Source organism: Polyangiaceae bacterium (genome assembly GCA_020633205.1).
Taxonomy (GTDB): Bacteria; Myxococcota_A; Polyangia; order Polyangiales; family Polyangiaceae; genus JAHBVY01.
The window spans coordinates 57672-115342 of the sequence record JACKEB010000022.1 but is presented as its reverse complement, the minus strand read 5'-3'; the positions used below and the strand labels follow the sequence as shown (position 1 = coordinate 115342).

Below are 57671 nucleotides of genomic sequence, written 5' to 3'. Positions count from 1 at the left end.
GAGACGCGCAGCGCACGTGCGACGGCCGGATGCTGCCCAGACACTCCACTTCGGTTGCCGATGGACACCGGCGGCAGCGCGTCGAGCTGAGCAGGCGCCGAAGCGAGAGCCGGACGGCTTCCGCTTTGACTGCTGGGCCGCGGACCAGACATCGGCTCGGGCTTGGAAGAAACGGGCGCCGACTCGCTCACGGCAGGCCAGTTCGCGCCGCTCGACCCGCTACGCACCGCGGGTCGCTGTCCGGACAGGCTGCTCGGAGGTCGGTCCGCGTTGACTGCGGGCCAGTTTGCACCGCTCGGGCTACGAACCGCAGGCCGCTCGCCCTCCGGCAGGTCCAAGTCCAGGCTCAAGGGGCGTCTGGGCTTCACGACCTGCTGACGAGGTGCGGAGGCTGCAGCTGGTACTGGCAGCGCCAGGTCGGGGATCTCCGCTGCGGGGTGCGTCGCCAACTCAACCGGAGTTCCTGGCCCAAGCCCCATCTGGGAGGGCGGCGGCGTGCTCGACGGTCGCTCGAGCTCCAGGCGCTCGCTCTCGGGGAAGCGATAGCCTTCCGCCCGTGAATCGCGACGCAGGCCGGTGCTCACCATCTCGTGAAGCCCAACGGCGCCCAAGAGGTCGTTCCAGAACAGACCCGCGTCCGCATAGCGATGCCGAGGATCCACCGCGAGGGCGCGCTGGAACACGGCTTCGACTTCGTCGCTGACCACGCAGCCCTCGTTTCTGGGCGTTGGTCGGCGCTGTTCGTCGAGCGCGCAGCCCATCATCGCGGCGTGGTCGCCGTCGATCACGGGGCGCGCAGTGAGGGACTCAACCAGGGTGAGCGCGAGACCCCAGACGTCAGTCCAAGGTCCTGTCTGGCCATAACGCTTGGGCAACCATTGTTCTGGCGCTCCATAGGCTGGGGTGAACGACGCGACGCCCGCGTTGTTCTGGCTCGCGCGTCCCGCCACCTGGGACGCGACGCTCTTGGCCTTTCCGATCCCGAAATCCAGGATCTTCACCACATCTTCACCGGCGACCCGCGCGAGGAAGATGTTCTCAGGCTTCAGATCCCGATGCACGATGGAAATCGGGCCTTCCGGCGAGGAAAAATTGTGGGCCCGTTCCAGCGCGCGCGCTACCGGAGTGAGCAGACGAGCGAGTTTCTTCACGGAAAGAGGTGCGCGGCCTTCTGCCTTGCGCCGCCTGACCAGCGCCTCCAGGGTCTCGCCCTCGAGCCACTCAAGGGCCATGAAGGGCACGAAAGCGCCCCCGGGAGCGATCAACGCGTCGACGTGGAGCGGACGCACGACCGTAGGGATGCTGGCAGAAAGCCGAAACAACAGCTCCGCTTCTGCCCGAAACTGTTCGAGAAACAGCTCTTGCCCCGCGGCACCGAGCCCCTGGGGGATCTTCAGACACTTCAACGCAACCGGCGCGCGAAAGCCGGCGTGATACGCGCGGTAGACAACACCGAAGCCGCCTTCGGCGACGGTCTCCTCCACGTGATAGGCGCCGGCAACCGTAGTGCCGAGTATGCCAAACACGTCTTCAGTCATCGTTGCGGTCTCGCCGTGGCGAACAAGGGGTCTGCCTCCACGTCCCTGCCCAAAGTTAGACCAAGCGCCGCCCTGATTTGCAGATAATCGCGCGCGAACTCGATTCGTTCGCCGTCATCGCCCTCGTGGGGTCGAGAAGACCGCAATTGGTGATACCAAGCGCCCGCACGCTCCACCGACGCAGCACCACCAGATGGCTGGGCGATGCGCGGGCTGGGTTGACGGCTTGCGGGCTCGGTGGGGTGCGTCGAACCGATGTCCGGATCCCGTGAGTTTTTCACCCGTTGCTCGCGAAAAACCACGCTCGAGCTAGGCGGCGCAACGCAACTTCGATAACTAGGGGGAACTCAGATGCGAACGCTAGCCATCCTTGCATGGGTCACGACGGGATTGATCTGCAGCTCAGCCTGCAGCAGTGACAACCCCGCGAAGAGCGGCGCAGATGCTGGCGCGGACGTATCGAGCGCTGGCAACGCCGGCAGCGCTGGGGAGGGAGGGATTGGAGGCTCTGGAGGTAGCGGCGGCGCAACCCCAGACGCCTCCGATGACGGCCAAGCGGGTTCTGACGCGATGGACGCAGCGACCGATCCCTTCGCAGATGCCCCACCTCGACCCGACCTGAATGGGCCGATGCAAATCGTCCTGTTTGGTGAGCTCGATGGGATCGATGTCACGGGCACCTACGACCAGGACCCCGGAAGCACGGTGTGTGGCGAAGGCTTCACGGCGACCCGCGAGGACGGCGTGGGGGGTAGCGTGGTGATTTCGTGGCAAGATGACATGACCACGCTGGTCCCCACCGTGGGCGACTACGACGCTCGGTACGGCTTCGACATCACGGTGACGAAGTTCGTGCGCATCGATGACACACCCAAGCAGGTTTCATTCCGCGCCGGACAAACCTACCCAGGAAGCACGCTGTCTGGGAACGTGAGCCACTCCGACCTGATCGCCTCGGGGACTCTTGAAGCGTTCTTCGAGATCACGTCTGCAGAACGCGTCGTCGACTCCAATGAAGGCCTCAAATCTGGACAGCTCTACCTCTGGGTCGCTGGCAGTTGTCAGTGAGGTTCCCCTCGCCCGTCTCGCCAGCAGTAAGCCGATTGGCTTCTGGCGAGGTTTCTCGGCGGTTTTTCGCGGCTTTGGCTTCCTAGTCGTCCACCCTCGCGCGTGGCCGTATGCCCTCGTGCCAGGGCTGTTGTTGTTATTCTTGGTCAGCCTGGGTGGGTGGTTCGCACTGGGTGTCGTGCAGCCCTGGGCCGCGAACTGGGCTGGTCCCGACTCGGGTTGGCTGGCGGAGGCGGGTGCGGGAGTTGCGAGCTGGCTCTTGGCGACCCTTGCGCTGGCGTTGTGCGTGCTGTTGGCGCTGGTACTCGCCCCTCCGCTGAGTAGCCCGGCGCTAGAACAGCTGGTCGCTCTGCAAGAGCAGGAACTAGGTGCTCCACGGCGAGCCCCGATTGGATTCCTTACGGAAATATGGTTTGGCCTCAAGGCTCAGGCTGTTGTCGCCTGCTTCATCGCACCGATCGTGATCCTGCTTTGGCTGGTTTCGTTCTTCTTCGCGCCAGCATCCGTCGTCACAACACCCCTGAGCTTCTTCGTCACCGGCCTTGGGCTCGCGTGGAACCTGTTCGACTATCCATTGACGCTTCGGGGAGTCGGGATGCGCGCGCGACTCAAGTTCGTGTGGCGCCACAAGCTCCCTACGATAGGCTTTGGCCTGGCATTTTCCCTACTTTTCTGGGTTCCCTGCTTCAATGTGCTGCTGCTACCGATTGGTGTAGTCGCCGCGACCGAGGTCGTCTGGAGGCTGCTCGCAGACGACCCCTTGGGCGGACCGTGGTTCCCCGCGGTAATGAAGAACGAGACTGACTCAGCCCACGCAGATCCCCAAGCGACCTCTCAGCTGTAGGTAGTCATTGCTCACTGAGTACGCGATCAGATCGCGACCCAGTTCGCCGTGCTTGCCTTCCTCTGCTTCTAGGCACCCGAGCGCCGTCCCAAGATCGGCGCACACGACGAATCCCGCCCTGGCTGCGGTCTTGTCCGCCCCAGAACTCCAGCGTTGAAGATTCGTGCGCCCCCCCTCTTCGACGAAGCGCAAGAACAGCCCCCGGAGCCGGTCGACCTGCTCGGCCTGCAGAACGGGCGCGATGGCCTTGGCGATAGGTGCCACCCGCTGCTTCATTTCCTCCGCGATGGGCAACGTTGGCGAGCCGATGGTCAACGCCGCGAGAAACAAGTCCTCGAGGTCGGGCACCGAGCTGAACAGCGTGCGAATGAAACGCTCTGGGCGGTACCAAGACAGGTGGCGCCCCGCATCGAAGGCTAACTCGAGCTGCGCCCGCCCCGACAGCACGCCCTTGCCAAGCAGTGAGAGCGGCGGGATGCCCGGGATGTGCAGGTAGCCGGCGTCGCGGTCCTTATCGAGGTAGATGGGAGGAGCAGGCAAGCCAAGGATGGCGGATGCCCAGGTCAATGCGCGAACCGCACTCAACGTGGACTTCTCCGGCTCCTGTTTGCTTGCAGGATCTGGAACGTGAAGCTTCTTGTCGCGCCGCAGCCCAGTCACCTTGCCGAGCAGCACCGCGGGCACGATGACCCCAAAGATCTGACCCGTCAGCAGCTCTTCGTCCGCGTGGGACACGTGGTCACTGAAGCTCAAGTTGTCGATGGAATGCTTGGGCGTCATCAGCCCCTGCTGTCGACCCGACTCGAAGACGCCACGTACTTCGTCTGTCGCCTGACCGAGGCACGCAAGCGCCTGGGCGGCGCACCAGGTCGCGTCGGCGTTCCCCTGCGCTTGGTAGACGCGGAAGAGCGACATCAGGTGATCGGGCCGCGTGGGATCACGACGAACTCTGCGCCAGACGGCATCGGGGTCCTCACTTGCATCCGCGACGCTGCCTTCGAGATCGCTCAGATCGACCTCAACGTTGATCTGGGATTGTGCGTGACGTAGCTCCGCTTCGAGCTCCTTGACCCTGGCTTCGAGTTGTTCGATCCGCTTCAGCAGCAGCGCCCGGCCACTATCGCCGTCCGCCTGTACGCGGATTGGTGCGAGCGACGCGGGCGCCTCCTCGTAGTGCTCGATGATACGGACCGCGTGCCGGGACTCGTACGCCGCCATCATCGCCTGCTCCAGCTCGAGCAGCCGCTTCGGATTCAGGCCGAGGTTGTCGGCAGCCTTCTCGAGGCGGGCGCGCTCTTCGCTAGTGATCACACCGTCCGCAAGCGCCTCGGCGAACAACTCCTCGTACTGTTGCTCGAGGGGGCCTAGCCCCAATCCTGCGCTGATCTCGCCCTGGGTAAAGCCAGCACCAAGCTGGAACTCGTCACTCATCGTCGCCCTCCTCTGCGGCTCCAGACGCTGACTCGAAATACAGCCGCCGCGCGACGGTAGCTTCGCCGCCCCAATTCGTCGATCAACAATCGCGCCCCAATCCCACCAACAATCGCCCCCGTCCCGCGGGACAACGCGCACGGAAAAGACTCGCGCCGGAGCGTGCACGTCCGCCTCATCGCCGAAACGCATGTAGGCCGCTGTCCCACGCTGGGTCGCAACGCTACGGCAGGCTTGAGAAATTCACCTCCCTACGGACACGGCGAGTGGTACATTTGAGACCCCCCACTTCTGCAAGGAGTTCGCCCGTGCGAATCGATTCGTTCTCCAGACTTACCTTTCTCTTCGCAACCTGCGCCGCGGCCGTAGCCGTTTCCGGAGGGTGCTCCGGCGATGACGGCAGCGCGTCAGGCAACACTGGCATCTCAGGCGGAAGCGGTGGGAGCGGCAACAACGGCGGGAGCAGCAACGGCGGCACCGACACCGGAGGCAACGGTGGCAGCGGCAACAACGGAGGCAGCAGCTTCGGGGGAGGCTTCATCGACAGCGGGACGACCGGCGGCAATGGTGGCAACATCAACCCGGACTCGGGTTGCGCGACCAACACGCAAACCGGCGATCGCGTGCCTGCGAACATGCTGTTCGTCATCGACCGTAGCGGCAGCATGAACTGCAACCCGCCCCCGACGCAGACCAGCGCTCAGTGCGAGAGCGCACCGCAAAAACAGAACCAGTCGCTCAACTCCAAGTGGGAGGACACGCGCATCGCGCTCGAAGCCGCGCTCGATCAGCTTCAGACGCAGCCCAACATCGGAGTCGGCGTGAACATGTTCCCTCGCGACGATTCATGTTCGGTCACAGGCACACCCAACATCCAGGTTGGCAGCCTCGACACCACACAGCTATCCGGCATCAAGGCTTTCTTCGGCACGGTGGATCCCGCAGGGCGCACCCCGCTCGCCGGTGCGACAATCCTCTCGTACAACCACCTGCTGCAGCAGCTTCAGGCCGGGAACTTGGAAGGCAACAAGTTCGTGGTGTTGATCACCGACGGCTTCGAGACTTGCGCTCCAACCGAGCTCGCGAAGTTGGTGGGCACCGATGTTCCCAACGCGTACAACTTGCTCAATATCCGCACGTTCGTGATCGGCGCACCGGGCAGTGAGGGCGCGCGCTCGTTGCTCTCTCAAATCGCGAAAGCGGGTGGCACAGCAAACAGCGCGACCTGTGTAGCGGATCCGAACGGAAGCGCAGACGTGGGAGATTGCCACTTCGACCTGACCAACGTGACCAGCCCCCAGGACTTCGCGAACCAGCTGTCTCAGGCCCTCGCGGACATCAGCGGAACGGTGCTGACCTGCGAGTTCGATGTGCCTCAAGCTCCGAGCGGCGGCGAGGTCGATCGCGACAAGGTGAACGTGACCGTCACGCCCCAGGGCGGCTCTGCCGTCAACCTCCAGCAGGACAATGCGGACTGCGATAACGGGGCGGATGGCTGGCAGTACAACGCAGACAAGAGCAAGATCATCCTCTGCGGTAATGCGTGCGACACGGCGAAGGCAGAGGGCTCCTCGGTCCAGATCGTGCTCGGCTGCCCCAGCGACATCAAGTAATCGAGTCAACCTCGAGGCCCTGGGGCCCTGCGTCTGACGACATCCGTCGCACGTGGGGCCCTCGGCATTTTGTCGGTCCTCCTGGAGTCTGCTAGAGCAGCGGGCGATGCGGAGCAGCGGAAGCGTCGTGCTGATTGGTCTGAGTGGGGTGCTCACGGCTTGCGCTGCGAACAGCGCTGGTCCGCCCCGCGAACCCGCCGGAGCAACGCCGATGGTTGCCGCATCCACGTTCCGCACGGCAACGCCACCGGCTCAGTCGGCCAGCTCCCCGCCGCTGGTGCAACCAGCCCCGACACACAGCTCAGCCCCGACCGAAACAGCGGACGTCCCCGTCCCCGACGCTCCGGTGCCGGACGTCCCCGTGAAGCTTGAAGCACCGTACACGCCAGTCGCAGTACCGCGTCAGAAGGGCCGCGTCGCCGCAGCCGGCGAGGATGAAGAGCTCGCGCGCTGGAACATTGGGGGCAATGCTGACCCGAACTATCCTTCGAATCGCTCCGGCTTCCACCCTGGCGCACGCGTCGTGGTCGATGTGGACATCAAGTCGCGCGGGCTGCCCAAGCGCCCTCCCGTAGATCGCCGGACTGGGCGTTCCCGCCGCAACGCTCCAAGCGAACACGGCGTTCTCGCCCACGCGCGAAAGTGGGGCTACTGGGACTTTCGGATTTGCTTCGAGTCAGCCCTGCGCAAAAACCCCCTCGACCACGGCCAAACCAAGCTTCGAATGCGCATAGCGCCGGGAGGCAAGGTCAGCCGCGTGAAGCTCTTGAGCAGTGACCTGGAGGATAAGGATGCAGCACGTTGCCTCGAGGAACAGGTCGCCAACTACCGCGACTTTAGCCCGGCACCCGGGCGAACCGTCAACCTGGAGCTAAGCATCAAGTTGTGGCCGGGGGACGCCCCACTGCCCGCCGTTTCGATCACTGATGAAGCCGCCGTAAAAAAATTCCACGAGGCAAATCCAGGAAAGATCCCTGACGCCGATTTCGTGGGCACGGTTGGCAACGCGCTGGACGACATCCGGCGCTGTTACGCCTCAGGACTGGAGCGCGACCCCTCGCTCTGGGGCCGAATCTTGCTGGAAGTCCAGATCCCCCCTGAGGGAGGTGTGGCGAAGGTCCGTCAGAACGGAAGTCAATTTCCAGACCGAAAAGTCGTGCGGTGCGTGAGACGCGCGCTGCGCGGCCAGGAGTTCCCTAGCCCCGAAGGCGGACGCACCACGCGAATGATCGGCCTCAGGCTGGGTCAGCCACCCTCTGACGCGGGGAAACCCGACGAGTGACGGGACGTGAGGTTTGCTCGATTCGAAGCGTCTTAGGACGCTCGTCTGGTTCGCTGTCAGCGGCTGGCCGAGACTTAAGATCCGCGAGGATTGCGGCTCGATTGAATCGAGTCGAGACGCACTTCGTCGCCCCCTCCCCCCCAAAACACTCTGATTGGTTTCCAACACTTACGGGGCGTGAAGAACGCCTGGCCGAGCCCAAACCGAACGTTCGTGTTCTGTGCTGAGTGGAAACAGCGTTTCCGCGAGCCGAAATCCGACCATCGAACGTCGCCCCACTCACGCCAGAATCGGGCTTGGCCGATGCGATGCGTTGTGGGAAGGTCCGGCGCGCGGTCAACGTAGGCCGCCAGAACGAGGGCTTGATCTTGACCCGTTTGAAGGAGGGTTTTGAAGCGATGCGTTTTTCGCGACGACTGAACTGGACCGTTATGCTGCTGTGTGCCCTCGGTGGCACCTTTGCCACGGGCTGCACCGCAGAGGCGACGATCGGAGGCATGGTTGAGACTCCCCCGCCGCCGCCCCCGCCGGACGGTGACGGAGACGGCATCCTCGACCCCGACGACAAGTGTCCCGATGCGAAGGAAGACGGTCAGCCCCCGGATCCGAACGACGGCTGCCCGAACAACGACGCAGACGGCGATGGCATTCCGGTCCCCGCGGACAAGTGCCCCACGGAACCGGAGACCGTCAACGGCTTCGAGGACGAGGACGGCTGCCCGGACACCAAGCCTCTCGTGACCGTCACGGCCACCGAGGTGAAGATCGCGCAGAAGATCCTCTTCGCCCACAACTCGGCGGAGATCGATCCCAGCTCGACCAAGATCCTCGACGCGGTGGCTGACGTCATGAAGAAGCACCCCGACATCCAGCTCATCGAGGTGGGTGGTCATGCTTCGGTCGAGGGCGACGCGACCTACAACAAGACCCTGACCCAGAAGCGCGTGGACTCCGTCGTCAAGGCGTTGGCCGAGCGCGGCGTGGAGAAGGATCGCATGATGTCGCAGGGTTACGGTTTCTACTGCGTGCTCGACGCGGGCACGACCGAGGAAGCCCACGAGAAGAACCGCCGGGTGGAGTTCAAGATCCTGCAGCGCGCAGGCAAGAACACCGACATCGCCCGCGGCTGCGAGAACGCCAGCAAGCATGGTGTGGTGCTGAAGAAGATCCCAGCGCCCAAGCCCATGCCCACGGCAACTCCCGACACCTCGGCAAAGACCGACACCAAGGCCGCCGGTAAGGGTTTCGGCGCCAAGAAGTGAGCTGAAGAGCTCAGATCGCCTCGAGGGCGTGTCGCGAAAGCGGCGCGCCCTTTGGCTTTTGTCTGTGCGTCAACCGCTCCCTTTTTCTATTTGGGGGGGAGAGGTGCGCCGAGCAGGCTCCGTGACCCGACGTCAGTCGCTGGATCGCCCGGGCAATTGCTCTGGCTGCTCGTCACGTCCGACCCCCTCGGTCTCGACGACGCCAGAATCACTTCCGGGAGGATACGCGCCCCACTCACCCGCTCCGAAATCCGCTCCGTCGAAGCCACTCGCGTCGAAATTGACGACCCTCAGCTGCCCCGCTTCGAGGCGTCGGTCGATGGCCGCCCTAACGCGGCGCGCGACGATGCGCCGGGTGAACGGAATCAGCAGGATGAACCCCGTCATGTCCGTCAGCACGCCGGGGGTGATCAGCAGCGCGCCACCCAACAGCACGAGCAGTCCGTCCACCACGCCCTCCTCAGGAGGACGCAGTTCGGCCATCGCCTGACGCCACGAGTGCCAAACCTTCAGCCCCTCTCGCTTGGCCAGAGAGCCGCCAAGGAAGCCGGTGACGATGGTCAACGCGATGGTCGGCCAAAACCCCACGACGCGGTCGATCTGGAGCAGTAGGAACAGCTCCAGGAGCGGAACCACGATCACCAGGACAACGAACCAACGCACCGTGGGAACCTAGCAGTCTGTTCGGGCGGTGGCGGCTAAACCGACGAAGCGTGAGAAAAGCTTCGCAAGGAGATGGAAAGCGAAGAGCCCACCCGACCGAAGTCGAGTGGGCTCCTGCGTTACTGTCTGGCTCTAGCTCAGTTCGAGGTGCCAGCCGCGCCGCCGGTTGTGCCACCGGTACCCGCCGTACCGCCGGTGCCCGCCGTACCGCCGGTGCCCGCCGTACCGCCGGTGCCGCCCGTACCACCAGCGCCGCCGGTGCCCGAGCAAGCGCTCAGGATGGCCACGCCCGCAGGGAAGTCGTAGCACACGCCGTCACGCTGGTAGAGCGTCTGGCCCGCGCCCGTCTGGCCGAAGAGCTCGTCCAGCGAATAGCAGTTACCGCTGCGGCACTCGCCCTCGCAGTCACACAGCTGGGCGCAAGCGCCGAGTGCGTCACCCACGGCGGTGTCGGGAGCGCCGTCCGCGTTGAACACCAGGCCCGAGAGACAAGCGCCGTCCTGCTGGCCGCTGGTCGCTGAACCACACGCGCCGGGAGTCTGGACGTCGCCGTTCACGCAGAGCTCGGTGCAGGTGCCGTCCGCGCCGCTCGCCCCGCCGAGGCAGAAGGACTTGCAGGGGTCATCCGAGCAGTCGGCAGTGGTGCAGCTGCAGGGCGCGCCGTAGTCGAGACCGGTGGGCGCAGTCGCCTCACAGATGCCGCTGGACGGGTTGCAGAACGCGGGACCACAATCCTCATCGTTACGGCAAAGCGGCACACAGTTGCTGCGGGTGAAGTCCAGGTCGCCATTCGCGTCGGTGTCCGGGAAGCAGCCGAGGTCGTTACGGCCATGGCACTTGTTGGGGTCGAGGGCGTTCGCGCCCGCCGGCTCACCAAAGGTGCACGCTTCGTAGCAGAGGCCTTGCGTGGTGCCGTCGTTGCTGGAGCAGTGACCCGAAGCGCCACACTCGGAGTCCGAGGTGCAGTTCTTGGTGCACATCCCGCGCGCGATGCCGCCGCCCTCGGCGTCGGGGGTGATGCAGGAGAACTCACCGCCGCCACAGTCGGTGTCGCTCGCGCAGGTCGCGCCGAGCTCGGTCTGAACGAAGGAGCCACCGCTGCCGCCAGCACCGGTGCCGCCGGTGGTGGAACCAGCGCTGCCGCCGTTGCCACCACTGGTGGTGTTACCAGTGTTGCCGCTTCCGCCCTGTCCACCGGTGCCGCCGGTCACATTGACGGTTCCGCCCGAACCACCGCTGCCGGAGTCCTTGCTATCACTCGAGCAGCCCATCATGCCGACGGACATCGCAACCAACGAACCAACACTCAACAACAGTAGCTTCTTCATTTTTTCCCAAGCCTCCTCAAGCGGCCACGCACTTGTCACGCTGCCTTCGTAGGTTCCCCGCTGAGTTAATTTGCGAGACTTTGTCCAACACCTACGAGAAGCGGGTCACCTAGCACGCAAACCTTGTCTTCTCCAAGTCAGAACTGACCTACCTTGGCCCCTCCGCTCCCACTGGGGTTTGGAGTTACCGAGGTGCCCAAGCAATCACTGCCAGGTCCAAAGCTGACCGAAGCAGGCGATGCGCGCCAGTGCAATAACCGCCGAGCGCTGGGGAGGTACTTCAAGCCTCAACTAGATTCCAGAGCTTGCTGCCATCGTGAGTGTGAAGCGCTCAAGCTGAGTGGAACTTCTCCGCTCCCACTGCACGTTGAAGTTGAAACGCTGTCTCAAGTCGACTCACTGTGTTGCCCAGTGGTTTCGAGGCGTTCAACGTTGACAAGCCTCCGAAAGCAAGTACACAGGCGAGTTCCAAAACGCAGCGCCACCTCACGGAAAGGCGCGCGACAGATACGGGGCTGATAGCTCAGTCGGTAGAGCAGTGGATTTTTAATCCAACGGTCCAGGGTTCGAGTCCCTGTCGGCCCACCCAATGAACAGCCTTGCTCGGTGGCCCTTTCGGGCCACGCTCGCCGGCTGGATTGGGTGGTTTCTTTTGGTTCGCGGGCCCCCGCTGGCCCGCGAACGGCTTCGGCTCGCGGCTACGCCGCTCGCGTCGCGTTCGTTCGGCGGGTTGTGCGGGTTCGCTGGCCTCCGGCTGACACTCGGTGTGCTTGCGACCTTCGGTCGCTGCGCCTCGCATTGGGTGGTTTCTTTTGCTTCGCGGGGCCCCATCCCCGCGATCGGCTTTGGCGCTCGTGGTGCGTGTTAGCGGCGAGCGGATGCGAACTGCCCGACTCGTTCGATGTGTTGAAGGACACGGGGTATAACGCTCCGATGCGGTCGGGGTTCGTGCGCTTGTCTGGTGGGGCGCTCGGCGTCGGTTTGTTGGTTGGAACACTTAGCTGTGGCCGTGAGGCGGTCCAAGCGCCCAGCGCGGCTCAGATCCGCGGGGCAACGACGTGTGACGCGGGAGCTGCCCGAACGGACTTGTTGTTGGTTGATCAGCAACCCGAGGTGCGAGCCGATCTCGAGGCGGCGACGCGGCGGGGACTCGCGGTGGTCCACTTCGACTGCAGTACCTTCGTGGTGCTGTCCCACTGCAGCGTGGACGCGGCATATGAGTTCGCGCCTCATACACCGAAACAGCAGCTGCTTCGCTTCCAGGACGGCGCCTCCGTCAGCGCGAGCCTGCCGCTGACGTACGCAGCTCACGCGGCGGAGCTTGCTGCCGGCTTCGATCAGGGGCGCTCCCTCGATTTGGCGTTGGTGATGAGTGGGCGCCTCACTACCCAGAGTTGGGGCGTGAGCTCCGAGGACTTGCGCGGCGACTGCCAGGGAGCAACCCACGTGGTGAGCTCCGCGGAGGTCGGTGCCTTCGCGCTGCACAGCGGCGTGCGCAGTCAGACGGTGACTGCAGCGGGATTGTTCGGCGCAGGAGTCGACACCAGGAACGCACAGGGCTTCGAGCTCCACGCGGCTGAAGGTAGCCCCGCTGCGTGCGCCAAACAGGGTGCACCGTACCCCGGCTGCGACGCGATGCTGCGGGTAGAGCTTGTAACTCTCCGCGCCCCTTCCCCGCTGCTCACCGCGCTCACCGAAGAGCAGATGCAGCCACTCCGCGGAAAGCTATGCGAAGACGTCGAGCTTTGCCGCGCGGAATGTAAAAAGGACGACGCCGATGCCTGCATGCAGTACGCGACACTGCACCTGCTTGGAGATCGCGTTGCGCGAGATCTGGGCCGTGCTGGCAAGTTCATGCTGCGAGCCTGCGAGCTCGATCAACCGCTTGCGTGCACGCTGCTGGGCATCGAGATGCTGAACGAAGCGAGCCCGCATCCGGATCTCGCGAGGGGGCGCGACTACTTACGCAGGCCTTGCGAGCGCGGCTACGCGGAGGCGTGTCATGCCTTGGGCCTGTCGTACGCAAACGCCGGAGACAGGCGGGAGGCCGGGCGCTACTTGCAGCGCGCCTGCACCTTGGGCGCGAGCGACGCGTGTCAGTAGCCCAGTCGCCAAAGCCACTGGGAACCTACCCTCACCCCCAAACCCGCTCACGCCGCGACCGCTAGCTCTTCAGCTGGCCTACCCAGCCGCTCACTTCGCGCTCGAGCTGGGCGTCTGCTTCGTTTCCAAGGGCGTTGCTCGCCGCAAACAGGGCGAAGCTCACGTACTCGTGCAGGCTCTGCTTGAGGAAGCGCTCAGGATCCGTGCCGCCCGCGACGAGCACGCTGTTTTCCGCCACTTTTTCTGGTTCGAGCGCGCCGGTCTCCGCGGGACCCGCGCCGCGAAACAGGATGTCGTACACCCCGCCCCCCACGGCGAAGCTGTCCAGAGACTGGCGTAGGACGGTGCCTTTCCCTGCGGCATCAGCTGCTTGGTGGACGCGTTCGAGCACCAGGTTCGCTACGCCGACCACCGCCTCTGCGCCGCCGCTCATGCGCGGAGGCTCCAGGCGCACATGCTTGGACTGCAGCATGGCGTAGACGTCTTTGGTCGTGGTGAACTCGCCGCGGCCAGTCATGCGCCCGATTTCTTCGATGCTCATCAGGCCGTCGATGACCTCCCAGGTTTTCTTGAACTCTTCCTGGGGCTCCCCGTCGGCATCGCGCTTGACCGGCACGTGCTCAGACGATGGAATTTTCACACGGAAAAAACGCATCTCATCGAGACGCGTCACGCCGTCCATCAGCAGGGCGTTGGCGCTGACGGTGTGGTGGGAGACCAAACGCCCTTCGTCGAAGCCGTCGAGAAAGAAGAAGGTGCCGTCACTGATCGCGAAGGTGGCGAACACGATCTCATCGATCTGCTTACCAATCAGCTTATACAAGCGCTCCTCGGTGATCACTCCGAGCTCGATGGCGCCCTGTCCAAAGCGCGAGCCGGAGCGCACTTTCTCCATCACTGCTTCGTGCTGCGCTTCGTCGATGGCGCCGAAGCGGTACATCACCATGCCGAGGCGCTCGTCATCGACTGTCGTCTGGGCGCCCACGACGTTGCCACCATCGAAAAAGATCGCGCGCGTGGCTTCTCCGTCGAGCACGATCAGCTCGCCACGCCAACCGGTCTGTCCAAGCAGAGCCAGCACGTCGCACATCGTGCCAGGAGAGGTGATTTCCCCAGCCAAGCGTACGATGGCGCCGTCCTCCGCGTCGCGCCGACCGTCTTCGCCGGTGTAGCGCATCATGACAACGTGAGCCGGCGCTGGGAGCATGCGGTACGCCCCCTCCCGCGCTCGCAGTCGCTGACTCGCGACCGTACCGATGGGATGCACGACGCCCTGCGCGTCGATTCGTACCAGCTCCGCTCGCGCCTCTCTCATGCCACCACAAAGGTAGTACAGGCGGAGCCCGCATTCTGAAAAACTTGCAGTCCGCCGAAGCGCGCCGGGACGATCAGCGGAGTTCGACGACGGTGTCCCGGAACACCTTCTCGAGCCCAGAGAGCATCGCATCCGTCGGCTCTACGCTGAGCTGATCCAGCGCCATCACAGCTTCTGCGCCGTCTGGCAGGCCGATCACTAGCTCAACACCGCAGCTCCCAGGAGACTCCCGGAGCAGCCGCGAGAGCTCGCTCAGCTGGGCCTCGCTGGTCCGCTCGTGCTTGAGGCGGACAGTGACCTGACGGGTCGAGCCAAGCACTGCGCTCGAGAGCGGCGCGACCTGGTTGACCAGGATCGTCGGCTCCAGCTCATCGCTTGGCTCGTCGGTGATGGGAAAGCTGACCTTGCCCGACACCAGGACGGCTTCGCCGCTCGTCAACACGTGGGCAAAGGACTCGATCAGGTCCCCCTTGAGCTTCGCCTTCACCTTGCCCGTGAGGTCTTCGATGTCGAAGAACGCTGCTTTTTGCCCACTCTGGCGGAAGATGCGCTCGGCGTAGCCTTCGACCATTCCGGCGACGGTGACCGCGCTCCACTGTTCAGCCTTCTTCAGATCGGCCACTGGCTGCGCGAGGCGCGCGAGCTTCTGCACGCCGTAGCGATCGAGGGGGTGCCCGGACACGAACCAGCCCAGGGCCGCTTTCTCCCGGCGCAGCGTTTCGACGCGGTCCCACTCCTCTGCAGGTGGATACTCGCCCAGCGTCTGATCGGTGCTGGCCTCGGGTTTCGCCGCGTCGAACAGACCAAACAGCGTCTCCTGGCCCGCCTCACGATCGCGGCTAGCGGCGCGGGAGCGCTCGAGGGCGCGATCGATCGCGGCGAAAGCTCGCGCCCGGCTGATCCCGATGGGATCCAGCGTGGAGTCGAAGGCCCCGCACTGCACCAGCGCTTCGAGCACGCCCTTGTTCAACCGCTTGGCGTCGACGCGCTGGGCGAAATCGAACAAATCGCGGAACGGACCTCCGGCTTCGCGCGCCTCGAACACACTCTCCAGGGCCGCCTCACCGACGCCGCGGATCGCCCCCAAACCGAAGCGAATTTGCGGGCCGTAGGGGTCCCGGAGCTTGCCCGGGCCTCGCTTGGGGCCGCGGCCTTGGGGATGCGCGTAGACGACGGTGAAGTCTAGGGCGGACGCATTCACGTCCGGCGGAAGCACGCTGACACCCCAGCCGCGCGCCTCGTCCACGGTGCGCACGACCTTGTCGATCTTGTCCTTGTCGGCAGTGAGCAAGGCCGCGAAAAATTCCGCAGGGTAATGCGCCTTGAGATACGCGGTCTGATAGGTGATCAGCGCATACGCCGCGGAGTGGCTCTTGTTGAAGCCGTAGGAAGCAAAGCCCTCGATTTCCTCGAAGATGCTCTTCGCCTGCTCCGGATCCACGCCGTTTTTCTCTGCGCCTTCGATGAAGATCGCCTTCTGGCGCTCCATCTCCGACGCCTTCTTCTTACCCATTGCGCGGCGGAGCAAGTCGGCGCCGCCCAGGGTGTAGCCGGAGAGCTGCTGAGCGATCTGCATGACCTGCTCTTGGTAGACGGGCACGCCATAGGTCGGCGCCAGCACGTCATCGATCAGCGGATGCAACTTACGGATCGCCTTTCGGCCGTGCTTGCCGCCGATGAAGTCATCGAGCATGCCGGTGCCGAGGGGACCTGGACGGTAGAGCGCGACGGCAGCGACCACATCCTCGAAGCAGTCCGGCTTGAGCGGCCGGAGCACCTTCTGCTGCATGCCGTCGGACTCGAGCTGGAATACGCCCTTCGTCTCACCGCTGCTCATCAGGGTGTAGGCGTCCTGGTCGGTGAGCGGGATCGAGTCGAGGTGTAGCGGCTCTCCGGTGCGGTCGGGGCGCGCGTTCACCAGCCGCTCCGCGATATCGATCACCGTGAGGGTCTTGAGCCCCAAGAAGTCGAACTTTACGAGGCCGGCCGTCTCGACGTCGTCCTTGTCGTACTGCGTGACGAAGTTGCCGTCGTTGTCGAAGGTCGGGACGTGATCCGAGAGCGGGCCCTCGCTGATCACGACGCCAGCCGCGTGCATGCCAGCGTGGCGCGTCAGCCCTTCGAGCTTGGTCGCCTGCTTGATCAGCTCGGCGACTTGCTCGTTCTCCTCCATCTGAACCTTGAGCTTTGGCTCGACGTCCAGCGCCTCGGTGATGGTGTAGGTCTGACCCGGTCCCTTTTCCGGGATCAGGCTCGCGATGCGTTGCGCTTCCGGCGCAGGAAAGCCCATGGAACGCGCGACATCTTTGATCACGCTGCGCGCCTTGAGGTTCTGGAACGTCGCGATCTGCCCGACGCTCTCCACGCCGTACTTCTGAGCGACGTAGCGAATCACTCGATCGCGCTTGGCCATGCAGAAGTCGACGTCGAAGTCGGGCATGCTCACGCGCTCCGGATTGAGGAAGCGCTCGAAGAGCAGCGCGTAGGGGATCGGGTCGAGGGAGGTGATGCGCATCGCGTACGCCACCAAGGAGCCAGCGCCGGAGCCACGACCGGGTCCCACCGGGATCCCGCGTTCCTTTGCCTCACGGATAAAGTCCCAGACGATGAGGAAGTAGCCTGGGTAGTCCATCTTGAGGATGATGTTCAGCTCGAACTCGAGGCGCTTCCAGTATTCCGCCTCGTCGAACTTCACCCCCAGCGCGCACAGCTCCTCGAAGCGTACACGCAGGCCATCTTCCGCTACCTTACGGAAATAACTGGCGGTATCGAAGCCCTCCGGCAGTGGGAAGTTCGGCAGCATCGGCTTGCCGAGCTGGAGTTCGAGTCCCGCGCACTTTTCGGCCACTTCCAGCGTATTTCGCAGAGCTTCTGGGTGGCCCCGAAACGCCTCAGCCATCTGCTCCGGCGTCTTCAGATACATCTCGAAGCTGTTGTGGTGGTGAGGCGCGACCTCGGCGTACTGTTTCCCTTGGCGAATACAGTCGAGGTACAGGTGGGCCTCCCCGTCGGACTCATCGAGGAAGTGGACGTCGTTCGACGCCACCACACTGAGCCCCATGCGCTTCGCGGCGCTGCTCAGGATGTCATTGACGACGGGGTTCTCCGGCAAGCCGTGGTTCTGGAGCTCGACATAGAAGGCACCCGGGTCGAAGATATCGCGCAAGGTGCCGAGCACTGGCTCTGCTGCCTCGGGGCCGCTCTCCATCACGCGCTGTGCGGCAACTCCGCCAAGGCACGCACTCAGACCGATCAGCCCCTTGGAGTGCTGGGCGAGCGTTTCCAGGGTGATACTCGGAGAGCTGGTGGCGGCGCTCTTGGTGTAGGAGAGGCTCGAGAGCTCGACGAGGTTCTTGTAGCCATCCAGGCTCGACGCCAGACACACCAGGTGATCCACGCGCTCGGTGCCGTCTCGCGCCACGTTCAGCTCACAGCCGATGATCGGTGTCATCTCCAGGGCGCGGCAGGCCTTGTAGTGCCGAATGGCACCGAACAAGTTCGCGTGGTCCGTCATCGCCACCGCGTTCATCCCGCGCGCCTTGGCGGCTGGCGCGAGCTCCCCTAGCTTCACCGTGCTCACCAAGAAGGAGAATTGGGTGTGGACGTGGAGGTGCACGAACTCCGGCTGCATCTCACCCCCATAGCGCAATCCGCTGACCCCTCGCAGCGCTTGACCCGCTGAGCTGAAAACCAGCGTTTGTTTGCGACCGGCCGGAGTCGAGTGTTTCGGAGCCACGCGTCAAAACGAGCGCTCGCCCGGCTCGCTTGCGCAGACGGCACCGTGCGTGAGTTTGCGCCAACGGCGAATTCACCGAACGGGCGTTTGCTCCAGTGCTCTCTTGGGCTACACTCCGGATTGGCGCGGGAGGTCAAAAAGCCTGGATTCTTCAGGGTCTGTCATGCATTCGATTGGCCGGCCAGGGCCTGCAAAGTCCTTGCATTGAGTGCCGTTCCCGTTACCATCCCGGCGTCCGATCCCAGCACAAGAAAGCGAGCAAGCAGGCGAGCGTTCACGTGCTGTGGGTTTGGGGGTGAGGGGTCGAGTCGCCTCACGGCGACAAACCAAACAACCGCTTGGACTTGGAACGGAATCGCAGCGGCCGAATTGAAGCCGCACAGATACAACCAGCCGGAAACACGACTTCCACGGGGCAACCCGGGACCGGCGAGGAATGGAAAAGCTCTTTCGCTCCGCCATGGGGCGAACATTAAGGAGGAGGCATCCGCATGCTTGGCAAGAAGTTGGGACTCTTGGGAGTGTTGATCATGGGCAGCTCGCTCGCTTTTACGGCGTGCGGAGGCAGCGACGGCGACAGCGGTAGCGGTGGCAGCGGCTCGGGCGCGAGCGGCGGCACCGCTGGCACTGGCGGCACCGGAGCCGGCGGCAGCGGTGGCGCGACGGACGATGCCACGTGCGCTGACGCAAGCTGCACCCTCCCCCCCGAGGCCCCCTCCAGCCCCACCGCGCCAAGCGGAGGTGCAGTGACCTTCGCGGTCTCCAAGATTTACCTCGGGGATACGACGCGCGACGGCACTTCGGACAGCAAGGCGTGGCAGAACTTCGGGTACAACCTCGACGGCATCGTCTCGACCAAGAATGGCAGCAACCATTGCACCGTGCAGCCCGGTGCAAACCCCTCACAAGTGAAGAGCGACGGAGCGGGTGGCGTGGACAACGCATTCGGCGCGAGCTTGCTAACAACCATTCTGAGTCTCGCGCCCACCGCAGGTGAGGACGTCAACCAGTCCATCCTGGATGGCGATTTCACCATCATGATCCACAACGAAGCGCTCGGCTCCGAGGCGAACCAGGGCCCGATCAAGGCTTCGCTGTACGGCGGCTCGAAGCTCGAAGGTGGCCCGAAGTTCGACGGCACTGACATGTGGCCGGTCACACCCGAGCTGCTGAACAACGGCGACATCAACGATCCGAAGGTCAAGTTTGAAAACGCCTTCGTGACCGACGGCACGTGGGTGTCTGGGTCAAACGCCACCGTGACCCTGAGTATTTCCATCCAGGGTTTCACGCTGAACCTCGTGATCACCAACGCGGTCATCACCGCCAACATCAGCGACCAGAGCAACGTGACCGGCGGTATCATCGCTGGCGTGCTGGACACCGATGGCCTGATTGATGAGCTGCGCAAGGTCGCGGGGGCCGTCGATCCCAGCCTATGTTCGGGTTCGACCTTCGACAGCATCGCGACGCAAATCCGCGCGGCGAGCGACATCATGAAGGACGGCACCAACGGTCCGGGTGCAACCTGCAACGGCATCAGCATCGGTCTTGGCTTCGACGCCAAGCCCGTCCAGCTCGGCCCGGTCGCTGACCCGTCGATGCCTGGCGAAGATCCCTGCGCCCAGTGATCGATCGCTGAACCAGCGCATGTAGGCTGGCCGAACGCCCCAACCTCCCCCGGAGGTCGGGGCGTTCGAGTTTTGTACGTCCGCTGGGCGCTTACGCCCGTGCCCAGGCACCTGAAACGTCTCGGAAAGCAGACTATTTCTGCCAACAGCCCGCGACCTTGAAGTTAGAATCGCTCGCCTTCGTCCATTGCATGATCGGGCCTTGTTCGTCCGGTCAGCTTCCAATGCTTGTCTAGCCAGGGTTGGTGGGCGCGCTCGGCGCCTGAGAAGGCGCCAAACGGGTACAGTTCACGCCATTCAATGCACCGGGGAGGAGCTTGAGTGCGCGGTCGTAGGAGGATCCTAAGATGAAGAAGTCCATGCTTGTTGTTGCTGTAGCAGCCGCGCTCGCCGCGCCTGCTCTGACCGGGTGTACGATCAAGGCCGGTGGTGCCGCGAACGCAGGTTCGCCGCCCCCACCCCCGCCTCCGGCAACCACGGAGCCTGCCCCAGCACCAACCCCCACGGAGGAGCCAGCTCCCGCGCCGGCGCCTGCGACGCCTCCGAAGGTCAATGCCTCGACGGGCCAGGTCGAAATCCCGGGCAACGTCGTGTTCGACACCGGCGCCGCAACGCTCAAGGAAGGCGGTGGCTCCGAGGTGGTGCTCGAGCAGGTCGTCCAGTTCATGAAGGACAACCCCAAGGTCACCAAGCTGCGCGTCGAGGGCCACACGGACAACGTGGGTCAGGCGGCGGACAACGAGAAGCTGTCGGGTGAGCGCGCGCTCACCGTCAAGCGCTGGCTGATCGAGAAGGGCGTGGACACGGCGCGACTGATCTCGGTCGGCTGCGGCCAGAGTCGTCCCATCGCCAGCAACGCGACGGAAGAGGGCAAGGCTCAGAACCGCCGCGTGCAGTACCAGATCGCCGAGAACCGTGGCCGTCCTTTCCTGGGGCGCCCGCTCGACGGCGGCTGCAAGGTCTTCGAGTGAGCGGAGACAGCTCTCGCTGAGCCTGCATGGGCCGCTCCAAAGAGCGGCCCTTCGCTTTTTCTACGGGTCGAAACTCGGTGCAAAGCTGGGCACGTTTGCAGCGCTCCGGGCGCGAATGCGGTTGCCCATGCGTTGCGGGTCGTGGCAGACCGGCGAGGTGCTTAGGCGAATCCTAGTGAGCCTCACCCTGGCGACCGCGCTGGCAGGCTGCAACCGTGCGCCAGACGACCTTCGCGAGTGGACTCCCGCCGACCACCACCACACCGCGGAGCCGAACCGCGGACAAGTCACCGGTGAGCCCGATCCGGACACGGCGAAGCCGCCGCCAGGCCTCGAAGACGTGACCATCGTCGCCTGGCGACGCAACTGCATGCGCTGTCACGGCGTCGTAGGGCGCGGCGACGGCGCCCAGGGCGCCATGCTCGGGGCCACCGACTTGTCGAACCCGGCGTGGCAAGCCAAGGCTAGCGATGAGCAGATCGCCAGCGTGATTCAGCACGGAAAAGGCGCGATGCCGCCGTTCGACCTCCCAGAGGCCACGGTGCAAAAGCTGGTGAAGCTCGTGCGCCTGTTCAACGCTGCACGCAAAGACGACAGCGCGGCAGCTCCTCCCGGAAGCAACGCACCCGACGCAGAACCCGCTCCAAGTGCGGGCGCGCCGAACGGCAGCGGGAAGCCCGGCGCGAGCGCAAAGCCTGCGACCACCGCCCCCCCCGCGAATGGCACCAAACCGCCTGCGCCAGCCCCCACGCAACAGCCGGGTGGCGCTAGCGCGCCGTGAGCGAAGCCACACCAAGCAAAGTCAGTGTTCGCCGCTGGGCCCGCTGGCTCGTGGTGCCCCTCGGGCTGTGGCTTGGCAGCCTGTTCTGGCCGGCGTTCCCTCGAGACCAGACCCTGACGCTGGACCTCGGGCCGGATAGCGCGCAGGTCGAGGCACTCGACCTGACCTGGACGTTCGACGGCGAACCCGAGCCGCGCGGCGGAGTTCGTCGCAAGTTTCCCGGTGGAGCGCCTCGTAGAGTTCAGCAACGGATCTACGGCCCGAGCGGCGAATGGCAGATCCACGTCCAGCGCGTTCACGCCCCTCGGGACGGCGAACGCAGCGCGCAAAAGACATCGAGCCAACATCGCGTTAACCTGGCGGGCGAAGAGTCGATCCTCTTCATCAAGGACGCTGCCGGTGAGCCAACCCCAAACTGAACTTTCCACTCGCGCCCACGGCGAAGACGCCCGCGTCACAGAAGAGCTGATGCTCGTCGTCCTGAACGGCAAAGCGCGCGGGACCAAGGTCAAGCTCAAGCCCCAGTTCAAGATCGGTAAGAGCAAGGACAATGACCTGGTCTTGCCGGACGACACGGTGAGTCGGCACCACTGCGAGCTGACCCGAGTCCCTAGCGGCGTGCTGGTCAAGGACCTAGGCTCCACCAACCACACCCGCGTCGGCCAAACCGTGATCACCGAAGCCACGTTGGTTCCGGGAGGCACACTGACGGTCGGCGACGTGGACCTGATGCTGCGCCTCGAGATCGCTCGCGCGCAGATCCTACCGAGCGAGTCGGAGACCTTTGGAGAGGCACTCGGCAAGAGCCTCTCGATGCGCAACATCTTTGGCGTGCTCGAACGGATCGCGCCGACGGACGCGGGGGTGCTTCTCGAGGGCGAGACAGGTACCGGCAAGGACGTCCTCGCACGGTCGGTTCACGCGATGAGCCCCCGCAAGGACGAGCCGTTCATCGTGGTCGACTGCGGCGCCGTCTCATACAGCCTGATCGAGAGCGAGCTCTTCGGCCACGAACGCGGTGCATTCACCGGGGCGGTCGCGCTGCGCACCGGGGCGTTCGAGACCGCCGGGCGCGGCACTCTGTTCCTGGACGAAGTGGGCGAACTACCCCTCGATGTGCAGCCGAAGCTCCTGCGGGTGCTCGAGGCCGGTGAATACCGCCGCGTGGGCGGTAACCGCAGCCTGAACAATGAAGCTCGGATCATCGCCGCGACGAAGCGCGACCTAAAGCAGGAAGTCGAACGCGGTAAGTTCCGCGAGGATCTATACTTCCGCCTCGCCGTGGTGCCCCTCACGGTGCCGCCGCTACGCAGTCGGCGTGAGGACATCCCGCTCCTGATCGAGCACTTCCTGGAGCTCGCAAAGAAGCGGGACCCCCAGGCTTCTGAAGTGCACCTGGACAACCAGACCATCGCCGCGCTCGCTGCCCATGACTGGCCCGGAAACGTGCGGGAGCTGCGAAACGTCCTCGATAGGGCGCTCTACCTCGCAACCGCGAGCGGGGAGAGCGAGCTCCGTCTCGTCGATCTTCCGGTGAACCCCACAGCGAGCCACGGCGAGTTCAGTTTCATCGCCGGCCGCAGCTATCGCGACACCCGCACCTCTTTCGAGGCGGAGTTCGAGCGCCGCTACGTGACCTGGCTGCTAGAGCGCCATGGCGGCAACATCAGCGCGGCCGCGCGTGAAGCTTCGATGGACCGCAAGCACCTCTACGACCTGGCGAAAAAGCATGGGCTACGTGGCAAGGGCAGCAAAGACTGAAGCGGCCACGAGCGCGGTTCGGGCTGACGAACGCAGCCGAAACACCGACCGGGGCCGCCAGCGGCAGCTCTAAAACGAGGCGCCTAACCCCACGGAAGCAACCGTCGCGAAGGTATCGCTGACGTTGCCACCCGCCCAGGTGAACTCGTCGAGGTTCGTCTTGATCACGTCGAGCCCAAAGCTTGCGTCGAGGTTCAAGAACATGCCGATGATGCGGTCCCCAGGGACGCCGTGAAAGTTCATCAAGACTCGCCCACCAAGCAGGTAAGACGAGAGCGGTGAGAGCTCGCGGTCGCCGGTCCAGTACTGGCCGCGCGGACCGAACTTGGGCTCGCCACCGGTGTAGTCATCGCTCCAGAACAGCGCGCCGCTCTGGGAGTAGTAACGGCCTCGCACCAAGAGCCGAAGCCACTTCAAGATGTAGCGCTCCGCTTCGAGTTCGTAGGTTTGGCTGAGGACATCCCAGGTGTCGTTGTAACCCCGTACGCCGAGGCCAATCGCGGTGTCCACGCCCTTGATGTAGTAGCGCATGCGTAGCGCCGCAGCCCCGCGTGCGCGGTTCTCCGGGTGGTGCTCCTGAGCCAGCTGGCCACCGGCGCCAATCACTACCGCACGGTAAGGGTTTCCGAGGAACCCATGCTGCAAGCCACCCGTCAGAACAAGCTGGGTCGCCAACACGGGTGTCCAGGTCTGGGTCCACGCCCCCTGGAAGCTGTCGATATCGACGTCGTCCGTCTTACGGTCGTCGGCGCTGGTGAAGCAACCGGTGGAGCTATCCAAGCGTGGCCGCAGTGTCGGCGCCAGGCTGTCAGCGTAGTTGTAGTTACACACTTGGTCGAAGCCGCGGGAGTACGACAGCTCGAGGCGTGTGTTGCGCTTCAAGAACTCGGTAGCGCCGGTCACGCTGATCGACTGGGAGCGGTAGTCGCTCTCCATGCCGTAGCCGTAGGTAACGCTCAGCGTCGTTTCCTTGCGGCGAAGCGTGATGCCACCGCTTGCGACATGACGCACATCCGTGACCGACGCGTGGGAGACTATGTCCGGGGAAATGCCTCCCGACTTGGTCGGTTCGCTGGCGCCGGACACGATGTCCGCCTCGTAACCCGCATGCACGCTGAGAGCGTCCCAAGGCGTCACCGACAGCTTGATGGAGGGGTTGAGCACCGTCATGGCGCTGTCCGGCGACGGCTCACTGAAAACAGTGGTGCGCACGTCGACGTCAGCGACCTGGGCGCTCGACTCACCCGAACCGACCACGCCCGCCAGCAAGGCACCAACCGCGATCGACACGCAACGCATGGCGATACGTCGTGCAGCGCTCGGCTCGCGACGCGCGGCGGCTCTACTGCCAACGTTGTGGATCACGTGAGACAACTCAGACACCTACTCCGACCAACCTCTAGCTACTTCTCACTCTAACTCGCCCGCTGCAATCGCTTCAGTTGCAGCCACAACCACCACCTTCGACCGAGCCCGCGCCGAAAGACCCCTCGCGGTTCTCCAGTACGTGCTGGCGCGCGCCTTCTTCTGAGGCGTTTCCATCGAAGCGCATGATTGGATCCGCGAGGATTGCACGCTGCTCCGGGCGTACCGTGACGCACCCCACGCTGCTCGCGCAGGCGATCCCGATTACCAACAGCTTGAAGGTTTTGCTCATGGTAACGGCCTCCTAAAAGTAGGTTCCCAGCCCGCCGAAGTAGCCCTGCGTGTTGCGATAGCTGTCTTCGGTGAACAAGATCGTGTTGTTGGCCTCGATGCGAATCAAGATGCGCCAGCGCAGACTCACCAAGAATCCACCACCGGCACGCGCGTGATAGACGGTCTCGTCCTTCAGCACGAACGCGTCCTCGTTGGGGACGGTTCTATAACCGCCACCTCCGAGGTGCAGAAACGGCGAGATCGCCCAATCCGGTGCCAAATCCAGGGTTCCGCCTCCCCCGAACAAGATCCCCTTGCCCTCGGTGTTGAGATGCATCCCGACGTAACCCTCGATGGCGAACGCGGGCGCGAGCACCAACGCCGGACGCACCTCGGAGTAGCCGTTCTTGTCGAACAAACCCGCCATGATGGCGAAGCCCGCGCGTGTGTTCTCGAGCGCGGGGGGGGAGAAAAAGCCGGGCGTCCCTGGGCGATCCACTTCGTCCTCACCGATCGCCACCGGCTCGACGGTGTCGCCCAGCACATAAGCCGTGCGCCCGTCTTCCAGCGTGACCTGCAACCAGAAACCGTTGCCCTCGCGTCCGCTGATCAGGAACGCCTCACCCCTTTCCGCGCGGTAAATAACGCGGTAGGTGATACCGGGGCCGCTGCGCAGCTCGGTCTCTGCAACGATCACGCGAGCAAACGCGTCAGGTTCTTCCTGAGCGTGTGCAACGGCAGGCAACACCCCGAGCCCGAGCAGGCAGACTAGGGCCGCAGCCGCGCGGTTGAACTTGGAGGAAGTGCGAGTTCTCATTGGCTGGAGAAACGCTCGGCCCAGTCCCGAATCACCTGTGCATCCGGGCTGTTGGGGGCGAAAATCTGCCGTGGGTGCGCCGTCGTTCCGGTGGGACGATTGAACAACGGAGCGAGGTCCGGGTCGCGTCGCATCTGGGTCTGCGCCGCCTGGTAGTTATCGCGCGCCGTGTTGTTGGGCGTGATCGAGGGCGAGCCGTTCTGGCAGCTGTCGCCCACCAGGGGCGAATAGTCACGCAGGCGGAAGTTGGTCACGTTGAAGTGGCACCCGCCCGCGGGATCGGAACCGGAACCCGGTCCGCAGCTGTTCTTGAAGAGCACTGGCTCCACTTCGCAGAAGTAGAAGTCCTCATCGAAAACGATGTCGGCGATCTGGAAGTCCTGACCGGCGTCGACCGTCGTGCACGCGCTGCTCGGAACCAAGGACAGGAGCACAAGGGAACCCAACGCGAGGCGCAGACCTACGCCTCCGAACCACCTCGCGACCCAAGCCAGGGAGTGCCCTCCGGAACCAGCAGCCTCCGAGCGCCGATTGCTCAACCGCGCCTTTACTGCCCCACGCCTCGCCGCCGAGACCCGCAACCTCACGTCCTGGACGCTATCACAAACCTCGAATGAGGACGGGGGTTTGCACCGGCCCCGAGTACGAATGAGATCGAAGCGCACACTGAGACCCACATAAATAAACACCCGCGACACCAAGTCCTTGAAGACGGCGGCCCGTGCGGCTAATCAGTTGGCCCCTTCAAGCGGAGGTAGTAGGTTATCCTACATCGTCACACCTCTTATTCCTGGACGGATCCGAAAGCCTGACAGGAAGTGGCGTAGAGCACTCAAGCTCCCCTGCTCGAGACGGAGACGCGATGAAGCTGAATTTCTGGTACCTCGCCGCCCTGCTCCCCCTGGCCCTCGTGCTCTCCAAGAGCGCCTTCGGAGCGCAATTCGCGGTCATCGGCATCACTCTCGGGATCTTCTTCGGCACCCTCTCGTTGCGTAAGCCCCGTCCTGCCGACGCGACGGCTACGGGAACCAATCCGAGCGTCTAGTTCGTCGTGTCCCGCGGCCGCATGCTACGGATTGGCCCTGGGTCGTTTTCCGTTTGGCCTACAGGCTGAGCGTCGGCGGAGAGTTCGGTGACCGAAGGAGCGACGCCCAAGCCTGTAAGGGACCCGCGAACGGCGAACGAGCACCGACTGGCGCTCGACCGTGCGCGCGGCGAAGGGCTCGGACGCGTCAAGCGTCTGGATGAGTTCTCGCTTCACGACACCGAAGCGATCCGCATCATCCTCCAGGGCGGTTCAGTCATCGACTGGCATCGTCTGAATCTGGAGTCGGTGGAGCAAGCGCGAGGCTTGCTCATCAATCACGATCTCGACCCCGACGATCGAGTGGATCGTGGCTACATCGAGTACATCAAGCGCGAGGCCATCGCCTACTTGAGGCGAAACTTCTCCTTCGCGATCCCGCGCCCGGTGGAACAGATGGGGATGGAGGAGCTGATGCTCCTTGCCTCGGGGAAAGGGCACCGCCAGCTCTGCGCCTGCACGATTCTCAAGGCCGTGCAGATCATCAACCACCTGACTGGCCGCGAGCTTCTATTTCGCCTGCCGGTCAGCGACCGTGAGCTGTTCCACCTAGTCGAAGAGAAGGTGTATCGCGTCGTCGGCATGATGCTGAGCCAAGGCTTCCCCATCACCGAGTTCATGGGGGGTCGCAAGAGCCTCGACTCCATGTACACGAAGCTGCTCAGCAAGTCTGAGTCCACCGCGGCAGCGATTTACGACAAGCTACGCTTCCGCATCGTCACCCGCGAGCCGGCTGATCTGCTGCCCGTGCTGCTTTACCTCACGGAACAGCTCTTCCCCTTCAACTACGTCGTTCCAGGGGAGAGCGTAAACAGCATCGTCGATCTGACGCACTACATCGAGTCGCATCCCCAGCTGTCGCGCCATTCCAAGGATCTCCAGCAGCCGCTGGATCCAAGCGCCAGCCAGAACCGTTTCAGCGCGGATACGTATCGCGTCATCAACTTCATTGCTGACATGCCCGTTCGCGTGCCGCCGCAGATCATGGAGCTTGCGCCCCCCGGCTCTGAAGACCTGGGGCGGACTGTCTACATGTTGTGCGAATTCCAGCTGCTGGACTCCCACACCGAGGCGAAGAACGAGGCTGGTGAAGCGAGCCACGACGCCTACAAGGCTCGCCAGCGCGGAGCCGTCGCGCGGCGCTTGCGCCTCGGAGCACGCGCCGCGACGCGGCCGGTGCGCGCGCAGCCAGCTGCAACCGAGTCGCGTCCCGACAACGAGCCAGTGCCCGCGAGCACCGCCAAGCCTCCTCGCCGAGGGAAGAACCCGGTCGGCGGCCCGCCGGTGCCACCGGCCACTCGCCGCAAGAGCCACAAGTCCCGCAAGCGTCGCCGCTGAGGCATCCCGCAGGCGGGAGTCTGAACAGCGTGCGCTAAGCACGCGGACCGGCGCCCAGGACGCGAGGTGGAATCCGTCAGTCGCAGCGGAACTCCCCCGCCCTGCAACGGCACCAGAAACGTGCGTCTCGGCCGCGAGACGCGTTGCCCCACGCTTCCCAACCCTGTACGGATCCCTCATGCGAATTCCCGCTTCGAGGATCCCAGCGCTTGCCCGCGACATGACGAGCTCGCTGATGTCCGATGGTGACGTTGAATCCGAGTCTCCAGCGGAGCTCCAGAAGGACATTGAGGCCGTGCTCACGCAGTACATGCGCGACGAACAGGCGGTCACCGATCGCGCCCGTGAGCTGCTGGACGCGCGCCGGCTACCAACCTCCGAGCTCGGCAAGATGAAGCGATTGGTCGCCGACGAGCGCAAGTTCAAGCTCGGCGACGAAGCGGTCGACTACATCCTCGATCAACTGATCGAGTTCTTGATGCACAGCAACAACGTCGACGAGATCTACTGCGAAGACGTTGTCCTGCGTCGCAAGCTGCGCCTGCCGCTACGCCAGCTGCTCGCCGCCGAGCAGAACCTGGAGCAGGAAGTCCGCGGCCAACTCAAGCACGTCAAGGAGGGCACCGCCGTCTGGGACGTCGAGTACAAGCGCATGATGGAGGACATCAAGCGCCGCAAGGGGCTGTGATCCGAGCTGCGATCCCCGCTGTGGTCCGGTTAGGGAGGAGTGCCGCATGCGCAGCATGACCGGCTTCGGTTTCGGAGAAGCCGACCTGGATGGCGGGCGGGTCGTAGTCGAGATCCGCAGCCTGAATCATCGATTTCTGGACGTCAGGGTGCGTCTCCCTGCGGATCTCCAGGAGCAAGCCTCGTTCTTGGAGCAACTCGCGCGCGCAGAACTCGGACGAGGTCGCTACGACATCGGAGTGCGCGTGGAGGGCGGCGCCCAGACCCGCATGTTCTCCGAAGAGCGAGCGCGCAACGTCTACCACTCGCTGGCTCGCCTGAGAGACGAACTCGCCCCCGGCACGGAGCTGCCCGTGAGCGTCCTCGGACAGCTCTCACACCTCATCACCGCTTCCCCCGCGGATACGGAGACCCCGGTGCAGGCCGCGCTGGCGTCAGCCATGAAGTGCGCCCTCGCCGCGCTGCAAGAAATGCGTGAGACCGAAGGGCAAACCTTGTGCTCCGAGCTGGAGGCGCGCCTGGGAAAGGCGCGGGAGGCCTCACAGCGCATCGCGGAGCGCGCACCGGAGGCGATCGCGCATCAGCACCAACGCTTGAAAGAGCGGGTCGCGAGGCTGCTGAGCGACACCGGAGTGCAGCTCGATCCAACGCGCCTGGCTCAGGAAGTCGCGCTCCTTGCTGACAAGAGCGACATCACTGAAGAGCTCGTACGCCTCGACAGTCACTTCGATCAGTTCGCGAGTCTGCTCGAAGATCCCCAGGCGGTCGGGCGCCGACTGGACTTTTTGCTGCAGGAAATGGCACGAGAGTCGAACACTATTGGTGCCAAGAGCCAGGACGCCGGTCTCAGCCACTTGGTGGTCGAGCTCAAGGCGGAGGTCGAGCGGCTGCGGGAGCAGGTTCAGAATGTCGAGTGAGCACTCAAGCGCAGATCGAGCTGCGGCCGGCGGCGGACCGTTGTTGTTGATCTTGTCGAGCCCATCGGGCGCCGGGAAAAGCACCCTCACCCGGCGGGTGCGCGACCAAATCGAGAACCTCGAGTTCAGTGTGTCTCACACCACTCGTGCGCCGCGTCCGGGGGAGCAAGACGGCCGCGAGTATCATTTCGTAACGCGCGAGCAGTTCGAGTCCGACGTGCGCGCTGGGCGCTTCCTCGAGTGGGCTGAAGTTCACGGAAACCTCTACGGCACGAGCGTCGCCGAAGTCGAGCGGGCGCAACACGCCGCCGGCGTGATCTTCGATGTGGATCACCAAGGCGCACGCATGATCAAGGCACAGCGACCGGACGCCGTGGGCGTCTTCATCCTGCCTCCGAGCATGGAGATTCTGCTGGAACGCCTACGAGGTCGCGCGAGCGAGGACGAAGCCACGGTGCAGCGCCGATTTCGCGTCGCCCGGGAGGAAATCGCGCACTATGGCCTGTTCGACTACGTCTTGGTCAACGCCGACCTCGACAAGGCCACGCTGGAACTGACTAGCATTTTCCGCGCTGAATGGTGCCGGCGTCGGCGGGCTGCACAACACGCCGAGCGGCTGTTGTCCGCGGCGCGTGACCTCCCAAAGTCCGCGCTGCTCGCTCCAGAGTCCGCCGATTGATCTAGCGGGCGACACCATGTTAGGCCCACGACCCGTGAGTTACGTTCTTGGGGTCATTGGCGGCAGTGGTATCTACGACATCCCTGGCCTCGAGTCGGTGCGGGAACACCGCCTGTCGACTCCCTTCGGCGACCCCAGCGACGCGGTGACGGAAGGCACGCTGCGCGTCGACGGTAGCGAGGTGAAGCTACTCTTTCTGCCTCGGCACGCGCGAGGTCACCGGGTCTCTCCGTCCCATATCAACTACCGTGCGAACATCTGTGCGCTCAAGCAACTCGGCGCAACCCACGTCGTCAGCCTGTCTGCCGTTGGCTCGATGCGTGAGGAGATAGCTCCCGGTGATGTGGTTTTGGTGGATCAGTACATCGACCTGACCAAGCGGCGCACGTCGACCTTCTTCGACCAGGGCGTGGTCGCCCACGTTGGCTTCGCCGATCCGGTGTGCAGCCTCTTGGCGGAGCAAGCCGCAGCGGCGGTCGAGACCGCTGGCGGCAAGGTGCACCGCGGCGGAACCTACGTCTGCATGGAAGGTCCCCAGTTCTCTACCCGCGCGGAAAGTCAGCTGTATCGCAGCTGGGGTGTCAGCGTGATCGGCATGACCGCGATGCCCGAAGCGAAGCTCGCTCGGGAAGCGGAACTGCCCTACGCCACCATCGCGTTCGCGACCGACTACGACTGCTGGCACGAGACGGAAGAGGACGTCAGCGTCGAGGGCGTGCTCGCGGTGCTCCGCCAAAATGCGGAGCTTGCAAAGGCCAGCGTGAAGGCGCTAGCAACAAAACTGCCGGATCCGCAGCAATCGGTGGCCCATGAGGCGCTGAAATTTGCGCTCATCACCAGCCGGGACCACATCACAGCGGCCGACCAGCGTCGGCTGGGGTGGCTCCTCGACCCTTACCTCTGAACGACCTTGGCGCTGCCCGCGCGGGACCGCGAATGACTTTGCGGTTCGGCCACGGGCGCCGATCTGCCCCTGAGCAGCGCACCTCACCCCCAAACCCGAGAGAAGACGAAGCATGACCCGAGATATCCAGAGCTCCGACCCCGTTTTGTTGGTCGGTTCGATGGCCTTTGACGACCTGAACTTGCCCACTGGCGACTTCAAGGACGTGGTTGGGGGCTCCGCCACCTACGCCGCGATGGCGGTGACCCTGTTCGCCCCGGCACAGATCGTTGCCGTCGTCGGCGACGATTTCCCCGAGGCAACGCTTGAGGAGCTGCGCGAGCGCGGCGTGGACACCAGCGGCGTGGAGCGCGCGAAGGGCAAGACCTTCCGCTGGGTCGGCAAGTACGCCGCCAACCTGGCGAGCCGTGAGACCCTGGACACGCAGCTCAATGTATTTGCGGATTTCCGTCCGAAGCTCCCGGAGAGCTACACGAACACGCCCTTCGTCTTCCTCGGCAACATCCACCCAGAGCTCCAGCTCGAGGTGTTGAGCCAGGCGAAGAGCCCCAAGTTCGTCGCCGCGGATACCATGAACTTCTGGATCTCTGGCGAACGCAAGAGCCTGGAGAAGGTGCTCGCAAAGGTGGACGCACTCACCATCAACGATGAGGAGCTCCGCCAGCTCGCAGAGGAGCACAATATCCGCAAGGCAGCGGCCAAGGTGCTCAAGATGGGCCCGAAGACCTTGGTGGTGAAGCGCGGCGAATACGGCGCGATGCTCTTCGACTCCGCCGGCGTCTTCTTTGCGCCCGCCTTCCCCCTCGAGGACGAAGTGGATCCCACCGGTGCCGGCGACTCTTTCGCTGGTGCGCTATTTGGCTTTCTCGCCCGGGAGAAGCGCGTGGATGCCCGCACGCTGCGCCTGGGGCTGCTCACCGCCGCCAGCGTGGCTTCCTTCAACGTTGAAGGAGTTGGCAACGCCGCCCTCGGGAAGCTCACCCGTGAGCGCCTCGCCGAGCGCCTGGCTGAGCTGACGCAGTTGGTGCGGGTCGAGTAGCAGACAGGACGTCATGCATCTGCGGACGCCAAACGGCTGTTTGGCGTCCGTTTTGTTTTTCAGCCGTGTTACGCTCTCGCGCCGACGGTGCTTCGAGAAACTGCGACGCACGGGATACGGCCTTCGAGGGAGCTTAGAGCGATGTTGGGACGCGTAGCTTGGGTGATGAGTGTTGCGGTGGCGCTAGGCCTGTGCGCGGGCGCCTGTGGCGGCAGCGATGACAGCTCCGGCAGCGGTGGCAACGGAGGCAGCGGGGGCACCGCCGGAACGGGCGCGACTGGCGGCTCTGGCGGCGGCGTCTCGGATCACCCTTGCCAGCCCAAGGAAGCCGGCTGCTACGCAGCGGGCACGTCCGGCCCTGGCGCGGCGTGCATGGCTCGCCGAGACAACTCAGCGCAAGACGTGCTGCAGCTGCGGGTGACCCAGCTCGAGCTCAAGGAGCCGGCAGCGCTGCGTCAGCCGTTCCTGCAGAACTCAGTGATCACTCCGAAGATCACACCCAACTCGCCGGAGTGTTTCCAGTTCGGAGACGCCCAGTTCAACATCCTGTTCTCCTACGACACCACGACCATGAAGGTGACTCAGGGCGCCGGAGAGCCCCAGGCGCTGATCGGAGCGCTGAACGATGGCACCTGCTACGCGCAGTTCACCGACGGACCTTCTGGTGCGGAAATCAAGCCAGTCGAGACGGACTTCACGATCGACGGCAACACGTACACCGCGGTGTTCCCCGATATCGCGGTCCCGATCTACCTCGAGGACTCGAAGGACAACTACGCGCTCCTGCCACTGCATGAGCTCGAGGTCACGGCGACGCTGAGCGACGACAAGAGCTGCGTCGGCCGCTACGTCCCGGAGAACCTGGACGAGACTCAGGGCTGCTCCGCCAAGGAAGGCGCGTTCGCCTACGAAAACGCGGGCACCTACAAGGGCTACGTGACCGTCGAAGAGGCGGACACCGTGGACATCACGAGTCTCGGGTACTCCCTCTGCGTCCTCTTGAGCGGCAACGTGAAGCGTTGGCAGAACAAGCCCGCTGGCGCGACCATCGGCCGTTGCGACGGCAGCCAGGGCTTCATGGAAGAGAACGGCTTCCCCAAGGGCAACTGGTGCTCGAGCACCAACTCGGCCGCCACAGATACCTGCTTCGACGCTTGGCTGATCGAGAGCAGCTTCGCCGCAGCGGGCGCGACCATCAACGGCGTCTGCGGCGGCTGACGGCGAGCCACATCGGGCAGCAGCTGATTCACGAGGGAGGTGCTCGAACCGGAGCACCTCGTTTCAAGAGCTTCCGCGCCGGGGATCCCTGGGCATTCCTGGCTTTTTTTGGGGGGGAGGCGGCACCGCACCGGGGACGCGCCGCGATTGCGTAGCCACGTGACAATTGGCGGCTCCGGGCGCGCAAGCTCGATCCAAGCCGCGCCTCCGATCGTAAGCTGAGACGATGAGTGAGGAACCGGTTTCGGAGTCGCAGCGCTTCCGCCGCCAGCACCGAGAGCTAATGCGTCTCGCTGGTGAGCTGTTGAGCTACTGCGAGCCGACCCGGGTCCGAGAGCAGGCCGCGGAGGTACGCACGGCGTTGGTTCGCTTCACCGGCAAGCTCCGTATCCACGCGGCAATGGAAAACGACGCGGTCTATCCGCGACTGATGAACCACTCACGAGAAGACGTGCGAAAGAAGGCCCAGAGCCTGTTCGCCGAGGTGGGCGACCTGTACAAGCGCTTCGACCGCTACTCCAAGCAGTGGCACGACCTCGAGCGCTTGAAGAGCGAGCCACACCGATTCCTCGAGGAAACCCAAGAGATGCTACGCGCGCTCGGCATGCGCATGATGCGCGAGGACGCAGAGCTGTACCCGCTGGTCGACGAAGTCGGCTGAACGCCACCCTCCAGATCTCCTCACGGGAAAGTGTGCCGCAAGCGCGGGGCACTCAGCTCTAGAGAGCATGGGTCAGACGACCCTCGAGGGCTGCCGCGCGCCAGCTAACCCTCGAATAATACGCATGAAATTTCCGCTGTAAGGGAGATCACAAAACCCTCGTTACACTGGCTCGTCTAAGGGCTGTTCGCTCGGCAGCCCGAGCCGGTTCGCGAGTCATCGCACCAGAGGGGAGATCGGATGAGTTCGATCGCGTTGGTTGGTCCTGAGATCGAAGAGAACTTGAGCCTGCGCTACCTCGCCGCGGTGCTGGCGGAGGCAGGCCACGAGTCGGACATCGTGCCCTTCAATCAAGACGGGGACTTTGGCGCCGCTCTCGAACACATCCTTGCGACTCAGCCGGATCTGGTCGGGATCTCCCTGGCGTTCCAGTGGCGAGCGAGCGATTTCCTCGCGCTGGCGGTCGCGCTCCGAGAGCGCGGCTACACGGGACACATCACGGTGGGCGGGCACTTCGCTACGTTCACGGCGCTCGAGCTGCTCGCAGATTTTCCCGAGCTCGACTCCGTGGTTCGCCAGGAGGCCGAAGGCACCTTGCTCGACTTGGTCGAGCGCCTGGCAGAAGGCGCTGACTACCTGGATCTGGCGGGACTCGCCGTGCGCGGAGAGGACGGAGCGCCGCGAAAGAACGCGGATCCTCGCCTCCCCGACTTGGCCAAGTTGCCGCGCCCGGACCGCCGAGGAGAGCCGGCGAGCTGTTTCGGTCATGGGATTGCGCCCTTGGTTTCCAGTCGGGGCTGCTACGCCAACTGCTCGTTCTGTTGCATTGCCGCGTGGCACGAGCAGAGCCTCCCGGGCAAGCGCTACCGCGTGCGAGATCCCGAAGAGGTAGCCAAGGAGATGGTCGCCCTCCAGCGCGACCGCGGCATCGATATCTTCGTGTTCCACGACGACAACTTCTTCGTCCCAGGACACAAGAAGAACCGTGAGCGCTTCACGGCGCTGGCCGACGCCCTGGAGCGCCACGGCATCGGCCCCTTCGCGACCGTGGTCAAGGCGCGCCCCACGGACTGCGATCCCGAGGTGTTTCGCATCCTGAAGCAGCGGCTGAACTGTATCCGTGTGTACATCGGCATCGAGACGGACACCGACCAAGGGCTCGACACCCTTCAGCGTTGGAGCTCCACCAAGCTGAACAAAAAGGCCATCGAGCTGGTGCGCGAGCTGGATCTGTACACCTGCTTCAACATGCTGATCTTCGATCCGGACACGGACCTAGAGAGCCTCGACGCCAACACTCGGTTCATCCGCTGGGCGGGTGAGTTTCCCTCGAACTTCGGGCGAGTCGAGCTGTATGCGGGCACTCCCTTGCTCTCGCGCATGTTGCAGGAAGGGCGCTGTCGCGGCGACTACATGCAGTGGGACTACTCCCTGGCGAGCCCCGAGGTCGAGCGAGTCTTCAACCTCAGCATGCAGTGCTTTCACGCACGGAACTTCGGAGACGGCGCGCTAGCCAATCGCATCATGGCCACGCGCTTCGACGTCGAGGTTTGCCAACACTTCCACCCCGATCGGTTCCGCGAGGAATGGATGCAACGGGGTAAGGATCTCAGCCGTCGCCTCGCCAGCGATACGGCAGATGGCCTGGAGGAGATCCTGCAGCACGTTCGCAGCCAGCCGCAGAGCGAAGATGCGGAGCTGGTCGCGCGGCTCACGCCAGGTCTCAGGCAGACGGAAGAGCAGGTCTTCGAGGCCGCTCGTCAGCTCGCCAGTGAGTTGCTCAGCGCCGTCGGTCAGGGGCGCCCGCTCACCGTGCTGGGAGATCGCGTCGCGACGCCCCTGCAGAATCAGCGCGGCCCGAGCTTCGTGGAGGCGAACCTTGTCTGAGCCCAAGCATCCGAAACAGCTGATGCCCGAGGTGCTCCCGGCGCCTCGGCCGAACCGTCCGGGCAGTCCCCGGGCGCGCACGGTAGGACAAATGCAGCGCCTCCTCGCCCTTGCTGCAACGGGCGCCAGCGTCAGCGCGTGCGCCAAGACCCCACCGAAGACCGACGCCGGCGCCATCGAGGTTCCCGCGCAGCCTCCCGCGAGCGGTGACACCAAGGGCGAAGGCGACCCGGACATGCCGCCGCGGAGCGATCCCTCTGCCAAGGAACCCATCCCGCCGCCGGAGCCGCCCACTGGTTACGCGGTGGTCGATCCGATGCCGCCACCGGCACGCTGCATGGGCCTCGCAGGCACCATCTCCGTCGGTATCACGTGGAAGGGCAGGCTGATGACGGTGACCCTCGGCAAGCCCAAACAGAGCGGCGCGAAGTACGAAGCGAGCGAGCCACCAAGCGTTTCCGCGGGGCAATTAAAGAAGCACACGATCAAGCCGGACTCCGTGACCCTCGAGATAGACGTGCCACCCGGCACCCGCATGGTGTTCGCCAGCGTCGCCGTGAGCTGCCCGGCAGGAAACCAACACGTGTCCCTGGAAATCGGCTCCCCGAGCGGCCCCGTCGCCCCGGGCTCCACGCGCGTCAACGCCACGGACAGCTGGTAATGGAAAACAATCCCAAGAAGCGTCGGCGCCTGGCCCTCATGCCCGAGGTGCTGCCCGCCCCTCCCCCGCCCGGCAGGCTCAACCCGCGAGAGCGCACCCTGAGATCGCTCGGGCGACTCGCCGCCGCAGCGGCGGCTGCAGCGAGCCTCAACGCTTGCAAGGAGACGGGCTGTGGCAGCAGCGGGGGCTACGCGGTCGTCGACCCGATGCCGCCCCCAGCGAAGTGCGAAGGGCTAGTCGCTACGATTAGCGCGTTCACCGGCTGGGATCCGTCGGGAAACATCACGCTGCGGCTCTCCAAGCCCACCATGGCGGGCGCGATGTATCAGCTCCCCGCAACGAGCGACGCCGGCGCTGATGCTCGAGCGCCGGCGCCCAGCACCAGCGCAGCGCCTAACGCCAGCACGGCGCCTAACGCCAGCACCGCGCCTAACGCCAGCACAGCGCCCAGCAGCAGCGCTGTCCCTGCCCCAGACGCCGGGCCCGACGCCGCCCCGGCAGTGGGTCCCGTAGCCAGCGCGATCCGGGTTCAACACGGCACGCTCCTGGGTGTCACCCAAAGCGGCGGTGGGCTGGTGCTGCAAATCAAGCCAGACACCGCGGCGACCTACGTCGCAGTCGAGCTGCCTGCGACCTGCCCGGCTGGGGATCAGAGGGTGCTTGCAGAGATCCGCATCAAGCCCGGCATGCCCAAGCCGACCCTCAGCGTCGCGCTCTACGACCAGACCAACTACTGATCCACCAGCATACGCGCGGCGGCGTTTCCCCGACGGAGTTCGAGGTGTACCCTTGAGCCCAAATGGAACCGGGGGCTGGGTTCTTCGGGCAGACGCGCATGCGTCTGGCCCGTTTGACCGCAGAGGGAGAAGGCGGGCTCAGGCGAGCCCTACTTCAAGCTTGCGCGACGAGTTCGCGTGCGATCAACGTCGAGCGCGTTGCAGCGTGGTTCTTCAACCACGACCGGTCGCAGCTGATCTGCGGCTGTCAGTTCGAGGGTTCCGGGGAACGGGAGAGCTCGGGCGCGATCATCGATCTCACCAAGCTGCCGAACTACACCGCCGCGCTGGAGTCTCACCGGGTGATCCTCGCGAATGACGCCCGCACCGACCCCGACACCAGCGAGCTGACCCAGCAATACTTGATTCCCCACGGTATCACTTCGATGCTGGATGCTCCCATCTTTCGTTTCGGTGAGGTCGTAGGCGTGGTCTGCCATGAGCACGTGGGCGAAGCTCGCACTTGGACGACTGCAGAGCGAGACTTTGCCGCCTCGGTAGCGGACGTGCTGGCCGTGCTGCTCGAGCAAGCGTCGCGCGTCGAAGCCGAGCTCACGCTGCGCGAGCAACGGGAACGCCTCGCGGCCCTCGAGCGAATGGAGGCGCTCGGCAAGCTCAGCGCCGGCGTGGCCCACGACTTCAACAACGTGCTTAGCGCGATCATGCTCGGCCTGGATGACCTGGGGCGCTTCGCAGGTGCTGGGGAGGCACCGGAGATCCTCTCAGAGCTGAGAGACGTCGCGTTGCAAGGCAAACGCATCTCCGACCAACTGATGACGTTCGCCCGCTCGGGTCCCCACGCGCCGCAGGTCATCGATCTGGGCCAGGCGCTGCGAGACATGACCAAGCCCCTGAACGCTTTGTTGCGTGGGACTCACCGCCTCGACGTTGCCGTCCATCAAGACGACATGCGGGTGAGCGCCGACCCTGCCCAGCTCGACCAGGTCGTGATGAACCTGGTCGTCAACGCGCGGGACGCGATGCCCGATGGTGGCACCGTCAGCGTAGCGCTAGACGGCACCACCACCGTGGTGGAGCTGACGGTGCGGGACACCGGCAGCGGGATTCAACCGGAGCTCGTCGAGCGCATCTTCGAGCCGTTCTTCACCACGAAAGGCCACGGAAACGGCCTCGGGTTGTCCACGGTGCACAGCATCGTGCAGCAAAACGGTGGAGACATCGCCGTCGAGACCGGCAGCCAAGGCACCACCTTCACGATCCGTCTGCCGCGGGTCAACGACTGAGCGGCGCTCCTCCCCCCAAAAAGAAAAGCCGCACGCCGGATAACGGCACTCGACCTGACGCCGATGCGGCTCTCTGGCATCACTGGGGCGAGCACTGAGTGATCACGCACGAGTCGACTACGCCAGCCTCGTAGGCGGTGGTGCTTGCGATTTGAATCGAGTTCGCCATGTGCTCCGTGCAGTTGTCCAAGCCACGGATCACGGCTTCGTCTTCGGTCGCGCCCCAGTTCCCACCATCAGCGGCCCTGGCCTCACAGCTACCCGGCGCATCGCATACGTAGTAGTTCCCCGAGGCAAAGCAGAAGTAGCCGTTTTCCCCGAAGTCGTTGCGACAGGCGTCCCACTCGTCGGGGCAGGCGCTCATCGTGCAGTAGATATCCTGGCAGTCCGCCGCGGCGCCACACTCGCCCATCGCATTGAACAGCTGCCGCCCGTGTTCAGTTGCGCTCGCGATGCAGCCATCGACGCACGCCAGATCCCCACAGGCTTTCGCGCACTCAACGGTCGGTGCGCACCCCGGCGTACCAACCCCGCTGCTACTGCTGCCACCACTGCCGGAGCCAGCGTTTGAGCTGCCTCCGCTGCCAGAGCCGGCATTCGCGCTGCCACCGCTAGCGGCAGAGCCAGCGCCGCCTGCTGCGCCCTGTCCGCTCCCGCCGGAACCGCTAGCGCCACCGGTTCCGCTGTCATCCGCTGCCTCCGTCACGCAGCCACCGCACACCCCAATCAAGCCAAGAACCGCCGCACACCGCCAAAACCCAGTCATTCTTGCCTCCGAACCCAAGATCCACCTCGCGCCAATTCGCGATAGCAACCCTATTGTGATTAAAGAAAAGCAATTGACAATATAAATCGTCTCGCGAATTATCTTGGGGGTGAGCAAGACCCACAAGAAGTCCTCACGCGCCTACAAGAGTCCGCTGCGCGAGGCGCAAGCGGAGGCGACTCGTGAACGCGTCGTGGAGGCCGCGATTCGACTCATCGCGAAAGACCCAACGACGTTCACGATCCCCGGTGTTGCGAAGAGCGCTGGCGTGTCTCAGCCGACCGTTTACCGCTTGTTCCCTGACAAGGAATCACTGACGGACGCCGCACGTGAAGCCGTACGGAAACGCGCGGGGGTGGACCCTTCACCCAGCATCGGCAGCGAGGATCTCATCAAGCGCCAGATCCACAGCATCCTCCGCATGAGCAAGGAGCCTCCGGAGGTGCTCGGCGCCCTTGGGCCGTTGAACTCCGCGCAGCTCAGCGATGCCGGTTTGCAGGAGCGTCACGCCTACATCGCGACGGCGTTGAGAGAAGAGCTAAGAGGCGTACCTACGCTCACCCGCCGCAGGGTGATCCACATCATCAACATGCTCTACTCGTCATCAGGCGCCGGCCTTCTCTGGCGCTATCACCTGATGAACGAGGAGGGCGCGGACTCGTTCGCCTGGCTCTGCCGAGCGCTGATTGAGGCCGCACAGCGGGAGGGAAAGAAATGAGCGCAAACGTCAGCTGGGAACGCCCAGGACCGGGCACTTGGGAGTTCGACGCCAGCCACCAAGCAGAACCTTTCGGGCGCTACACGGACACGCTGATGTGGCGCGCCACAGAGCGAGGCGCCGCAACGGGTTTCCGCGAGGCAGGGCTGCCCCTCGAGACGTTGAGTTGCGCCGTGGTGAACGGCTGGTGGTACATCAAGATCAAGCCCCTTGGCGGCCCGGAAGAGGGAGGTGGCACGCCGCCGGCTTTCGTCTTCTGGCTGTTGTTCAACCTGCACCCAGAACTGCGCCGTCGACGCAAGACCGCGCGCCGCTTCATGTCGGAGCGGCGCTGGGAAGAAACGGCACGGAGTTGGTTCGCGGAACGCCGCGCCCCCTTCGTTCAGCGCATCGCAGCGCTGCAGAGCGCGGACCCGCGCGAGCAGACGGATGAAGCATTGTGCGAACTCTTGGAGCGCACACGCGCGCTATTCGAGGAGCTCGTCGAAGTACACTTCAGGGCGGTGCCGGGGTGTGCCATCCCGATTGGAGACTACCTGGTGCATAGCGAGGCTTGGGGTGGGATCTCTGCAAGCCAAGCGATGCGTGCGCTCGCTGGCTTCACCGACGCCACGACGGAGCCCTTGGCCGCGCTTGATAAGATCGTAGCGGCGCTGCGCAAAGAAGGTCGCATCGGGTGGCTCGCAGACAAGGACGCGGTGAGCACCCTCGAGCGACTGCGCGCCGGCGACAGCGAGAGCGCACGGCTCTTGCGCGCGTACAGTCGTGACTTCGGCGTGAGGATCGCCACGGGTTACTCGGTGCTCTGCCCGACGTTCAACGAAATGCCCCAAATGATGCTAGGCAACCTACGTCGGCGGGCGGAGCACGACAACAGCGCAAACCCGGCGCGCGCACGCGCTGAGCATGCCGCGGCCGAGCTCGAGCAACGGATCCCCGCGGAACATCGCAGCGCTTGGCGCGAAATGCTGGGGTCCGCGCGACGCGCTGGCGACCTGCGTGACGATGACGGCGGTCTATCCATGGCAGTACTGGGCATTGCCCGGGGACTCGTCCTGGAAGCCGGCGAACGCCTGGTGAAACAAGGACGCGCCAGCGAAGCTGAAAGTGCGTGCGACTTGACCACAGAAGAACTGGTCGGTGCGCTGCGCGGCGAGGGGCCCTCCAAGCAGGTGATCGACGGGCACACAGCGAACCGCAGACGCTGGGCTGTGCTCACCCCACCAAACCACCTCGGCCCAGCGCCAGAACCACCCCCCATCGCATCCTTCCCCGCGGATGTACGTCGCGTGGTCGCGGCGATGTTTGCCTTCGTCAGCCGCTTCGGCGCCGATGCCGACCCGATCCCGGAGCAGGGCGCCTTGTGCGGCCATGGGGTGAGCCCCGGCGTCGTGCGCGGTCGCGCACGCTTGGTGCTCAGCACCGCGGACTTCGAGCGCTTCACCCCTGGGGACATTCTCGTGGCGCGCGCCACCACGCCGACGTTCAACACGCTGCTCGCAAACGCCTCTGCAATCGTGACCCAAACCGGCGGCCTCATTTCTCACGCGGCAATCGTCGCGCGCGAGTTCGGCATTCCGGGGGTAGTGGGAGTGCAGGACGCACTAGAGATCCCTGACGGCGCCTTCATCGAGGTGGATGGCGACAGCGGACGCATCGTCGTGCTCGGAGACGTGGCTCCCGACTCAGTCGCACCAGGTGCTCCGGCGCAAGACGTGCCCGAGGTCGTCGTGCCCGACCCCGAACCCGGGGCCGAGCCACAGGTCGTTCCCCTGGAGCTCGCGGAGGACGCCACACGCTGGGGAGGCAAAGCCGCGAACTCCGCACGCTTGATGCGCGCCGGCATCTTGGTTCCGCGCGGTGTGGCACTAGACTACACCGCAGCCTGGTCGATAGCTCGCGGCGACGACGCATCCCTCGCGGCAAACTGCCTGCGCAGCCTCAGCGCCCCGTACGCAGTGCGATCGAGCGCCAACGTGGAGGACTCCGCTGGTGCGAGCTTCGCTGGGCAGTTCGTGACCAAGCTCGGCGTCGGCGCCGAGGCGCTCTCCGGCGCGATCCGCGAGGTGTTCGAGTCCGCGCATGCCCCGGGCGTCCTCGCCTATCGACAACGCCTCGGGCTCGAATCCCCGGTACGCATGAGCGTTATCATTCAGGAGTTGGTGCCCGCGAGAGCCGCTGGCGTGTTGTTCTTCGAGCGCGGAAAGACCGTAGTCGAGTCAGCCTATGGCTTGGGGGAGTCAGTAGTCAGCGGAGACATCACGCCAGATCGCTTCATCCTGGATCCCGACGGCAACGTGCTTGAGTCTGAGATTGGCTCCAAGGCCAGGATGCTGGCATTCGCCAACCAAGAACTCCAAGCGTCAGACGTTGAGTCAGACGACGCAGCCCGCGCTAGCATCGATGAGCGAGAACTGAAGCTACTGGTGGCCCTTGGCGCACGGGTCAGCGCGCTCTTCGGCGGACCTCAAGACATCGAGTGGGCCTTCTCACACGATGGTCAGCTGTTCTGTCTCCAGGCGCGACCAGTGACCCGCCAGGTGTGAGCTATCGGTCGTCGCCTCACAGCGGTGGAGCGCTCGTGTGCACCCTCCGCGTTTGGCCCGGCAAAGCCTTCGCACTACGGAGGAGCATCTCACCCCACCTTCGCGCGCCGGGCCTTGTCGAGCCCCAGCTCGATTGCGCTGATCAGACCGGGACGCTTCACGAGGCGGATACGCCCGACTCCGGCCAGGCTGAGCGCGGCGTCCGCCACGCTGATCCCCATGGCAACGAGCTTCGATCCTGTAAGCACCCAGCAACCGCGCACCTGATTACGATGCGCAATCACCCACTGGGTCAAGTGGCTGCGGGCCTGGCTATCGTAGCCGGTCATCAACTCGCAATCCATGAACGCCCTGGTGTGCCGTGCGTCCCCGAAAGCTGGATCGTAGGCGTCGGTGAGTTGCCTTGCGAGCGCTGTCTCGAGACACCCGGCCACCCGAATTACGGAGACGCCCGGGGCCGGGACGAAGAGCTCGACCGCCCCACGCTCCGAGCGCGCCGACAGCGATTCGCTCCGCAACGCGCGGGCGGGAAGCGTTCCCCATACCGGCTCGAAACTCACGTCGCGCAGTCTAGCGCAAGCCAAGTGAAACTCCGAGTGCAGCTCCGTGCGAGCGGACTGCGATACCGCACGGCAGGATGCGACCGCGTGTTTCCCCGCTGGAAACTCATGCTAGAAAGGCGGCGTGCCGGAACGCTCCTCCAGCCGACCTCCCGCTGAAGCTCTCTCGCCTCCATTACGGCAGATCCGCGCAGTTTTCGACGCACGGACGGTCCGAGTCTACCAAGCGTTCTCGCCTCACATCGCGGAGCCCGCGCTGGCAACGCAGCGCTTTGTGGCGCCCTTCAAACGCGAGCGCATGACCTGGATCAAGCCGTCCTTCTTGTGGATGATGTACCGCGCCGGCTGGGGCCGTAAGCCGGGTCAGGAGCGCATCCTCGCCATCGACATCCTGCGCAGCGGCTTCGAACAGGCCCTCGGTTGGTCCGCCCTCTCGCACTACGTCCCCGACCTGTACGGAACCCATGAAGCCTGGCAACTGGCGGTGAAGCGCGCTCCCGTGCGGATCCAGTGGGACCCTGAGCGAGGCTTGAGCCATCAGCCCCTTCCCTATCGCAGCCTCCAGTGTGGCCTTCGAGGCCCGGCGGTCGCAGCCTACGTAGACGAGTGGATTCAACGCATCGAAGAAGTCACGCCGGACGCTCAGCGCATCGAAGCGCTAGTCGCTGAGAGCCGAACCCTTGCCGGTGACGCCAAGCGCGAGACGCTAGCAGACATCGACAGCCTTCTCCCCGCGGAACTTCCGTATCCACTACCACCGGAGCTCGCGGCGCGTATCGGAGCGAGTTAGCTCCCTCCCATTAATTTCCGCGCGGCATGTATCCGCCCCGCTCGACGTCGAACAACCGGCGGGGGCTCAAGCCCTGCGGGGGACGGTTTCGAAGCGGCTCACCCTGTGACGAGCTGCTTTCCCCAAGAAAGCCGCGGGTGCTGGAGGGCCACGTAGGCCGACGTCACACCTCCCCCCACCCCGATCCGACAAGGAGGCTTGTCCGTCCCCGCCAAACTGCGTTCCAAGTCCGCCAAGTATGCAAAAACTCAGCGACATTGAGATGTAACGCGTTCTGCTTTTGACCGGGGAGCCGACGGGGGCGTCGGAAAGGGATGCCTGGGTTTTGGTTGGGAATTCCGCTATGTTTCCTCGGTTCGACCAAACGACCGTAAGTCCAGGGAAAGGGCAATGATTCAGCCGGAATGGATATGCTCGGGTCCACAAGGACCGGTGCAACTGAACGGCCGATTGGTGTACCCTTGAAACGTCCTTGACCCACTTTCCTACGCTTCCCTGGGGTTGAGGGAAGCGCCGCGCGCGGCCGGGAGCCGCATGCATTGGAGCCTACATGTCACGCTGGCTGAAGTATTCTTGGTACGCCGCATTGGCTGCGCTCGGCAGCGGCTGCGCAGGGAGCTGCTCGAGCTGTTCCTCGTGCGGCGTCACCCCGCTCGATGGCGGCTTCGAAAACGCGAAGCGCATCGACAACGCCGCCAGCGTGCGGCTCACCGACTCGGGGCTGGACTTCCTCGAGACCAACGTGGGCACGCTCGCAGGCGCCGCGCTCGGAAGCAGCGGTGGAGGTGGAGTCATCACGTTCGACGTCCCAACCAGCACCGTTAACCAAACCGGCGTGAAGGTGGACGTTTGCCCGGACGGCCCGAAGCCTTCCGCCAATCCGAAGGAGTGCGTGTTTGAGTCGGACCTCACGCGTGCAAACCTGAACTTCGCGACTGCGGCACCTCACCACCTAGTCGTCACCGGGACCATCGATGCCCGTCTTGAGCGCTTGCCATTGAAGGTTACAGCGATTGGAATCCCGCTCAACCGCTACGCCGTGCTGAACAACGGCGGCAACTGCAACGGCAACGACTGGGCTACAATTCGCGTAGATGCCCGCATCAGTTTGGAGACCGAAACCGACCCAGCTCATGCCGCTCGGCAGGGCTATACGCGGGTAAAGATCGAGAGTCTCAATATCAATCAGTCGGACCTCGAGGGCGCGATCAAGTTCTGCGGCGGCAGTATCCCGATCGTGGATGACATCATCAACGCGATTATCAACTCGCTCGCTGGCCAGTTCATTGGTCCGCTTGTTGACGGCCTGACCGCTCCGATCGAGGACCAGCTCTGCATGAAGCAGGACGCGGCAGCCGGCGTGAGCTGCCCCACCGGCACCACGGCAGATGGGGACGGAGTCTGCCGCTTCACCAACGGCGATTGTGTGGGCACCGCCCTCGGCCTCGACGGCAACATCGATCTCTCGGGCTTCCTGGCGAGCATTTCCCCAGGGACAGAGGGCGGCCTCGACTTCATGCTGGCCGCCGGTGGTGAAGGCACCCGCGACGACGGTAGCGGCATGCTCTGGGGTGACCTGAACCCCATCGCTGGCGGCGCGACCCTCGGCATGATGGGCGGCGCAGAGCCCCGCCCGATCACCAGCTGCGTTCCGATCGCCTCGCAGAATTTGCCCACGGGAATTCCGATCCCCGATGAGCTGACCGCCAACACCGTGAGCGACTGGACCGGCCCCGGACCGCACCTGGGGATCGGGCTCTCCGAGCGCTTCATCAACTACGCCCTCGGCAGCGCCTACAACTCCGGTGCGCTGTGTCTGGGCATCGGCAGCGACACCCTGGGCAGCCTGCTCACCAGCGACACCTTGGGCCTCTTGGTGCCTTCGCTGAAGGACATCGCGCGCCAGAAGAAGACGGCGCCTCTCGCCATCGTGCTGCGCCCCCAGACGCCACCAAGTGCGGTCGTAGGCAACGGCACGTCCCTCGAGACGGATCCGACCCTGCGCCTGGCAATGAACGAGCTGATCATCGACTTCTACCTGTGGTCGAACGATCGCTACGTACGCGCCTTCAGCGCCCAGTTCGACCTCGACGTGCCGGTCAACCTGGACGTCGACGAGAACAGCGCCCTCGCGCCAGTGCTCCAAGACATCGGCGTGGCGAACCCGACCATGTTCAACGCGCCCTTGGTGCGTGAAGACAAGCAGGCCGCTGCGGAGACGTTGGCCAAGCTGCTCGCCGGTCAGATCGGTGGGGCGCTGGGTGGTGCCATCAACCCCATCAGCTTGAACGACTCACTCGCCAGCTTGGGCCTCGCGCTGCGCATCCCTGCCAGCGTCGAGGGACAGGGCTCGCCAGGTCTACGGAAGCTCTCCAAGGGTAGCGACAACTACCTCGGGATCTTCGCGTCCCTGGAGACGGCGAGCGGCGCCTACGTCAACTTCAGCGAGACGGACGCGCGCTTGCTATCGAAGACGATTGACCCAGCTGGTCTCCGCGTGGATACGGCCACCAAGGACAACCTGCCCGCGTTCGAGCTGCAGGCCAAGAGCAGCCTGGACAGCGGCGAGCAGCCCATCGAGTACCAGTACCGCCTCGACAAGGGCTACTGGCGTCCCTGGCAGAAGAGCAGCACGATCAAGGTGAGCGACGCTGCGCTTCGCATCCAAGGCCGCCACCAGGTCGAGGTTCGCTCTCGCGTCGAAGGCGCGCCGCAGACCGTGGACCGCACACCGCCCACGGTTGAGGTGCTCGTCGACAAGAGCTTGCCGGAGATCACCCTCGGCAAGGAGCCCGTGGACGGCAAGCTCAGCATCGAGGTCTACGACGTCGTCAGCCCCACCCAGGCCCTCGAGGTGCGCTGGGCCCTGGACGACGGCGCCTTCACCGACTGGTCGAACGCCGCAGGGCTCGAGAGCATCGAGGTCGCTGAGGCAGGCAAGCTGACGGTCGAAGTGCGGGACGAGGAAGGCAACGTCGCGAGCCAGAGCCAAGCCCTGGTGCGCGGTCGAGCAGACGCCTCCTTGGCCGATGGCAGTGGCTGCAGCTGCAGCGTGCCTGGCTCCTCCAAGAGCAATCAGGCGCCCCTGGGCTTGCTGGCGGTGGGCGCCATGGCACTCGGCTTCGGTCTGCGTCGTCGCCGCAAGGGCCAGGGCCCAAAAGCGGATGCGGAGGCTGACACATCAGATGCGGTCTCCTCGGACGCTGACTCGTCGGATGCTGAGGACTTCACCCCGAGTGAGCTGACGGCTGCCAAGCGCCGCCGTCGGCTACACCGCCTAGCGCAGATCGGCCTGTTCGCGGTCGCCGCATCGTTCAACGGTTGCTCCTGCAGCGACGCGGACTCGAGCAGCCCCGGCAGCGGCGGGACGGCGGGTACGGGCGGCACCGGCGGTGATGGTGGCGGTCCCCCCACCTGCACCGAATGCGAGACCCTCGCGCCCGGCTTGGTGGGGGCCTACGCTTCGGCGGCGGTCGCCTCCGACGGTACCATCTGGGTGGCGGCGTATGACGACATCGGCCTGGACACCACGATCGACAACGGCACCCCGATGACCAACCCGGTGCTGTTTGGAGACCTTGCCGTAGGGAAATACGTCGACGGCGAGGTTCAGTGGCAAGCGGTGGACGGGCTCCCGGAGTTCGACCCGAACCTGGATCCCGGCACGCCCGGTGGTCCTCCGGATCCCAGGTTCATCGACGTGAACAGCTACCGCGGTGGCCTCACGGACTCGGGCGACGACGTTGGCCTGTGGACCAGCATCCAGGTGGGCGGCGACGGCCTCCCGATGGTCGCGTACTACGACGCCACGAACCGGGCGCTGAAGTTCGCCCGTCGGGACGACACCGGCGCCTGGAGCGCCCACACCGTTCAGCAGGTGACCCAAGGCGATGTCGGACGCTACGCGAAGCTCTTGCTGCGTGACGGCCGTCCAGTCATCGCCTACCTCGCCCTCGAGCCCGCGTCCGCCGGTGGCGGCCTCGTGCAGAGCGTGGTGCGGGTCGCGAGCGCAGGCACGGCGCTACCTCAGGGTAGCGGCGACTGGAGCTTCGCGGATGCGGCCATCTCAGCCGCACCGTGTCGCGCCTACAACTGTGCGAGCGGCGAGGCGTGCCGAGACACCGGTGTCTGCCAGACACCGCTCACCACCTGCGATCCGGCATGCGCCAAGGGCGAGGATTGCTTCGACGACGGCAGTGGAGCGGCTTGCACGCCGATCTTCGACCAGAAGTTCGTCGACACCTTCCCGGAGGGTTCAGGCCTCTACATCTCGGCGGCAGTCACGCCGAGCGGGTTGGGTCTGGTGTATTACGATCGCATCCACGGCAACCTCTACGGCGTGAAGGAAGAGGGCGGCACCTGGGGCACCCCGATGCTGCTCGACGGCGAGGGTCCTGGCCCGGTCGACACCGGTGACACCGGTGTGGGCGCGTCGCTGTTCGTGGATGGCAACGGCGATTGGCACATCACCTACTCCGACGGCATCACCGAGTCCTTCAAGTACATGAAGGTGACTGGTGGCACCACGCCGGAGGCGCCGCAGGTCATCGATGATGGCAGCACGGATGACGGCAAAGCGGTGGTCGGTGACGACTCCAGCGTCTGGACCAACGGCGGCACCATCTACGCTTCCTACCAGGACGCGACGAACGGCCTGCTCAAGCTCGGCACCAACGACGGCAGCGGCTGGCAGGTGAAGACGCTCACCGTCGACGGCTGGGTGAACGGCTTCACCCAAGTGGTCGACGTGAACGGCTCGCCGCAGATCATGGCCCACTGGCGGAAGGCGGATCCGAACAGCGTCGGAAGCGTCGTCTTCGTCACTCCCTGACCAGCGTTCAACAGCCACACGACGCAAAGGCCGAGCCCGTACGGGCTCGGCCTTTCGCTTTCAGGCTTGGTCGCTACGCGTTGATCAACGTCGGGTTCGCCGCCCTAGTTCGCCAGCCCCAGGCAAACCTCCGCCCGTTTCCCCACGGTGTTATCCACGCCCGCTCGCGAACAGATCGACATTGCGCCGCCCGACCGCCCCGCACTTCCTGCGTCCGGTGTCTGCGACGCAAGTGAGTCCCTGCCAGCTCTACCCTCACCCCAAAAAAGAAACGGCCGATTCCATACGGAACCAGCCGTTGTCTCTACGAGAGCGCCACGCTCGGCGTCACCCGGAATGTTCAGGCCGCGGCGATGGCGCCGTCGCTGAGTCCTTCGGCGCCGTGCACATCGCCCGTCGCAGGACCTGACGCCAGCCTGCGTTCTTCCGCGACCAGCTCGAGGAGCTCCTGCTTGGACGCAACGCCGGTCTCCAGCATCACGCGCATGCAACCATCGATGTAGCCGTGGGCACGCGCGAGGCGCGCGTAGGCGACCCCCTCGGCGCGCAGCTGGAACACATCGCGCAACATGTCCCGCAGGTTCTTGAACATTTCGGCCTTGGAAATCCCAGTGGTCATCGCAGCGTCTCCCGAGCGCTTCGAACGAGCCCTCTGTCGCGTCGTCCGAGCTGACTCCCGGTACCTGGCCCTGGCACGTTCGGCCAAATTTGTGGGCGCCGATGATCCTGTGTGGGTGAAACCGAATGCGTGTCTGCCCACCTCCACCCACTCCCAAAGACCGAGGGAATGTGTTGCGATCTTGCTTCCAGGCCGTTGCCAAACCTTGAACGAGGGCCGCCTTGCCTCTACATTCTGCGGCGTCCGGCAGGTGGACCCGCAGTCACGTGGGCCGCCATGACGCGACTCGTGAGGCCAACATGAAGCTCAATGTCTTCAAGTCGAAGATCCATCGCGCAACGGTGACCCACGCAGACCTCGAGTACGAAGGCAGCGTCACCATCGACAAGGACCTTCTGGAGCGCGCGGATATCCTCCCCTACGAGGCAATCCACATCTGGAACGTCACCCGCGGCACACGCCTCGTTACGTACGCCCTGGAAGGGCCCCGAGGTTCTCGCTGCATCTGCGTCAACGGCGCCGCAGCTCATCTAAATGAGCCTGGCGACCTGGTGATCCTGGCGACCTTCGCCGACATGGACCGCGCAGAGGCCCGTGACTACCAGCCCAAGGTCGTGCGCGTCGACCGCGACAACCGCGTGATCGACGACGAGAGCCCGGAGCTACCGGGACCCATCCTCAACTCCATCGCTTGCGCCTGAGCGTCTCTCTGAGGGGCGCGGCCCGGCCATTCGACCCACGCCTCGGACCAAAAGTCCGGGGCGTGTCGCTCTTTGTAGGACTGACACCTACACTTTTTGCTGGGAAAGACTAGCGACGCTCGCGGCGTTCAGATAAGGCCTGGCCGGGTGTTCTCGTTGCTGGGCTGTGGTTTGCCCAGCGAGCCGCTCTCCTAGCCATGACTCTACCCACCGCCAGCAGTGTCCTCGCCGTGCTCTCGGCGCACCCCTCTCGGGAAACCTGGGCTAGCGCCGTGCGCGAAAGCGCCCTCGACGCCTACGCCAAGCGCGAACGTAGCGTGCGACTCGCCGACGCGAGCAAGCTCGAAGGCGACTCCGCGACCCCGTATGGCGACCTGAAGGACCTGCTCGCCCGCGATCCCCAGACGGACACCGAGCGCTGGGCGCTGGGTGCGCTGTGTGCGCTTGCGCTGGTCGGTGACGAGCGCCGCGCGGATACGGCCGACGCGTTGGTGTGGCTGGCATCGAACACCCAGGTCGATGCGCTCTCGATGCTGGAAGAGGCGCTGGGCGAAGACGCCGAGGCGCTCTGGCCACGGCTGGGTCACATCGCGCGTTCCCCTCAAGAGTTCGCCCTCGGCCGCGGTGAGGCACTGACCGCCGCCGCCGCCCTGATGAGCAGCAAGTCCGGCGCCGCCTCCCGAGAGGTGCGCGAGCTGGCGTCTCGCACACAGGATCCGCTGCTCGCCGCAGTGCTGACCCCGAGCAGCGACTCAGGTGAACGCGGGAGCAGCTTGAGCGGCGAACTCACCGCGGCGCCACGCCACGCTTTCTGGACTGCGATTCTTGGCCTCACGGGGATCCTCGCCATCGTCTGGCTGGTGAAGCTGCTCGGTCGCTACGCCCTGGCTTTCAAGCGTCCTGCCGCTGTGCGCCTGACCAATCGAGGCCTCGAGCTCGATCACCGCACGGAAATGCTCGGCCGCGTGCTGCGCGACCGCGAGACACTGGTCCCCATCGACAACGTCGCCAAAGTAACCCGCGAGGTGCGCTACGCCCGGGCTGGGCTCTACGCGGGTCTGTTTGCGCTCGCAATCGGCCTCTACGCTGGGATCAGCTTGTTCGTCGACGGTGCGCGCGTTCCGGGCTCCTCTCCGAGCTTGCTCGGGATGGGCTTCTTGCTGGTGATCGTCGGGCTGGGCGTCGACTTTGGTTTGAGCAGCCTGAGCGACTCAGCGCGCGGCAAGTGCCGCCTGGTGGTCGAGCCGCGCAAGGGCAAGCGCTTGTGCATCGCAACCCTCGATGCGGGTACCGCCGACGCGATGCTGGCTCGCCTCGCCGAGCAGACCAAGCTCTGAGACTCGCTCCCGCAGCAGCGGCGTTGAAGCCGAAGAATTTCCGCTAGGATTTTCATCGGGTGCGAGACCTCTCGCCGCGGTTCCCGTCGTTGCTACTCCTTGGGCTCCCCCGAGGGTTGGGGGGGAGGCGCGGAAGGTGCCGCCTTCGAACTTCCGGAAGCAGCCGCAGCGGGGTTCTGCTTGAAGCCCGGCTTCTTGGGCTTGTCGCCCGCCCCATCGCCAGACTCCGCCGCTTTGTCTTTGGCCGGGTTGCTGCCTTTGTCAGAGTTCGACTGTGCCCCTTTGCCGGCCTTGCCCTTGCCTGCCTTGGCTTCCTCTGCGGCAGCCTTGGCCTTTTCAGCCTTCTCCGCTTCTTCCTTCTTCTTCTGTTCCGCACGTTCCTTGGCGCGCTTCTTCGCTTCTTCCTGGAGCTGTTTGGAGTACTCGCTGATGGCCTCGAGCAGCGGCGCGAGCTGACGCCCGGTCGCTGACACCTTGCCCACGATGCGGTCCCCCTGAGCGGAGAACTCCACGCGCTCGACCAGGCGCTTTTCGCTCCTGCCCAAGAGGCGCGCCGCGAGCCCAGAGAGCTTGATGGTCACCACCGCGTTGAGCGCAGAATCGAAGGCCGCCGCGTGCTTCTGGGCGGCGGCCGGGCTCTCGTCTTGGGCTTCCAGCAGCGCGACGACGCCATCTCCCGCGGGTACCAGCTTCATGCGCACCCAGCGAATCGACTCGGGCATATCGAAGGGGAGCCCCTTGAAGGCGCGATAGGGCGTGCGCAGGAACACGCTGACGACCTCTTTGCCTTCAGGGTTCGGGAAGCTCAGCGGCCCCTTGAGCTGCTTGGCTTGGGCCTCGATGCCCGCGGGGCCGACGATCACCACTCCGCGACCTTGCTGCACCAACACGCGATCCGCGCGATCCACGTGCGCCTTGGCGATGCGCTCGTCTACCCACTCGCCCTTGTCCTTGCTCTGCTTGACCAGGCGGTCGATGGCGCCGTGGATCTTCGCCTCGGAGGTGTGGTGCTTGAGCACGATCACCGCGTGGGAGCTGTCTTTTAGCTGGGGGGCCGCGATCAAGATGCGGTCGATGTCGCGGATGGGGTCGAGCTTGGCGGTCTTGAAGAACGCGGCCCATTGCTCCGCGGCGCCGAGCAAATCGCCGATCAGCGGCCCCGTCGAGTGCTTGCGGATGCGATCACCGAACACCAACAGGCGGATGTTCGCGTTCGCGTCAGCGAGTTGCCCCGCGGAACCGGACAGGGCGACCGGGTCCTTGATGGTCTTCGAGCGCTCAGCGACCGGCGCCTGGCTCTTTGGCAGCTCAGGCTTTGGCGCCGGCTTGGGTTCTGGCTTCACGGGAGCGGCGTCCGCGCCCGCGTCCGTGGCTGTCGGAGCGCCCGCGTCAGCCCCGGCATCTTTGATCCCGACTGCTGCGTCCGCGCCGGCGTCTCCGGGCGCCTTCAGGGGCTTTTCGGCTTGTCCCGCGTCGGGCTTCGAGGTGCCCTGCTTCTTCTTGGGGAGCGACCAGGCTTCGTCGTCGTCATCGTCGTCGCTCTCATCATCGAGGGCGTCGTCATCCTCCAGGTCCTCGTCCTCATCTTCGACGGCGCCAGGTGTCTCTCCTGCCTTGGGAGGCTCAAGCGCCGGTTCGTCCTCGATCGTGACGGGGATCCCGATCCACTCGGGCGGCTCCTCGATGTCGGAGTCGTCCTCGAACTTCATCAACGACACGAGACCCAGCGGCGAGCTCAGCGGAGTGAGCGGCACGTGGAGCAACAGCGAGATCCCGAGCGCCCCCAACACGAGTCGGAGTCGGGTGTCGCGTCGCCCACGCCACTCCGCTCGAAAAGCCACAGGTCTCACCATACTGCTGCAGTGTCAGGCGTGCGAACGCCGCGGTTTATTCTGAAAACGCGGATCTGGCCTGGAAAGCATAGGTTGGCACGCGGTTCGCTGAAGAGGCCTCAAGCGCGTGCTTTTCTTCAGAATCTCGCTTCGGGGCGTGGGCGCTGAAACACGCTGAGCGGGGCTTCGCGTCGGAGCACGCGCGACCTAACGCAATTCCTCACCCCCAAACCCGCGAATAGCTGCCTCATCACATCAAGAACCATCGTTAAATGTTGAAAATTTCAAGACCTATTGCGCATGAGCAGGCGTTGGCGGCAGACCCGAACCGGAACTCGCTGGGGGGTGAGACATGCGGCCTCGCTTGGCGGCAAGAACCGCCGAGAAGTGGATCCCCCAGCCGCGCTGTGGAAAGAAAGGGCCTGCCTGTGACGTCGAATCGCCTTTCTCGCAGCGCCTCTCGCGCTCCACGTCGCGCTCTGCGCGTCTCCCTGTGTGGCCTATTGGCCGCTGGCGGCTTGATCGCGTGCGGAAACCGGGAGGAACCGCCCGGCGTCAAAGAGAAGGCCGAGAAGCCCACTCAGTCGCATCCCAAGGCATCCGGCGCAGCGCCGAGCTTGCCCGCCGAGTTGACCCAGGCGGCCACGACTCCGGACGCCGGCGCAGAAGCGGAAGACGCGGGGGCCGACGCAGCGCCGTATACCGGCCCCTGGTTCGCGGTGACGAAGATCGCGGCGGCAGTGTTCAAGGAGCCGAAGTTCGATCAGAAGCAGAAGCTCGGCTACATCCGCAACGGCGGTCGCGTGCCCGTGGACGCCAAGCCGGTGAGCACCGCCAACTGCAGTGGCGGCTGGTACCGCGTGAACGACGTCGGGTACGTCTGCGGAAATCTCGGCACGACGGATCTCGATCACCCGGAAGTGAAGTTCGCCATCAAGGCGCCCGATCTCTCCGAGGTACTGCCGTACATCTACGCGCGCAACGCCAAGAACGGCACGCCGCTCTACCGCTCGGTTCCATCCAAGGAGCAGATGCTCGCGTACGAGCCCTACATGGATCCGAAGAAGAAGGCCGAGGAGAAAGCCAAGGCCGAGGCGGAGAAGAAGGCGAAAGAAGCCGCAAAGGCCAAGGCAGAAGCCGCGAAGAGCGAGCAGGACGCGAAGTCCGACGCACCGGAGAAGTCCGACGCGAAAGATGCGGGAACGCCGAAGTCCGGCGAAAAGCCCGTCGCGGAGAAGAAGGACACGCCCGAGCTGATCGATGGCATTCGTAAGAAATCCGCAGAGAAATCTGACGAGAAGACTGACGAAAAGCCCAGCGAGAAGAGCGATTCCAAGACCCCCAAACCGGGAGATACGCGAAGCGCGTCAGCCTCACCGGGCGACGTGGGCGAGGCACCGGAACCGGGCGAAGAAGGTGACGCGGGCGCCCCAGATCAACCTTGGTGGCAGCAGGAAAACATCAAGGACAAGCTCCACGAGGTCACCCTGGATCAGCTCTCGGCAGACGCCGACGACATCCTCGCGAAGCGCATGGTCACGGGCTTCTACGTGGCCGTGGACAAGACGTTCCGCTGGAATGGACGCACCTGGTACAAGACCACGAAGGGCTTGGTCACCCCAGCTGACCGTTTCTGGCAAACCGCCGGTTCCGACTTCCACGGCACCGAGCTAGGTCCCAAGTTCAAGCTGCCCCTGGCGTGGGCATACGGCGGACGCAAGACGGCGCCGACCTATGAGATCGACCCGGAGAAGCGCAGCGTCAGCCCAAAGGAGCGGGTGAAGCGCTTCGAGGCGCTGCAGCTGACTGGCAAAGAGATCGAGATCAAGGGCATCACGTACAGCGAGATGGCGAATGGCCAGTGGGTGAAGAATATCCACGTGAGAATTACTCACCCGGGCCCGATGCCTGAAGATCTCCAGCCGGGCGAGCGCTGGATCGACGTGAACCTGAAGGAGCAAACGCTGGTCGCCTACAAGGGAACCACGCCGGTCTACGCGACGTTGGTTTCGAGCGGAAAGACCTCGAGCGTGAAGTCCAAGGACCACAGCACGCCCCCCGGCGAGTTCAGGATCCGCGAAAAGCACATCACCACGACGATGGACGGCGACGGCACCGCGGCGGGCGACCTGCCCTACTCCATCGAGGACGTGCCCTACGTGATGTACTACAAGGGCTCCTACGCGCTTCACGCGGCGTTCTGGCACAGCAATTACGGCATCAAGATGAGCCACGGTTGCGTGAACCTCGCGCCCCTCGACGCGAAGTGGGTGTTCCTGTTCAGCGATCCCCAGTTGCCCAAAGGCTGGCATGGCGCGTGGGCGACGGACGATCGCCCAGGAAGTCGCGTTCGGGTTCACGAGTAGCGCTTAACCGCGCTCTGAACCGGTCGTTACAGGCTAACGTGGTGCCAACGCGCAAAGTATCGAGGTCCTACGGCCGCTTGACTCGAGCCGCGACCCGGACCATCTAGCCAGACCGTAGATGGATCAGTTTTCCGCACATCTCGACCGCGGCTGGGACCTCGTCCAGCGTGGCGACTCCCACGGCGCCGAGCAAAGCGCCAGGCGCGCTCTGGAGCTCGATAGCCAGTCCCCCGAGGCCTACAATCTGTTGGGCTACGTCGGGGCCTTGCAAGGCGATTTCGAAGATGCGGTCGAGTACTACCGCCAGGCAATCGCCCTCGACGACGGCTACCTCGAAGCGATGCTCAACGCCGCCGAGGTCTATATTCACCCCCTCGGCGAGTTCGAAGAGGCTCTCTCTCTCTGCGATCAGGCCCTCGATCTCGCTCAGAACGACGACGAGGTGGTTGATGCGCTGCTGCTGAAGTTCGACGCGTTGCTTGGTCTGAACGAGATCGACCGCGCCAAAGAGCTCTGCGCACGTTTCCCCGAGGGACCGTTCGAGAACCCAAACCATACCTTCCTCGTGGGGCGCGCGCTCTACGAGGTGGGCGAGGTGGAGCGAGCTGCACCGCTCGTCGAGCAAGCGGTGAAAGACAGCCCCAAGAACCCTGAGGCGTTCTACTACCTTGGCCTCGTGCGTGATGAGCGCGGGGATACGGGAGGGGCAACTCAAGCCTTCTTGCGCTCACGCGAGTTGGATTTGGAGCTGCCGACTCCGTCTTGGTCGCTCACCGCGGAGACCTTCGCGCACAGCGTGCGGCAAGCCGTCGCGGCGCTGGATTCCAAGCTGCGGGCGTTCGTCGACGAGGATCATATCTACGTCTCCGACGTGCCCGGTGTCGAGGTGGTCGTGGACGGCGTGGACCCCCGCGCGCTGTTGCTGCTTGACGCCGTGGCTGGCCCCGATGGTCTCCCCGCGGATCAAGCCCGATTGTTCGTCTACCAGCGCAACCTAGAGCGCCTCGCCGGCGCCCTCGAGCACATCGAGAGCGAGCTGACCGCCGCGCTGGATCGTGAGATCACCGCGCTCTTCATCGAACGCCAAGATCCGACCCACCGCTGCGTCGATTAGAAGCGCTGCGTCGACTAGCGCCGTTTGTCAGCCAGCGCCAGCGTCGCCGGCCTGGTCGTCGGGTGGTGCGAGCTCGAGGCGACTCAGCGGCTCCGCGTTCACCTTCGCGGTGGAGACGAGGGAATCGAGCAGCTGCCGGCCGATCTTCGCGACGCCCAGCAGCGCCAGCACGCGAGTGCGCTGCAGCTCCGCCCGCTCGCGTTCCTTGGTGTCCGTGGCGGATAGGTGCGGCTCGAGAGCTACGAGGGCCTCTTCCAGCGCTTCAATGGCGTGGCGGATTTCTCCGCCTTCGCGCTCGGCAAACACCCTCGAGATCATCTTCCAGATCTGCACTTCCGCGGTGAAATAGTCACGGCGCTCACCCGGGACCCAGACTCGGCGCACGACGCCCCAACGCCCGAGGTCGTTCAAGGTCATGCTCACGGCACCCGCAGAAAGCTGGAGCGCGTCGCGCAGATCTTGAGCAGAGAGCGGACCAGGCGACAGATACAAGATCGCCCACACGCGACCCATGTTCCGCTTGAACCCCCAGAACTCGATCAGGCGACCTACGAGTTCACTGACAAGGATCTCGCTGCGCCACAGCGGGGTGCTCTCGTGCTGTTTTTCCTCGC

47 protein-coding genes and 1 tRNA gene (2 of these 48 cut by a window edge) are annotated in these 57671 nt (G+C 64.6%); 33 read left to right on the top strand and 15 right to left on the bottom strand.

The genetic code is table 11. The features are described 5' to 3' along the window. Positions 1-1538 carry the 5' portion of a protein kinase gene (locus H6718_34100; GenBank protein MCB9590493.1) on the bottom strand. 217 nt of this gene lie to the left of the window's left edge, so 1538 of the gene's 1755 nt are visible here — the first part of the coding sequence; it begins with the start codon at positions 1536-1538; its stop codon lies off the left edge, out of view. 351 nt (positions 1539-1889) lie between these two features. Here H6718_34100 and H6718_34095 point away from each other — a divergent pair, with 351 nt between their 5' ends. Both H6718_34095 and H6718_34090 read left to right on the top strand, forming a co-directional pair. Further along, positions 1890-2606 carry a hypothetical protein gene (locus tag H6718_34095; GenBank protein MCB9590492.1) on the top strand — a complete coding sequence of 239 codons (717 nt, stop codon included), beginning with the start codon at positions 1890-1892 and terminating at the stop codon, positions 2604-2606. Beyond that, positions 2551-3450, top strand: coding sequence for an EI24 domain-containing protein (locus tag H6718_34090; protein MCB9590491.1), 900 nt, complete (start codon positions 2551-2553; stop codon positions 3448-3450). Before H6718_34095 ends, H6718_34090 begins: the two co-directional genes overlap by 56 nt. Here H6718_34090 and H6718_34085 read toward each other — a convergent pair. Further along, positions 3412-4881, bottom strand: a complete 1470-nt coding sequence (locus tag H6718_34085; protein MCB9590490.1) for a hypothetical protein — start codon at positions 4879-4881, stop codon at positions 3412-3414. The genes H6718_34090 and H6718_34085 overlap by 39 nt on opposite strands. 308 nt (positions 4882-5189) lie before the next feature. Between H6718_34085 and H6718_34080 the strand changes: the two genes are divergently transcribed. From H6718_34080 to H6718_34070, 3 genes are all read left to right on the top strand, one after another. Beyond that, positions 5190-6494, top strand: coding sequence for a hypothetical protein (locus tag H6718_34080; GenBank protein ID MCB9590489.1), 1305 nt, complete (start codon positions 5190-5192; stop codon positions 6492-6494). A 106-nt stretch (positions 6495-6600) separates the two neighbouring features. Further along, the gene (locus tag H6718_34075; GenBank protein ID MCB9590488.1) at positions 6601-7776 is read left to right on the top strand and encodes an AgmX/PglI C-terminal domain-containing protein; all 1176 of its coding nucleotides are present in this window, start codon (positions 6601-6603) and stop codon (positions 7774-7776) included. A gap of 398 nt (positions 7777-8174) precedes the next feature. After that, the gene (locus H6718_34070; GenBank protein MCB9590487.1) at positions 8175-9038 is read left to right on the top strand and encodes an OmpA family protein; all 864 of its coding nucleotides are present in this window, start codon (positions 8175-8177) and stop codon (positions 9036-9038) included. 132 nt (positions 9039-9170) lie between these two features. Here the strand turns inward: H6718_34070 and H6718_34065 are convergent, their stop codons facing one another. Together H6718_34065 and H6718_34060 are read right to left on the bottom strand one after the other, a co-directional pair. Then, positions 9171-9701 carry an FxsA family protein gene (locus tag H6718_34065; protein MCB9590486.1) on the bottom strand — a complete coding sequence of 177 codons (531 nt, stop codon included), beginning with the start codon at positions 9699-9701 and terminating at the stop codon, positions 9171-9173. Between the two features lie 137 nt (positions 9702-9838). Continuing rightward, positions 9839-11029, bottom strand: a complete 1191-nt coding sequence (locus H6718_34060) for a hypothetical protein (protein MCB9590485.1) — start codon at positions 11027-11029, stop codon at positions 9839-9841. A 512-nt stretch (positions 11030-11541) separates the two neighbouring features. On the opposite strand from H6718_34060, the gene H6718_34055 reads away from it, so the two are divergent. Continuing rightward, positions 11542-11614, top strand: a tRNA-Lys gene (locus H6718_34055). Positions 11615-11962: 348 nt separating this feature from the next. Beyond that, entirely contained in the window at positions 11963-13132 is a 1170-nt protein-coding gene (locus tag H6718_34050; GenBank protein ID MCB9590484.1) for a sel1 repeat family protein, read from the top strand. A gap of 61 nt (positions 13133-13193) precedes the next feature. On the opposite strand, the gene H6718_34045 is transcribed toward H6718_34050, so the two are convergent. Both H6718_34045 and dnaE read right to left on the bottom strand, forming a co-directional pair. Beyond that, entirely contained in the window at positions 13194-14447 is a 1254-nt protein-coding gene (locus tag H6718_34045; protein ID MCB9590483.1) for a DUF4388 domain-containing protein, read from the bottom strand. A 73-nt stretch (positions 14448-14520) separates the two neighbouring features. Continuing rightward, complete coding sequence (gene dnaE / locus H6718_34040; GenBank protein MCB9590482.1) at positions 14521-18078, bottom strand: DNA polymerase III subunit alpha; 3558 nt, start codon at positions 18076-18078, stop codon at positions 14521-14523. Positions 18079-18674: 596 nt separating this feature from the next. On the opposite strand from dnaE, the gene H6718_34035 reads away from it, so the two are divergent. The 5 genes from H6718_34035 (at position 18675) to H6718_34015 (ending at position 23327) form a co-directional block, all read left to right on the top strand. Next, a complete protein-coding gene (locus tag H6718_34035) occupies positions 18675-19814 on the top strand; it encodes a hypothetical protein (GenBank protein ID MCB9590481.1) in 1140 nt (379 codons plus the stop codon). 359 nt (positions 19815-20173) lie between these two features. Further along, on the top strand, positions 20174-20785 hold the full coding sequence (locus tag H6718_34030) for an OmpA family protein (protein ID MCB9590480.1): 612 nt from the start codon (positions 20174-20176) through the stop codon (positions 20783-20785). Positions 20786-20960: 175 nt separating this feature from the next. Continuing rightward, positions 20961-21566 carry a c-type cytochrome gene (locus H6718_34025; GenBank protein ID MCB9590479.1) on the top strand — a complete coding sequence of 202 codons (606 nt, stop codon included), beginning with the start codon at positions 20961-20963 and terminating at the stop codon, positions 21564-21566. Beyond that, positions 21563-21985 (top strand): hypothetical protein, encoded by a 423-nt coding sequence (locus tag H6718_34020; protein ID MCB9590478.1) that lies wholly within the window; start codon positions 21563-21565, stop codon positions 21983-21985. Before H6718_34025 ends, H6718_34020 begins: the two co-directional genes overlap by 4 nt. Further along, complete coding sequence (locus H6718_34015; protein MCB9590477.1) at positions 21966-23327, top strand: sigma 54-dependent Fis family transcriptional regulator; 1362 nt, start codon at positions 21966-21968, stop codon at positions 23325-23327. The genes H6718_34020 and H6718_34015 overlap by 20 nt, the downstream gene beginning before the upstream one ends. Before the next feature lie 69 nt (positions 23328-23396). Here the strand turns inward: H6718_34015 and H6718_34010 are convergent, their stop codons facing one another. From H6718_34010 to H6718_33995, 4 genes are read right to left on the bottom strand one after another with little or no spacing between them, the layout of a single operon-like run. Next, complete coding sequence (locus H6718_34010; GenBank protein MCB9590476.1) at positions 23397-24710, bottom strand: DUF3570 domain-containing protein; 1314 nt, start codon at positions 24708-24710, stop codon at positions 23397-23399. A gap of 55 nt (positions 24711-24765) precedes the next feature. Continuing rightward, the gene (locus tag H6718_34005) at positions 24766-24984 is read right to left on the bottom strand and encodes a DUF4266 domain-containing protein (GenBank protein MCB9590475.1); all 219 of its coding nucleotides are present in this window, start codon (positions 24982-24984) and stop codon (positions 24766-24768) included. 12 nt (positions 24985-24996) lie between these two features. Then, complete coding sequence (locus H6718_34000; GenBank protein ID MCB9590474.1) at positions 24997-25782, bottom strand: SH3 domain-containing protein; 786 nt, start codon at positions 25780-25782, stop codon at positions 24997-24999. Continuing rightward, entirely contained in the window at positions 25779-26369 is a 591-nt protein-coding gene (locus H6718_33995) for a hypothetical protein (protein ID MCB9590473.1), read from the bottom strand. The genes H6718_34000 and H6718_33995 overlap by 4 nt, the downstream gene beginning before the upstream one ends. A 275-nt stretch (positions 26370-26644) precedes the next feature. Here H6718_33995 and H6718_33990 point away from each other — a divergent pair, with 275 nt between their 5' ends. The 13 genes from H6718_33990 (at position 26645) to H6718_33930 (ending at position 38877) form a co-directional block, all read left to right on the top strand. Next, positions 26645-26827 carry a hypothetical protein gene (locus H6718_33990; protein ID MCB9590472.1) on the top strand — a complete coding sequence of 61 codons (183 nt, stop codon included), beginning with the start codon at positions 26645-26647 and terminating at the stop codon, positions 26825-26827. A gap of 147 nt (positions 26828-26974) precedes the next feature. After that, positions 26975-28204: a TIGR04552 family protein gene (locus tag H6718_33985; GenBank protein ID MCB9590471.1), complete on the top strand. Its 1230-nt coding sequence runs from the start codon at positions 26975-26977 to the stop codon at positions 28202-28204. Positions 28205-28382: 178 nt separating this feature from the next. Further along, positions 28383-28892: a DUF507 family protein gene (locus H6718_33980; protein ID MCB9590470.1), complete on the top strand. Its 510-nt coding sequence runs from the start codon at positions 28383-28385 to the stop codon at positions 28890-28892. Positions 28893-28938: 46 nt separating this feature from the next. Further along, positions 28939-29808: a YicC family protein gene (locus tag H6718_33975; GenBank protein MCB9590469.1), complete on the top strand. Its 870-nt coding sequence runs from the start codon at positions 28939-28941 to the stop codon at positions 29806-29808. After that, positions 29798-30487: a guanylate kinase gene (gmk, locus tag H6718_33970; protein ID MCB9590468.1), complete on the top strand. Its 690-nt coding sequence runs from the start codon at positions 29798-29800 to the stop codon at positions 30485-30487. The genes H6718_33975 and gmk overlap by 11 nt, the downstream gene beginning before the upstream one ends. Positions 30488-30521: 34 nt before the next feature. Beyond that, on the top strand, positions 30522-31391 hold the full coding sequence (gene mtnP, locus H6718_33965; GenBank protein ID MCB9590467.1) for an S-methyl-5'-thioadenosine phosphorylase: 870 nt from the start codon (positions 30522-30524) through the stop codon (positions 31389-31391). A gap of 124 nt (positions 31392-31515) precedes the next feature. Further along, positions 31516-32430, top strand: a complete 915-nt coding sequence (locus H6718_33960; protein MCB9590466.1) for a sugar kinase — start codon at positions 31516-31518, stop codon at positions 32428-32430. 141 nt (positions 32431-32571) lie between these two features. Next, on the top strand, positions 32572-33648 hold the full coding sequence (locus H6718_33955; GenBank protein MCB9590465.1) for a hypothetical protein: 1077 nt from the start codon (positions 32572-32574) through the stop codon (positions 33646-33648). A gap of 226 nt (positions 33649-33874) precedes the next feature. Further along, positions 33875-34309, top strand: coding sequence for a hemerythrin domain-containing protein (locus tag H6718_33950; GenBank protein MCB9590464.1), 435 nt, complete (start codon positions 33875-33877; stop codon positions 34307-34309). A 240-nt stretch (positions 34310-34549) separates the two neighbouring features. Further along, the gene (locus H6718_33945; GenBank protein MCB9590463.1) at positions 34550-36196 is read left to right on the top strand and encodes a B12-binding domain-containing radical SAM protein; all 1647 of its coding nucleotides are present in this window, start codon (positions 34550-34552) and stop codon (positions 36194-36196) included. Between the two features lie 91 nt (positions 36197-36287). After that, positions 36288-36857, top strand: coding sequence for a hypothetical protein (locus H6718_33940; protein ID MCB9590462.1), 570 nt, complete (start codon positions 36288-36290; stop codon positions 36855-36857). Next, the gene (locus H6718_33935) at positions 36857-37594 is read left to right on the top strand and encodes a hypothetical protein (protein ID MCB9590461.1); all 738 of its coding nucleotides are present in this window, start codon (positions 36857-36859) and stop codon (positions 37592-37594) included. The genes H6718_33940 and H6718_33935 overlap by 1 nt, the downstream gene beginning before the upstream one ends. A gap of 62 nt (positions 37595-37656) precedes the next feature. Next, positions 37657-38877, top strand: a complete 1221-nt coding sequence (locus H6718_33930) for a GAF domain-containing protein (protein ID MCB9590460.1) — start codon at positions 37657-37659, stop codon at positions 38875-38877. 79 nt (positions 38878-38956) lie between these two features. Here H6718_33930 and H6718_33925 read toward each other — a convergent pair whose 3' ends face one another. Then, the gene (locus H6718_33925) at positions 38957-39643 is read right to left on the bottom strand and encodes a hypothetical protein (protein ID MCB9590459.1); all 687 of its coding nucleotides are present in this window, start codon (positions 39641-39643) and stop codon (positions 38957-38959) included. A 109-nt stretch (positions 39644-39752) separates the two neighbouring features. On the opposite strand from H6718_33925, the gene H6718_33920 reads away from it, so the two are divergent. Both H6718_33920 and H6718_33915 read left to right on the top strand, forming a co-directional pair. Beyond that, positions 39753-40361, top strand: coding sequence for a TetR/AcrR family transcriptional regulator (locus H6718_33920; protein ID MCB9590458.1), 609 nt, complete (start codon positions 39753-39755; stop codon positions 40359-40361). Next, on the top strand, positions 40358-42907 hold the full coding sequence (locus tag H6718_33915; GenBank protein MCB9590457.1) for a hypothetical protein: 2550 nt from the start codon (positions 40358-40360) through the stop codon (positions 42905-42907). The genes H6718_33920 and H6718_33915 overlap by 4 nt, the downstream gene beginning before the upstream one ends. An 89-nt stretch (positions 42908-42996) precedes the next feature. Here H6718_33915 and H6718_33910 read toward each other — a convergent pair whose 3' ends face one another. Continuing rightward, a complete protein-coding gene (locus tag H6718_33910) occupies positions 42997-43467 on the bottom strand; it encodes a hypothetical protein (GenBank protein ID MCB9590456.1) in 471 nt (156 codons plus the stop codon). Positions 43468-43591: 124 nt separating this feature from the next. Here H6718_33910 and H6718_33905 point away from each other — a divergent pair, with 124 nt between their 5' ends. Further along, positions 43592-44257 (top strand): DUF4291 domain-containing protein, encoded by a 666-nt coding sequence (locus H6718_33905; protein MCB9590455.1) that lies wholly within the window; start codon positions 43592-43594, stop codon positions 44255-44257. A gap of 550 nt (positions 44258-44807) precedes the next feature. Beyond that, entirely contained in the window at positions 44808-49088 is a 4281-nt protein-coding gene (locus H6718_33900) for a hypothetical protein (protein MCB9590454.1), read from the top strand. Between the two features lie 340 nt (positions 49089-49428). Here H6718_33900 and H6718_33895 read toward each other — a convergent pair whose 3' ends face one another. Beyond that, on the bottom strand, positions 49429-49707 hold the full coding sequence (locus H6718_33895; protein ID MCB9590453.1) for a hypothetical protein: 279 nt from the start codon (positions 49705-49707) through the stop codon (positions 49429-49431). A 299-nt stretch (positions 49708-50006) separates the two neighbouring features. Here H6718_33895 and H6718_33890 point away from each other — a divergent pair, with 299 nt between their 5' ends. Next, positions 50007-50408, top strand: a complete 402-nt coding sequence (locus tag H6718_33890) for an aspartate 1-decarboxylase (GenBank protein ID MCB9590452.1) — start codon at positions 50007-50009, stop codon at positions 50406-50408. 197 nt (positions 50409-50605) lie between these two features. Further along, a complete protein-coding gene (locus H6718_33885) occupies positions 50606-51745 on the top strand; it encodes a hypothetical protein (GenBank protein MCB9590451.1) in 1140 nt (379 codons plus the stop codon). Between the two features lie 92 nt (positions 51746-51837). Here H6718_33885 and H6718_33880 read toward each other — a convergent pair whose 3' ends face one another. After that, a complete protein-coding gene (locus tag H6718_33880; protein ID MCB9590450.1) occupies positions 51838-53586 on the bottom strand; it encodes a hypothetical protein in 1749 nt (582 codons plus the stop codon). Positions 53587-54005: 419 nt separating this feature from the next. On the opposite strand from H6718_33880, the gene H6718_33875 reads away from it, so the two are divergent. Next, positions 54006-55943 (top strand): L,D-transpeptidase family protein, encoded by a 1938-nt coding sequence (locus H6718_33875; protein MCB9590449.1) that lies wholly within the window; start codon positions 54006-54008, stop codon positions 55941-55943. 118 nt (positions 55944-56061) lie between these two features. Beyond that, complete coding sequence (locus H6718_33870; GenBank protein MCB9590448.1) at positions 56062-57057, top strand: tetratricopeptide repeat protein; 996 nt, start codon at positions 56062-56064, stop codon at positions 57055-57057. A gap of 27 nt (positions 57058-57084) precedes the next feature. Here the strand turns inward: H6718_33870 and H6718_33865 are convergent, their stop codons facing one another. Beyond that, on the bottom strand, positions 57085-57671 hold the 3' portion of the coding sequence (locus tag H6718_33865; protein MCB9590447.1) for a hypothetical protein. Its footprint extends 4 nt past the window's final position; 587 of the gene's 591 nt are visible here — the last part of the coding sequence; its start codon lies beyond the right edge, outside the window; the stop codon is at positions 57085-57087.

What these genes read in the sequence shown, in the direction of transcription:
- H6718_33930 (MCB9590460.1), top strand. Translation starts at nt 37,657, where the DNA reads ATGGAACCGGGGGCTGGGTTCTTCGGGCAGACGCGCATGCGTCTGGCC.
- H6718_34035 (MCB9590481.1), top strand. Translation starts at nt 18,675, where the DNA reads ATGCTTGGCAAGAAGTTGGGACTCTTGGGAGTGTTGATCATGGGCAGC.
- H6718_34095 (MCB9590492.1), top strand. Translation starts at nt 1,890, where the DNA reads ATGCGAACGCTAGCCATCCTTGCATGGGTCACGACGGGATTGATCTGC.
- H6718_33940 (MCB9590462.1), top strand. Translation starts at nt 36,288, where the DNA reads ATGCAGCGCCTCCTCGCCCTTGCTGCAACGGGCGCCAGCGTCAGCGCG.
- dnaE (MCB9590482.1), bottom strand. Translation starts at nt 18,078, where the DNA reads ATGCAGCCGGAGTTCGTGCACCTCCACGTCCACACCCAATTCTCCTTC.
- H6718_33870 (MCB9590448.1), top strand. Translation starts at nt 56,062, where the DNA reads ATGGATCAGTTTTCCGCACATCTCGACCGCGGCTGGGACCTCGTCCAG.
- H6718_34075 (MCB9590488.1), top strand. Translation starts at nt 6,601, where the DNA reads ATGCGGAGCAGCGGAAGCGTCGTGCTGATTGGTCTGAGTGGGGTGCTC.
- H6718_34070 (MCB9590487.1), top strand. Translation starts at nt 8,175, where the DNA reads ATGCGTTTTTCGCGACGACTGAACTGGACCGTTATGCTGCTGTGTGCC.
- gmk (MCB9590468.1), top strand. Translation starts at nt 29,798, where the DNA reads ATGTCGAGTGAGCACTCAAGCGCAGATCGAGCTGCGGCCGGCGGCGGA.
- H6718_33915 (MCB9590457.1), top strand. Translation starts at nt 40,358, where the DNA reads ATGAGCGCAAACGTCAGCTGGGAACGCCCAGGACCGGGCACTTGGGAG.
- H6718_34045 (MCB9590483.1), bottom strand. Translation starts at nt 14,447, where the DNA reads ATGAGAGAGGCGCGAGCGGAGCTGGTACGAATCGACGCGCAGGGCGTC.
- H6718_34060 (MCB9590485.1), bottom strand. Translation starts at nt 11,029, where the DNA reads ATGAAGAAGCTACTGTTGTTGAGTGTTGGTTCGTTGGTTGCGATGTCC.
- H6718_33975 (MCB9590469.1), top strand. Translation starts at nt 28,939, where the DNA reads ATGCGCAGCATGACCGGCTTCGGTTTCGGAGAAGCCGACCTGGATGGC.
- H6718_34085 (MCB9590490.1), bottom strand. Translation starts at nt 4,881, where the DNA reads ATGAGTGACGAGTTCCAGCTTGGTGCTGGCTTTACCCAGGGCGAGATC.
- H6718_33945 (MCB9590463.1), top strand. Translation starts at nt 34,550, where the DNA reads ATGAGTTCGATCGCGTTGGTTGGTCCTGAGATCGAAGAGAACTTGAGC.
- H6718_33925 (MCB9590459.1), bottom strand. Translation starts at nt 39,643, where the DNA reads ATGACTGGGTTTTGGCGGTGTGCGGCGGTTCTTGGCTTGATTGGGGTG.
- H6718_33980 (MCB9590470.1), top strand. Translation starts at nt 28,383, where the DNA reads ATGCGAATTCCCGCTTCGAGGATCCCAGCGCTTGCCCGCGACATGACG.
- H6718_34050 (MCB9590484.1), top strand. Translation starts at nt 11,963, where the DNA reads ATGCGGTCGGGGTTCGTGCGCTTGTCTGGTGGGGCGCTCGGCGTCGGT.
- H6718_34090 (MCB9590491.1), top strand. Translation starts at nt 2,551, where the DNA reads ATGAAGGCCTCAAATCTGGACAGCTCTACCTCTGGGTCGCTGGCAGTT.
- H6718_33885 (MCB9590451.1), top strand. Translation starts at nt 50,606, where the DNA reads ATGACTCTACCCACCGCCAGCAGTGTCCTCGCCGTGCTCTCGGCGCAC.
- H6718_33950 (MCB9590464.1), top strand. Translation starts at nt 33,875, where the DNA reads ATGAGTGAGGAACCGGTTTCGGAGTCGCAGCGCTTCCGCCGCCAGCAC.
- H6718_33990 (MCB9590472.1), top strand. Translation starts at nt 26,645, where the DNA reads ATGAAGCTGAATTTCTGGTACCTCGCCGCCCTGCTCCCCCTGGCCCTC.
- H6718_34000 (MCB9590474.1), bottom strand. Translation starts at nt 25,782, where the DNA reads ATGAGAACTCGCACTTCCTCCAAGTTCAACCGCGCGGCTGCGGCCCTA.
- H6718_34030 (MCB9590480.1), top strand. Translation starts at nt 20,174, where the DNA reads ATGCTTGTTGTTGCTGTAGCAGCCGCGCTCGCCGCGCCTGCTCTGACC.
- H6718_33895 (MCB9590453.1), bottom strand. Translation starts at nt 49,707, where the DNA reads ATGACCACTGGGATTTCCAAGGCCGAAATGTTCAAGAACCTGCGGGAC.
- H6718_33890 (MCB9590452.1), top strand. Translation starts at nt 50,007, where the DNA reads ATGAAGCTCAATGTCTTCAAGTCGAAGATCCATCGCGCAACGGTGACC.
- H6718_33935 (MCB9590461.1), top strand. Translation starts at nt 36,857, where the DNA reads ATGGAAAACAATCCCAAGAAGCGTCGGCGCCTGGCCCTCATGCCCGAG.
- H6718_33955 (MCB9590465.1), top strand. Translation starts at nt 32,572, where the DNA reads ATGTTGGGACGCGTAGCTTGGGTGATGAGTGTTGCGGTGGCGCTAGGC.
- H6718_33900 (MCB9590454.1), top strand. Translation starts at nt 44,808, where the DNA reads ATGTCACGCTGGCTGAAGTATTCTTGGTACGCCGCATTGGCTGCGCTC.
- H6718_34005 (MCB9590475.1), bottom strand. Translation starts at nt 24,984, where the DNA reads ATGAGCAAAACCTTCAAGCTGTTGGTAATCGGGATCGCCTGCGCGAGC.